At 37.8% G+C, this 55,612-nt stretch carries 69 protein-coding genes and 1 pseudogene (1 of these 70 cut by a window edge); 39 read left to right on the top strand and 31 right to left on the bottom strand.

The features are described 5' to 3' along the window. The 3 genes in view from H6F47_RS07930 to H6F47_RS07920 are tightly spaced (at most 13 nt apart) and all read left to right on the top strand, a layout consistent with a single transcriptional unit that may run on beyond the window. Positions 1-196, top strand: partial view of a hypothetical protein gene (locus H6F47_RS07930; protein ID WP_096571964.1) — the 3' portion only. The gene continues 17 nt to the left of window position 1, outside the view; the window shows 196 of its 213 coding nt (coding positions 18-213); the start codon falls outside the window, past its left edge; it ends in the stop codon at positions 194-196. Between the two features lie 5 nt (positions 197-201). After that, positions 202-603, top strand: a complete 402-nt coding sequence (locus H6F47_RS07925) for a hypothetical protein (RefSeq protein WP_190648459.1) — start codon at positions 202-204, stop codon at positions 601-603. Positions 604-616: 13 nt separating this feature from the next. Further along, a complete protein-coding gene (locus H6F47_RS07920) occupies positions 617-844 on the top strand; it encodes a hypothetical protein (RefSeq protein ID WP_190648456.1) in 228 nt (75 codons plus the stop codon). A 94-nt stretch (positions 845-938) separates the two neighbouring features. On the opposite strand, the gene H6F47_RS07915 is transcribed toward H6F47_RS07920, so the two are convergent. Further along, entirely contained in the window at positions 939-1,331 is a 393-nt protein-coding gene (locus H6F47_RS07915; RefSeq protein ID WP_228051774.1) for a GxxExxY protein, read from the bottom strand. 240 nt (positions 1,332-1,571) lie between these two features. On the opposite strand from H6F47_RS07915, the gene H6F47_RS07910 reads away from it, so the two are divergent. The 3 genes from H6F47_RS07910 to H6F47_RS07900 all read left to right on the top strand — a co-directional run bounded on the left by H6F47_RS07910 (position 1,572) and on the right by H6F47_RS07900 (position 5,501). Next, positions 1,572-4,676: a valine--tRNA ligase gene (locus H6F47_RS07910; protein WP_190648448.1), complete on the top strand. Its 3,105-nt coding sequence runs from the start codon at positions 1,572-1,574 to the stop codon at positions 4,674-4,676. 119 nt (positions 4,677-4,795) lie between these two features. Beyond that, the gene (locus H6F47_RS07905) at positions 4,796-5,227 is read left to right on the top strand and encodes a hypothetical protein (protein WP_190648445.1); all 432 of its coding nucleotides are present in this window, start codon (positions 4,796-4,798) and stop codon (positions 5,225-5,227) included. 46 nt (positions 5,228-5,273) lie between these two features. Continuing rightward, entirely contained in the window at positions 5,274-5,501 is a 228-nt protein-coding gene (locus H6F47_RS07900) for a hypothetical protein (protein ID WP_190648488.1), read from the top strand. On the opposite strand, the gene H6F47_RS07895 is transcribed toward H6F47_RS07900, so the two are convergent. After that, positions 5,411-7,405: an AarF/ABC1/UbiB kinase family protein gene (locus H6F47_RS07895; RefSeq protein WP_190648443.1), complete on the bottom strand. Its 1,995-nt coding sequence runs from the start codon at positions 7,403-7,405 to the stop codon at positions 5,411-5,413. The genes H6F47_RS07900 and H6F47_RS07895 overlap by 91 nt on opposite strands. A 308-nt stretch (positions 7,406-7,713) precedes the next feature. Between H6F47_RS07895 and H6F47_RS07890 the strand changes: the two genes are divergently transcribed. Beyond that, positions 7,714-9,240: a HAMP domain-containing sensor histidine kinase gene (locus H6F47_RS07890; RefSeq protein ID WP_137669008.1), complete on the top strand. Its 1,527-nt coding sequence runs from the start codon at positions 7,714-7,716 to the stop codon at positions 9,238-9,240. A gap of 64 nt (positions 9,241-9,304) precedes the next feature. On the opposite strand, the gene H6F47_RS07885 is transcribed toward H6F47_RS07890, so the two are convergent. Continuing rightward, positions 9,305-10,543 (bottom strand): FGGY-family carbohydrate kinase, encoded by a 1,239-nt coding sequence (locus H6F47_RS07885; protein WP_096571956.1) that lies wholly within the window; start codon positions 10,541-10,543, stop codon positions 9,305-9,307. 268 nt (positions 10,544-10,811) lie between these two features. On the opposite strand from H6F47_RS07885, the gene psaM reads away from it, so the two are divergent. Both psaM and H6F47_RS07875 read left to right on the top strand, forming a co-directional pair. Further along, positions 10,812-10,907 carry a photosystem I reaction center subunit XII gene (psaM, locus tag H6F47_RS07880; protein WP_096571955.1) on the top strand — a complete coding sequence of 32 codons (96 nt, stop codon included), beginning with the start codon at positions 10,812-10,814 and terminating at the stop codon, positions 10,905-10,907. 253 nt (positions 10,908-11,160) lie between these two features. Further along, a complete protein-coding gene (locus H6F47_RS07875) occupies positions 11,161-11,574 on the top strand; it encodes a hypothetical protein (RefSeq protein ID WP_096571954.1) in 414 nt (137 codons plus the stop codon). A gap of 235 nt (positions 11,575-11,809) precedes the next feature. Here the strand turns inward: H6F47_RS07875 and H6F47_RS07870 are convergent, their stop codons facing one another. After that, the gene (locus H6F47_RS07870; protein ID WP_096571953.1) at positions 11,810-12,535 is read right to left on the bottom strand and encodes a tetratricopeptide repeat protein; all 726 of its coding nucleotides are present in this window, start codon (positions 12,533-12,535) and stop codon (positions 11,810-11,812) included. Between the two features lie 429 nt (positions 12,536-12,964). Between H6F47_RS07870 and H6F47_RS07865 the strand changes: the two genes are divergently transcribed. From H6F47_RS07865 to H6F47_RS07850, 4 genes are all read left to right on the top strand, one after another. Continuing rightward, a complete protein-coding gene (locus H6F47_RS07865; RefSeq protein WP_190648440.1) occupies positions 12,965-14,155 on the top strand; it encodes an RNA-guided endonuclease TnpB family protein in 1,191 nt (396 codons plus the stop codon). Between the two features lie 83 nt (positions 14,156-14,238). Beyond that, positions 14,239-14,703, top strand: a complete 465-nt coding sequence (locus H6F47_RS07860; protein ID WP_187040971.1) for a hypothetical protein — start codon at positions 14,239-14,241, stop codon at positions 14,701-14,703. A gap of 15 nt (positions 14,704-14,718) precedes the next feature. Further along, positions 14,719-15,273, top strand: a complete 555-nt coding sequence (locus tag H6F47_RS07855) for a glutathione S-transferase family protein (protein ID WP_190648438.1) — start codon at positions 14,719-14,721, stop codon at positions 15,271-15,273. Between the two features lie 3 nt (positions 15,274-15,276). After that, positions 15,277-15,528 carry a hypothetical protein gene (locus tag H6F47_RS07850; protein ID WP_190648485.1) on the top strand — a complete coding sequence of 84 codons (252 nt, stop codon included), beginning with the start codon at positions 15,277-15,279 and terminating at the stop codon, positions 15,526-15,528. Here H6F47_RS07850 and H6F47_RS07845 read toward each other — a convergent pair. The 5 genes from H6F47_RS07845 to H6F47_RS07825 all read right to left on the bottom strand — a co-directional run bounded on the left by H6F47_RS07845 (position 15,457) and on the right by H6F47_RS07825 (position 18,713). Next, on the bottom strand, positions 15,457-15,948 hold the full coding sequence (locus H6F47_RS07845) for a YajQ family cyclic di-GMP-binding protein (protein ID WP_137666972.1): 492 nt from the start codon (positions 15,946-15,948) through the stop codon (positions 15,457-15,459). The two genes, H6F47_RS07850 and H6F47_RS07845, sit on opposite strands and share 72 nt — an antisense overlap. Further along, positions 15,938-16,078, bottom strand: a complete 141-nt coding sequence (locus tag H6F47_RS07840) for a hypothetical protein (RefSeq protein WP_190648435.1) — start codon at positions 16,076-16,078, stop codon at positions 15,938-15,940. The genes H6F47_RS07845 and H6F47_RS07840 overlap by 11 nt, the downstream gene beginning before the upstream one ends. 233 nt (positions 16,079-16,311) lie before the next feature. Further along, the gene (locus tag H6F47_RS07835) at positions 16,312-16,731 is read right to left on the bottom strand and encodes an MAPEG family protein (RefSeq protein ID WP_096571952.1); all 420 of its coding nucleotides are present in this window, start codon (positions 16,729-16,731) and stop codon (positions 16,312-16,314) included. Between the two features lie 138 nt (positions 16,732-16,869). Further along, positions 16,870-17,373, bottom strand: coding sequence for a DNA recombination-mediator protein A (locus H6F47_RS07830; RefSeq protein ID WP_096571951.1), 504 nt, complete (start codon positions 17,371-17,373; stop codon positions 16,870-16,872). 245 nt (positions 17,374-17,618) lie between these two features. After that, positions 17,619-18,713, bottom strand: coding sequence for a phosphotransacetylase family protein (locus tag H6F47_RS07825; protein WP_137666951.1), 1,095 nt, complete (start codon positions 18,711-18,713; stop codon positions 17,619-17,621). A 323-nt stretch (positions 18,714-19,036) separates the two neighbouring features. Between H6F47_RS07825 and H6F47_RS07820 the strand changes: the two genes are divergently transcribed. The 7 genes from H6F47_RS07820 (at position 19,037) to H6F47_RS28450 (ending at position 25,995) form a co-directional block, all read left to right on the top strand. Continuing rightward, entirely contained in the window at positions 19,037-20,440 is a 1,404-nt protein-coding gene (locus H6F47_RS07820; RefSeq protein WP_190347518.1) for a glycosyltransferase family 2 protein, read from the top strand. A 162-nt stretch (positions 20,441-20,602) separates the two neighbouring features. Further along, positions 20,603-21,061, top strand: coding sequence for a hypothetical protein (locus tag H6F47_RS07815; protein WP_242027354.1), 459 nt, complete (start codon positions 20,603-20,605; stop codon positions 21,059-21,061). 38 nt (positions 21,062-21,099) lie between these two features. After that, positions 21,100-21,339 (top strand): hypothetical protein, encoded by a 240-nt coding sequence (locus H6F47_RS07810; RefSeq protein WP_137666953.1) that lies wholly within the window; start codon positions 21,100-21,102, stop codon positions 21,337-21,339. Continuing rightward, on the top strand, positions 21,324-23,552 hold the full coding sequence (locus H6F47_RS07805) for a hypothetical protein (RefSeq protein WP_190648432.1): 2,229 nt from the start codon (positions 21,324-21,326) through the stop codon (positions 23,550-23,552). The genes H6F47_RS07810 and H6F47_RS07805 overlap by 16 nt, the downstream gene beginning before the upstream one ends. A 50-nt stretch (positions 23,553-23,602) precedes the next feature. After that, the gene (locus H6F47_RS07800; RefSeq protein ID WP_190648430.1) at positions 23,603-23,962 is read left to right on the top strand and encodes a VOC family protein; all 360 of its coding nucleotides are present in this window, start codon (positions 23,603-23,605) and stop codon (positions 23,960-23,962) included. A 313-nt stretch (positions 23,963-24,275) separates the two neighbouring features. Then, on the top strand, positions 24,276-25,811 hold the full coding sequence (gene purH, locus H6F47_RS07795; protein WP_190648427.1) for a bifunctional phosphoribosylaminoimidazolecarboxamide formyltransferase/IMP cyclohydrolase: 1,536 nt from the start codon (positions 24,276-24,278) through the stop codon (positions 25,809-25,811). 55 nt (positions 25,812-25,866) lie between these two features. Further along, on the top strand, positions 25,867-25,995 hold the full coding sequence (locus H6F47_RS28450) for a hypothetical protein (RefSeq protein WP_277877138.1): 129 nt from the start codon (positions 25,867-25,869) through the stop codon (positions 25,993-25,995). A 295-nt stretch (positions 25,996-26,290) separates the two neighbouring features. Here H6F47_RS28450 and H6F47_RS07790 read toward each other — a convergent pair whose 3' ends face one another. Further along, positions 26,291-26,971 carry a biotin/lipoate A/B protein ligase family protein gene (locus H6F47_RS07790; protein ID WP_190648482.1) on the bottom strand — a complete coding sequence of 227 codons (681 nt, stop codon included), beginning with the start codon at positions 26,969-26,971 and terminating at the stop codon, positions 26,291-26,293. A 125-nt stretch (positions 26,972-27,096) separates the two neighbouring features. Beyond that, complete coding sequence (locus H6F47_RS07785; RefSeq protein ID WP_137666959.1) at positions 27,097-27,576, bottom strand: YbjN domain-containing protein; 480 nt, start codon at positions 27,574-27,576, stop codon at positions 27,097-27,099. Positions 27,577-27,760: 184 nt separating this feature from the next. Here H6F47_RS07785 and H6F47_RS07780 point away from each other — a divergent pair, with 184 nt between their 5' ends. Then, complete coding sequence (locus tag H6F47_RS07780) at positions 27,761-28,858, top strand: aromatic ring-hydroxylating dioxygenase subunit alpha (RefSeq protein ID WP_190648424.1); 1,098 nt, start codon at positions 27,761-27,763, stop codon at positions 28,856-28,858. A gap of 112 nt (positions 28,859-28,970) precedes the next feature. On the opposite strand, the gene H6F47_RS07775 is transcribed toward H6F47_RS07780, so the two are convergent. Continuing rightward, positions 28,971-30,047: a PIN/TRAM domain-containing protein gene (locus H6F47_RS07775; protein WP_190347513.1), complete on the bottom strand. Its 1,077-nt coding sequence runs from the start codon at positions 30,045-30,047 to the stop codon at positions 28,971-28,973. A 296-nt stretch (positions 30,048-30,343) separates the two neighbouring features. Here H6F47_RS07775 and hemW point away from each other — a divergent pair, with 296 nt between their 5' ends. Beyond that, positions 30,344-31,513, top strand: coding sequence for a radical SAM family heme chaperone HemW (gene hemW, locus H6F47_RS07770; RefSeq protein ID WP_190648421.1), 1,170 nt, complete (start codon positions 30,344-30,346; stop codon positions 31,511-31,513). A gap of 1,057 nt (positions 31,514-32,570) precedes the next feature. After that, positions 32,571-33,608, top strand: coding sequence for an S-methyl-5-thioribose-1-phosphate isomerase (gene mtnA / locus H6F47_RS07765; RefSeq protein ID WP_137666974.1), 1,038 nt, complete (start codon positions 32,571-32,573; stop codon positions 33,606-33,608). Between the two features lie 114 nt (positions 33,609-33,722). Here mtnA and H6F47_RS07760 read toward each other — a convergent pair whose 3' ends face one another. After that, the gene (locus H6F47_RS07760) at positions 33,723-33,914 is read right to left on the bottom strand and encodes a hypothetical protein (RefSeq protein ID WP_190648419.1); all 192 of its coding nucleotides are present in this window, start codon (positions 33,912-33,914) and stop codon (positions 33,723-33,725) included. A 209-nt stretch (positions 33,915-34,123) separates the two neighbouring features. Between H6F47_RS07760 and H6F47_RS07755 the strand changes: the two genes are divergently transcribed. Beyond that, entirely contained in the window at positions 34,124-34,996 is an 873-nt protein-coding gene (locus H6F47_RS07755) for a hypothetical protein (protein WP_236104028.1), read from the top strand. Between the two features lie 185 nt (positions 34,997-35,181). Here the strand turns inward: H6F47_RS07755 and H6F47_RS07750 are convergent, their stop codons facing one another. Together H6F47_RS07750 and H6F47_RS07745 are read right to left on the bottom strand one after the other, a co-directional pair. Beyond that, complete coding sequence (locus H6F47_RS07750) at positions 35,182-36,279, bottom strand: ABC transporter ATP-binding protein (protein WP_096571936.1); 1,098 nt, start codon at positions 36,277-36,279, stop codon at positions 35,182-35,184. 169 nt (positions 36,280-36,448) lie between these two features. Continuing rightward, complete coding sequence (locus H6F47_RS07745) at positions 36,449-37,162, bottom strand: GUN4 domain-containing protein (protein ID WP_096571935.1); 714 nt, start codon at positions 37,160-37,162, stop codon at positions 36,449-36,451. A gap of 447 nt (positions 37,163-37,609) precedes the next feature. Between H6F47_RS07745 and H6F47_RS07740 the strand changes: the two genes are divergently transcribed. Then, positions 37,610-39,031 (top strand): NADP-dependent isocitrate dehydrogenase, encoded by a 1,422-nt coding sequence (locus H6F47_RS07740; protein ID WP_190648416.1) that lies wholly within the window; start codon positions 37,610-37,612, stop codon positions 39,029-39,031. A 181-nt stretch (positions 39,032-39,212) separates the two neighbouring features. On the opposite strand, the gene H6F47_RS07735 is transcribed toward H6F47_RS07740, so the two are convergent. Next, positions 39,213-39,443 carry a type II toxin-antitoxin system RelE/ParE family toxin gene (locus H6F47_RS07735; RefSeq protein ID WP_272109810.1) on the bottom strand — a complete coding sequence of 77 codons (231 nt, stop codon included), beginning with the start codon at positions 39,441-39,443 and terminating at the stop codon, positions 39,213-39,215. A gap of 51 nt (positions 39,444-39,494) precedes the next feature. Between H6F47_RS07735 and H6F47_RS07730 the strand changes: the two genes are divergently transcribed. From H6F47_RS07730 to H6F47_RS28805, 4 genes are all read left to right on the top strand, one after another. Beyond that, positions 39,495-40,043, top strand: coding sequence for a Uma2 family endonuclease (locus H6F47_RS07730; protein ID WP_137666965.1), 549 nt, complete (start codon positions 39,495-39,497; stop codon positions 40,041-40,043). A gap of 192 nt (positions 40,044-40,235) precedes the next feature. Then, positions 40,236-40,574, top strand: a complete 339-nt coding sequence (locus H6F47_RS28815) for a protein kinase (RefSeq protein WP_347239073.1) — start codon at positions 40,236-40,238, stop codon at positions 40,572-40,574. Then, on the top strand, positions 40,571-41,278 hold the full coding sequence (locus tag H6F47_RS28810) for a protein kinase (RefSeq protein WP_347239072.1): 708 nt from the start codon (positions 40,571-40,573) through the stop codon (positions 41,276-41,278). Before H6F47_RS28815 ends, H6F47_RS28810 begins: the two co-directional genes overlap by 4 nt. A 27-nt stretch (positions 41,279-41,305) precedes the next feature. Next, on the top strand, positions 41,306-41,611 hold the full coding sequence (locus H6F47_RS28805) for a hypothetical protein (RefSeq protein ID WP_347239071.1): 306 nt from the start codon (positions 41,306-41,308) through the stop codon (positions 41,609-41,611). Positions 41,612-41,700: 89 nt separating this feature from the next. Here H6F47_RS28805 and H6F47_RS07720 read toward each other — a convergent pair whose 3' ends face one another. From H6F47_RS07720 to H6F47_RS07690, 7 genes are read right to left on the bottom strand one after another with little or no spacing between them, the layout of a single operon-like run. After that, on the bottom strand, positions 41,701-42,096 hold the full coding sequence (locus H6F47_RS07720; RefSeq protein WP_190648414.1) for a type II toxin-antitoxin system VapC family toxin: 396 nt from the start codon (positions 42,094-42,096) through the stop codon (positions 41,701-41,703). 8 nt (positions 42,097-42,104) lie between these two features. Beyond that, positions 42,105-42,452, bottom strand: a complete 348-nt coding sequence (locus H6F47_RS07715) for a UPF0175 family protein (RefSeq protein WP_190648411.1) — start codon at positions 42,450-42,452, stop codon at positions 42,105-42,107. Positions 42,453-42,507: 55 nt separating this feature from the next. Next, on the bottom strand, positions 42,508-43,098 hold the full coding sequence (locus H6F47_RS07710; RefSeq protein ID WP_190648408.1) for a serine protease: 591 nt from the start codon (positions 43,096-43,098) through the stop codon (positions 42,508-42,510). After that, positions 43,098-43,589, bottom strand: a complete 492-nt coding sequence (locus tag H6F47_RS07705; protein WP_190648405.1) for a DUF3368 domain-containing protein — start codon at positions 43,587-43,589, stop codon at positions 43,098-43,100. The genes H6F47_RS07710 and H6F47_RS07705 overlap by 1 nt, the downstream gene beginning before the upstream one ends. Next, a complete protein-coding gene (locus tag H6F47_RS07700) occupies positions 43,573-43,827 on the bottom strand; it encodes a UPF0175 family protein (RefSeq protein WP_137666969.1) in 255 nt (84 codons plus the stop codon). The genes H6F47_RS07705 and H6F47_RS07700 overlap by 17 nt, the downstream gene beginning before the upstream one ends. 41 nt (positions 43,828-43,868) lie before the next feature. After that, positions 43,869-44,498: a serine protease gene (locus tag H6F47_RS07695; RefSeq protein WP_347237734.1), complete on the bottom strand. Its 630-nt coding sequence runs from the start codon at positions 44,496-44,498 to the stop codon at positions 43,869-43,871. Beyond that, entirely contained in the window at positions 44,495-44,899 is a 405-nt protein-coding gene (locus tag H6F47_RS07690; protein ID WP_190347368.1) for a COP23 domain-containing protein, read from the bottom strand. Before H6F47_RS07690 ends, H6F47_RS07695 begins: the two co-directional genes overlap by 4 nt. 210 nt (positions 44,900-45,109) lie before the next feature. Between H6F47_RS07690 and H6F47_RS07685 the strand changes: the two genes are divergently transcribed. Continuing rightward, positions 45,110-45,832, top strand: coding sequence for a superoxide dismutase (locus H6F47_RS07685; RefSeq protein WP_190648403.1), 723 nt, complete (start codon positions 45,110-45,112; stop codon positions 45,830-45,832). A gap of 103 nt (positions 45,833-45,935) precedes the next feature. Here H6F47_RS07685 and rsmG read toward each other — a convergent pair whose 3' ends face one another. Next, positions 45,936-46,685: a 16S rRNA (guanine(527)-N(7))-methyltransferase RsmG gene (gene rsmG, locus H6F47_RS07680; RefSeq protein WP_190347370.1), complete on the bottom strand. Its 750-nt coding sequence runs from the start codon at positions 46,683-46,685 to the stop codon at positions 45,936-45,938. Between the two features lie 91 nt (positions 46,686-46,776). Continuing rightward, positions 46,777-47,448, bottom strand: a complete 672-nt coding sequence (locus tag H6F47_RS07675; RefSeq protein WP_096571929.1) for an energy-coupling factor ABC transporter ATP-binding protein — start codon at positions 47,446-47,448, stop codon at positions 46,777-46,779. A 299-nt stretch (positions 47,449-47,747) separates the two neighbouring features. On the opposite strand from H6F47_RS07675, the gene H6F47_RS07670 reads away from it, so the two are divergent. The 6 genes from H6F47_RS07670 (at position 47,748) to H6F47_RS07645 (ending at position 51,184) form a co-directional block, all read left to right on the top strand. After that, positions 47,748-48,656 carry a Sll0314/Alr1548 family TPR repeat-containing protein gene (locus H6F47_RS07670; protein ID WP_137669206.1) on the top strand — a complete coding sequence of 303 codons (909 nt, stop codon included), beginning with the start codon at positions 47,748-47,750 and terminating at the stop codon, positions 48,654-48,656. A gap of 154 nt (positions 48,657-48,810) precedes the next feature. After that, on the top strand, positions 48,811-49,263 hold the full coding sequence (locus H6F47_RS07665; RefSeq protein WP_096571927.1) for a DUF3531 family protein: 453 nt from the start codon (positions 48,811-48,813) through the stop codon (positions 49,261-49,263). A gap of 30 nt (positions 49,264-49,293) precedes the next feature. Continuing rightward, positions 49,294-49,725: an NUDIX domain-containing protein gene (locus tag H6F47_RS07660; RefSeq protein WP_137669205.1), complete on the top strand. Its 432-nt coding sequence runs from the start codon at positions 49,294-49,296 to the stop codon at positions 49,723-49,725. 89 nt (positions 49,726-49,814) lie between these two features. Continuing rightward, the gene (locus H6F47_RS07655) at positions 49,815-50,381 is read left to right on the top strand and encodes a Uma2 family endonuclease (RefSeq protein WP_190648401.1); all 567 of its coding nucleotides are present in this window, start codon (positions 49,815-49,817) and stop codon (positions 50,379-50,381) included. A gap of 57 nt (positions 50,382-50,438) precedes the next feature. Further along, complete coding sequence (locus tag H6F47_RS07650) at positions 50,439-50,999, top strand: Uma2 family endonuclease (protein WP_190347373.1); 561 nt, start codon at positions 50,439-50,441, stop codon at positions 50,997-50,999. Positions 51,000-51,004: 5 nt separating this feature from the next. Next, a complete protein-coding gene (locus tag H6F47_RS07645; RefSeq protein ID WP_190648397.1) occupies positions 51,005-51,184 on the top strand; it encodes a hypothetical protein in 180 nt (59 codons plus the stop codon). Here H6F47_RS07645 and H6F47_RS07640 read toward each other — a convergent pair. Beyond that, complete coding sequence (locus H6F47_RS07640) at positions 51,156-51,488, bottom strand: hypothetical protein (protein ID WP_096571923.1); 333 nt, start codon at positions 51,486-51,488, stop codon at positions 51,156-51,158. The two genes, H6F47_RS07645 and H6F47_RS07640, sit on opposite strands and share 29 nt — an antisense overlap. Then, positions 51,488-51,889: a hypothetical protein gene (locus tag H6F47_RS07635; protein ID WP_096571922.1), complete on the bottom strand. Its 402-nt coding sequence runs from the start codon at positions 51,887-51,889 to the stop codon at positions 51,488-51,490. Before H6F47_RS07635 ends, H6F47_RS07640 begins: the two co-directional genes overlap by 1 nt. A 130-nt stretch (positions 51,890-52,019) precedes the next feature. On the opposite strand from H6F47_RS07635, the pseudogene H6F47_RS07630 reads away from it, so the two are divergent. Further along, positions 52,020-52,613: pseudogene (locus H6F47_RS07630) on the top strand (DUF3370 family protein); the annotation flags it as partial. A 68-nt stretch (positions 52,614-52,681) separates the two neighbouring features. Here H6F47_RS07630 and H6F47_RS07625 read toward each other — a convergent pair. Further along, a complete protein-coding gene (locus H6F47_RS07625; RefSeq protein WP_137669465.1) occupies positions 52,682-52,987 on the bottom strand; it encodes a DUF4090 family protein in 306 nt (101 codons plus the stop codon). Positions 52,988-53,037: 50 nt separating this feature from the next. Between H6F47_RS07625 and H6F47_RS07620 the strand changes: the two genes are divergently transcribed. Beyond that, the gene (locus H6F47_RS07620) at positions 53,038-53,370 is read left to right on the top strand and encodes a hypothetical protein (protein WP_190648394.1); all 333 of its coding nucleotides are present in this window, start codon (positions 53,038-53,040) and stop codon (positions 53,368-53,370) included. A gap of 42 nt (positions 53,371-53,412) precedes the next feature. Beyond that, on the top strand, positions 53,413-53,796 hold the full coding sequence (locus tag H6F47_RS07615) for a hypothetical protein (protein WP_096571920.1): 384 nt from the start codon (positions 53,413-53,415) through the stop codon (positions 53,794-53,796). Here H6F47_RS07615 and H6F47_RS07610 read toward each other — a convergent pair. The 3 genes from H6F47_RS07610 to H6F47_RS07600 form a co-directional block, all read right to left on the bottom strand. Beyond that, complete coding sequence (locus H6F47_RS07610) at positions 53,780-53,923, bottom strand: hypothetical protein (protein WP_190648391.1); 144 nt, start codon at positions 53,921-53,923, stop codon at positions 53,780-53,782. The genes H6F47_RS07615 and H6F47_RS07610 overlap by 17 nt on opposite strands. 93 nt (positions 53,924-54,016) lie before the next feature. Further along, on the bottom strand, positions 54,017-54,268 hold the full coding sequence (locus tag H6F47_RS07605; protein WP_096572847.1) for a hypothetical protein: 252 nt from the start codon (positions 54,266-54,268) through the stop codon (positions 54,017-54,019). Positions 54,269-54,384: 116 nt separating this feature from the next. Beyond that, positions 54,385-55,612: phosphoenolpyruvate carboxylase (locus tag H6F47_RS07600; RefSeq protein ID WP_242027353.1), on the bottom strand; the 1,228-nt coding region annotated here is incomplete at its 5' end.

Genomic DNA, 55,612 nt, shown 5'->3' with positions numbered 1-55,612 from the left:
ACTACCATCAATTCAACAACTTTCAGCATCCGAAAAACTTAAATTAATTCGCATTCTTGCAGAAGAGTTAGACTCTACAGAAGATATTTCTCCTTTAGAACCATTCAAAACATATTACCTAGCAACTCCTGATAACAGCTTCGGTGCTGGAAAAATCCTCATGGAAGAATTAAATCAATCTATTGCTAATGATTAAATTTTATGCGGTTTAAATATTCAACAACAGATCCCAGTCAAAATGAATTTGATAGTTTACCCAGACTTCCCTTAATTTTACGTAAAGGTGATCAAATAATAGAAGTGTTGGGTTTAGTAGATAGTGGTGCTACTATCAACGTTTTACCCTATGAAATAGGGCTTGAGTTAGGTGGAATCTGGGATAGTAGAAAGGCAATTATCCAATTAGCAGGTAATCTCAGTCAAGCCGCTATGCCATTTTTTGCGACTGCTGAAATAGGTGAATTTCCCTCAGTTAATTTGGCTTTTGCATGGGTGAATAAACCAAATGCACCCCTAATTTTGGGACAGACTAATTTTTTTATGGAATTTGATGTTTCTTTCTATCGTTCAAAACTTGAATTTGAGATCAAACCTAAATCGTAGTAAAATACCCTCTATGTCTCTACAAGAACTGAAAGAAAAAGCCTGTAAATTATCGGAGAGCGATCGCCTAGAACTCGTTCGCGTAATTATCGAATCCTTACAAAATCAACCTAACCAACATTCAGAAAGAACTCGCATTATCAAACAAATGAAAGGTTTATTAAAAACCAATCAACCAGCACCAAATGATGAACAAGTTAAAGCAATGTTAGCAGAACATAAAGAGGAGAAGTATCTGTAGTGAAAATTCTCATTGACATAGTTGGTATTTTTTTTGTAACGAACCGCAAAGTACGCAAAGTACACAAAGGAAGAGGGTTTAAGAGAGGGTAAGGTTAGGAGGAAAAGATGATGCGTTTTATGCCTTCTTTGAGGAGGGAAACGTTAAAGTTGATGAGGAGTGCAAGGGGGTATTTAGTCATTTTTAAATATGAGAGAACTTGTGCTTCATGGATGGGAGTTAAACTTTGCACAGATTTTAATTCTACTATTAGGGATTCTCCAACTAAAAAATCTAATTTACCCTCACCGACAGGACGACCTTTATAGTATAATTTTACTGGATGTTCAAAGGTATGAGGTATTTCACGAAAAAGAAATTCTTCTCTTAAAGCCCTATGATATACCTCCTCTAAAAATCCAGAACCTAATACTTGATGTACCTCAATAGCAGCACCAATAACTCTATAAGCTAACTTTTCTACCTCTTCATTTGGCTGTCTCAGCATAACTTCCTTTGCTAACATTAAATAAATTACTTAATCCTCTTACTTTGCGAACTTTGCGAACTTTGCGGTTAAAAAAAATCAAAAGTCATCAACACCAACAGACCATAAACCGCATTATCTCACACTTCCAAAACTTATAAATCTTCCAAATTTACTAACTTTGCGGTTCGTAACAAATCACCATCCATGCTACCTTATGGCAAAATTGATCAGAGTCCTAAAAAACTGATAATTCCCAGCATGACCGCAACTATACCAAATCTCCCCAGTGTTTACGAATCATTCTCCACAGAAGCGAAATGGCAAAAATTCTGGGAAGAAAACCAAGTCTACAAAGCAGACCCCAACCACCCCGGTGAACCCTACTGTATTGTTATTCCGCCCCCAAACGTCACCGGCAGTTTACACATGGGTCACGCATTTGAAAGTGCGTTGATTGATGCCATCATTCGCTATCAAAGAATGAAAGGTAAAAATGCCCTTTGGCTACCTGGTACTGACCACGCAAGTATCGCAGTACAAACCATTCTGGAAAAACAACTCAAAGCAGAAGGTAAAACTCGCTACGACTTAGGTAGGGAAAAATTCTTAGAACGGGCTTGGCAATGGAAAGCTGAATCAGGTGGTACAATTGTCAATCAATTACGCCGTTTGGGTGTTTCCGTGGACTGGTCGCGGGAACGCTTCACCCTAGATGAAGGTTTATCAAAAGCTGTTTTAGAAGCATTTATCCGTCTTTATGAAGAAGGTCTAATTTACCGGAGTAATTACTTAGTTAACTGGTGTCCCGCTTCTCAGTCTGCTGTGTCTGATTTAGAAGTCGAACCCAAAGAGGTAAATGGTAATCTTTGGCACTTCCGTTATCCTCTCAGCGATGGTTCTGGATTTGTGGAAGTTGCCACAACCAGACCCGAAACCATGTTAGGTGATACGGCAGTTGCGGTTAACCCGGAAGATGAAAGGTATAAACATTTAATTGGTAAAACTCTCACCTTACCCATCATGAATCGGGAAATACCGATTATTGGTGATGAATTAGTTGACCCCGCTTTCGGTACAGGATGCGTTAAAGTCACTCCTGCCCATGACACTAACGACTTTGAAATGGGTAAGCGTCATGATTTGCCGTTTATCAATATCATGAACAAAGACGGCACGCTTAACGAAAATGCGGGAGAGTTCCAAGGACAAGACCGCTTTGTTGCTAGAAAAAATGTAGTTGCTCGTTTAGAAGCCGACGGTGTACTGGTTAAAATAGAAGACTATAAACATACAGTACCCTATAGCGATCGCGGAAAAGTCCCCGTTGAACCCCTACTTTCAACCCAGTGGTTTGTCAAAATTCGCCCCCTCGCTGACAAAACCCTAGATTTTCTAGACAATCAAAATTCCCCCGAATTTGTCCCCGAACGCTGGAGAAAGGTTTATCGTGATTGGTTGGTAAATCTGCGTGACTGGTGTATTTCCCGTCAATTGTGGTGGGGTCATCAAATACCCGCTTGGTATGCAGTCAGCGAAACCAACGGTGAAATTACCGACACCACACCCTTCTTTGTTGCTAAAACCGAAGCAGAAGCATTAGAAAAAGCTAAAGCCCAATTTGGCGAAGAAGTCAAACTAGAACAAGACCCCGACGTTTTAGATACTTGGTTTTCCTCTGGTTTATGGCCTTTCTCCACATTAGGATGGCCAGAACAAACCAAAGACTTAGAAACCTACTACCCCAACGCTACCCTAGTTACAGGATTTGATATCATCTTTTTCTGGGTAGCAAGAATGACCTTAATGGCAGGACATTTTACCGGAAAAATGCCCTTTAAAACCGTTTATATTCACGGTTTAGTTAGGGATGAAAATAATAAGAAAATGTCCAAATCAGCAAACAATGGCATTGACCCATTATTGTTGATTGATAAATATGGAACTGATGCCCTGCGTTATACATTAGTTAAAGAAGTAGTCGGTGCAGGTCAAGATATTCGCTTAGAATATGACCGCAAAAAAGACGAATCTATCTCTGTAGAAGCATCCCGAAATTTTGCCAATAAAATCTGGAATGCTGCCCGATTTGTAATGATGAATTTGGATGGACAAACTCCAGCCCAATTAGGTAAACCAGAACCCATAGAACTCAGTGATAAATGGATTCTTTCCCGTTATCATCAAGTAGTTAAACAAACAAATAACTACATTGATAATTATGGTTTAGGGGAAGCAGCCAAAGGACTTTATGAGTTTATTTGGGGAGATTTTTGTGACTGGTATATTGAATTAGTAAAATCCAGATTACAAAAAGATGCAGATCCCGCATCTCGGAAAATTGCCCAACAAATTATCGCCTACGTTTTGGAAGGGGTATTAAAGTTATTACATCCTTTCATGCCCCATATTACCGAAGAAATTTGGCAAACTCTCACCCAACAACCAGCAGAGAATCCCCAAGTTTTAGCTTTACAAAGTTATCCAGAAGCGGATACAAATTTAATTGATGCTGGTTTAGAAGAACAGTTTGATTTGTTAATTAATACTATCCGCACCATTCGTAATTTACGGGCAGAAGCTGATGTTAAACCAGGGGCAAAAATTACCGCAAATTTGCAAAGTGAAAGTGAAAAAGAAAGGTCAATCCTGACAATTGCGGAAGCATATATCAAAGATTTAGCTAAGGTAGAAACCTTAACTATTAATGCTCCCACTTCCATAGAAAGCACTCCAGAAAATACTGGAGAAGCACCAACAAGATCACCAACAGAAGCACCAACAGAATTACCCAAAAATAAAGAACTTTTCAGTAGTTCCTATTGGCGGACTTTGAAAAATATTGGTTTAATTCTGGCGGTGTTAGTTACTCTCAGAGTCGTTATTTTTGTCGGCAATACATCTTTGCGGATACCCATTTTTGGTAGTTTCTTTGAAACAGTAGGTTTATTTTATGCAGGTTGGTTTGTGGTCCGTTATTTACTTAATGGTAAAGCCAGACAAGAATTATTTGCTAAATACTTCCCACCCAGTGAAGCACCGACACAACCAGAAATAGAACCTGCTACCACACAGGAAGAAGAAAAAGAACCTGCACAGGAAAAAGAAAATTCTATTTCCGGAGTTGTGGGTACTGTGCAAATTGTTATTCCCTTAACTGGAGTAGTTGATGTTGAAGTATTGCGGGCGAAATTAGAGAAAAGTTTGAATAAAGTTGAAGCGGAAGTTAAAGCTTTAACTGGAAGATTGAGTAATTCCAACTTTGTAGATAAAGCTCCCGCAGATGTGGTACAAACTACCAGAGATGCTTTAGCAGAAGCACAAAAACAAACGGAAATTTTACGCGATAGGCTCAGTTCTTTATAGCAGGTGAATGGTAATCGGTAAACGGTGATATAGGAAATAATTTTTCTCTATTACCAATTACCAATTACCAATTACCAATTACCAATTACCAATTACCAATTACCAAATTTTGAATTACTATGTTGTATCTAGCTCAAGTATGTAAAAATGATTTTTTAGGGCAATATCAATTACGCCTATTAGCACGTCAGGAATCTGAATATTTATGGTCTATTATTTCTGAAGATACTTGTATTCTTCTGGCAAAAGGAAGCATCATGAACGAGAAAGTGCTGGTATTAGTCGAACTTTCTCCTACAGGTGAAATAGAAACAATTGAAGACGCTACCAGTTGGGTACTTTATTTAGTGCAAACTTACCTCAAAACTGGTATTACCCCAGAATTTTTACAGCAGGAAGCAGAAAAAGCGGAACAGTGGCGACAATCTTTAACCTTGCAAAATCAAGATTTAGCCCGTCGCACTTTGGAATTAGAAGCCCGTCATGAACAAATTCAAGCCCTACAAGAAAGTATTCAACGTGACCACAATGGACATCAAGAGGGTAATTGATAATTGATAATTGATAATTGATAATGGGTAATGGGTAATTAATTATATGATTCCCAATCACCAATCACCAATCACCAATCACCAATCACCAATCACCAATCACCAATCACCAATCACCAATCACCAATCACCAATCACCAATCACCAATCACCAATCACCAATCACCAATCACCAATCACCAATCACCCAATTTCCTCTTCTGCTAATAATTGCCGAATTAACCTAGCTACGGCTTTTTGCGTAAAACGATTAGCAATTTGTTGTCCTAAATAATGTACTCTTGGATTAAAAAGTACCTGCGCTACTTGGGGAGCAAGTTTAGCAGGATCAAAACCTCTCGTTTCTCGGAGAATTCCTAAAATTCGTTTAATATGTTCTAAAGTTTGTTGTTGTTCAACACTTGCACCAGGCATTTCATTAACTGCTGTTAAACCTACCCTTTCTCGGAGTAAAAAAGTAAAATTATGTAAAACGTTTTTACTTACCGCATCCAGCCCATTCACAAACTCATCTACTAACCTATCACGAATAAATACACCGCGTTCAGAAGAGAGAAATTCTACACTCTGATTCATGATTAAATTAAAGTCGTAATCTTGACTATTACGGGCATTTTTTAACAAGTTTTCTAAACGATTCCACCGGAATTTACCATCTTTAAATAGTAAATCTTTCAATGAAGTTCTTAATTCATCAGCTGGATCTGTTAACAGTCGTTTAGAAACATAAGGATAAGCTTCACTGAGAACTTTGAAATTCGGATCTATATAAATAGCAATCCCTTCCAATGTCACCAAAGAACGAATAATTAAAGCGTAATAGGGAGGTACGCGGAAAGGATACTCATACATTAATGCTGATAAATCATCAGTAATGCTTTTAATGTTTAGTTCTGCGACACTCGCACCTTGGGCATTAGCAAAAACCTTGGCAAAAGCCGGAACAATCGGTGTTAAATCTGTTTCTGGGGAAAGAAATTCTAATTTGACATAATCTTGTGCTAATAAATCAAAATCACGGTTAACAACGTGAACAATAGCTTCAATTAAACCATAACGTTGGGGCGGTTTAATTTCGCTCATCATCCCAAAATCAAGATAAGCTAACTTACCATCAAAGGTAGCTAACAAATTACCAGGATGGGGGTCAGCGTGGAAAAATCCATGTTCTAATAATTGACGCAGGGAACACTGCACACCTACTTCAATTAAATAACGTGCATCTATTCCTAGTTCTTTAATTTCCCTCGTTTGAGTTAATTTAATACCATTAATCCATTCCATCGTTAAAACGCGACGGTTGGTGTATTCCCAGTAAATTTTTGGTACATAAATATCTGGGATATGTCCATATAATTCAAAAAAGCGTTCAGCATTTTCACCTTCATGGATATAGTCCATTTCTTCAAAAATGCGATCGCCCAATTCATCCAAAATCCCAACTAAATCACTTCTAACCCGTTTTACATTTTTTTGCACCCATCCAGCTAACTTGCGTAAAATGTACAAATCAATGGTAATTCTTTCTCGCAAATCTGGACGCTGGACTTTAATTGCTACCTCTTCCCCAGTTTTGAGTTTACCTTTATAAACTTGTCCCAAAGACGCAGCAGCAATTGGTTCTGCTGAAAGTTCCGCGTAAATCTCCTCTGGACGACTTCCTAATTCTTCCTCAATAAACTGGTAAGCTATTTCATTAGGAAACGGTGGTAATTGATCTTGTAATTTAGTTAATTCTTCCAAATATATAGGAGGAACTAAATCCGGTCTAGTAGACAATGCCTGTCCAATTTTAATATAAGCAGGACCTAATTTTGTTAATAATTCTCGCAGTTGAACTGCCCGACGACGATCATTTTTCACCACAATTCCCCGTTGCTTATCCCACCAAATCCCGAAAAGATATGACAACGTAGGTCGTAAAACTGTTAAAATTCGCCGCAGAACCTGTAAAGGCTGGTTTTGGTAATGTGCTTGAATCTCTTCAGGATCATAACGCAGTGTCTCAGGTTCAGTTTCAGCTAATACTGTCTGCTTATGCTTTGCTGAGAATTTTGGTGAATTGATCACCAAGACTTCTGTACTATTTTCTGGTATTACTTCAATTAAGGACAATTCGCTTCCGCGACTGTCCTCCACGGTAGAACGAGAACTAGGGGGAAGACTCTTAACCATCATCAAAAAGCCACCAGTGAGATAAACGCTGTTAAATATTGTAACAATATGTTGCGAATGCCGCTAGATAAGTCAACAAGCAAGGAAAGTTGTAATCATATCTTGGCAAGGTTTTATCCCAGCTTGATTTTCATCAAGATAGCCATCATCGCCAGGGAAATTCCTACTCAATTGTTCGGTTCTACTACTATCACTAATGCAGAAAAGACTATAACCTCATAAGTATGTATATAGTGCAGTGTCTACTTTAGCTGCTGTGAGATGCTCGTCAATTAGATTTTAGATACTCGTTAATCGAGAGGTGAAAACCTGTGTACGAATGGATTTTGCCAAGTTTGAGAGAAGTTTTAGCCGCAAGCCGATCAAATAAGGCTGAGTGTTCATCTGCTAAAGCAGAGCAACAATGGCGCATCAGTTTAGCAGCTACAGAACATCTCCTCCTCAATACCTTGGCAACTACGACATCTGACATCACTCAAGGTTTAACCCAAGGTTTAACTCAAGGTTTAGTTTTAACAGCACCAGCACCCTTATTTAGTCAGCCAAAATTAACTAAAAGTTTAAAAACGGTTACTTTTACTGCCCAACCCTTTAACCCTTTGGCTTTGATGCCGTTTCAAGTTTCCGGTGCGATCGCCCAAAGTCGAGAAAATGAAGCCATATCTCCTTGGGAAGATCCGCAGCAAATTACAGACTATGCTTACAAATATAATCATATCTGTCCAGAAGAATCAATTTTACCCTTATTACCTGCCGATCCTCTAGGAGCAGAGCAGTTTTGCTTGGTGTTCACAGAAAATTTTAGATTGGTTTTAGTGTTATCAGCAAACAGCAGCGGGAACAAAGAATTTTTATTTTCTTTTGCACCAGAAGTAGTACAGCAAGCTTGGCAAGTTTTAGGCGCAAGGGTGGTTTTGACTAATCCCGAATTATTTGCCGATTTGGATGCTTTAGTCCAAAAATATCCGGCAACTGCACCAAACTATCAAACTATAATTCAATTTACCCAGTTTTTGCTTCAGGAATTAGCAGAACCAGAAACGGATAAACCAACACATACTATTCCCATCTCTCCACCTACCCACAATCATCTTTCCCCATCAGCAAAACCATCTTCCCGTTCTGATGTGGAATTACTACAAGCTTTTGCCCATGAAGTCCGCACCCCACTGGCAACTATTCGTACTATGACTCGGTTGCTACTCAAGCGGCAAGATTTACCAACTACTGTAATTAATCGTTTGCAAGTTATTGATCACGAATGTACTGAACAAATTGATCGGATGGAGTTGTTATTTAAAGCCGCAGAATTAGAAACTTGTACAACAACAAAATCTGGCAATACCCAATTAACTCCAATGTCTTTGGATCAAGTTTTACAGCAAAGTATCCCCCGTTGGCAACAAGCAGCAACTCGACGGAATTTAACTTTAGATGTGGCTTTACCTCAGCAATTACCAACTGTTGTCAGTAATCCCGCTATGCTAGATCGGGTACTCACCGGTTTAATGGAAAATTTCACCCGCAGTTTACCCCCCGGTAGTTCTATTCAAGTTCAAGTTATTCCCGCCGGGGATCAACTCAAATTACAATTATCACCTCAATTAGATTGTCAAGATACAACCAGAACAATAACACTACCAATTCGTAAATCTTTAGGTCAATTATTAGTATTCCAGCCGGAAACAGGAACTATTAGTTTAAATATTTCTGCTACTAAACATCTATTTCAAGCTATTGGTGGTAAGTTGATTGTACGTCAAAATCCCAAATATGGGGAAGTTTTAACCATTTTCCTCCCTTTAGAAGTTAGTTGTCAACAAAAAGTGAAAATGTAAGCAGTCAGGAGGCAGGAGGTAAATATTTCTCCCCAATCACCAATCACCAATCACCTATTCTTGATCACCGCATCGCTAAAAGCGCACTTCCATAAGCAGCTTCGGTGTTATTAGATGCAACTACAGGTACTTTTAAATATTTAGCTCTAATAGCCGTCCAAGTAGAATTAGCCGCACCACCACCAGCCGTATAAACATAGCTTAATTTATCTGCTCCCAGTTGTTGCAATAATTCATATCCTCTTGCTTCTATTCGCGCCATACTTGATAACAAACCATGTAAAAATTCTTTGGGATCATCTGGTCTAGGTTCTAGTCTTGGGGGTAGATGGGGATCATTAATGGGAAAGCGATCGCCTTCTTTCAACAAAGGATAATAATCTAACTCACTGGCTTGTGATACATCAATTTCTTGACTCAAGCGAACTAACTCATCATCAGTAAAAAAGTGTTTTAATACAGCGCCCCCAGTATTAGAAGCTCCTCCAGTTAACCATAAATCTCCTAAACGGTGGCTGTAAATTCCATATCGTGCATCTTCTACACGGGTACGACTCAAAAGTTTCAACACCAAGGTTGAACCCAAAGAAGTTACCGCTTCCCCTGGTAATTTTGCTCCACTAGCTAAAAAAGCCGCAATACTATCTGTTGTTCCTGCACACACCAAGCAATCACGCCTAAAACCAAATTTAGCCGCAATTTCTGGAGTTATTTCACTAATGGGAGTACCAGGTGCTAAAACTTGGGGTAAAAACACAGGAATTTGCATTTTTTCTAGCCATTCTGGATATTGCAACTTTTCTACGTCATAACCCAATTTTAAAGCGTTGTGATAATCGCTAATACCTAATTTTCCATGTAAGAGAAATGCCAGCCAATCAGCTTGATGTAGTAAATATCTAGCTTGATTAAACGTAGGTAATTGTTGCATCCACAGCAATTTTGCTAGGCTAGAAGTAGCACTCAGTACCGTGTGGTTAGGTGGAGCAATACTACTCAAATCCTTGAGCATCATTGATCCCCGTGGATCGTTGTACAATAAGGGAGCATCTACAGGCTGGCCAGCAGCGTCAGTCAGCAAGATTGTGGAAGAAGTACCGTTAATAGCGATCGCCCCAATTTCACGCCGCCATTCCTGGGAAATTCCCTCTATAAGACCCCATAAAGCGTCTTTCCAGCAATTTACCCAATTTGTCACATTTGCCCAAGGATAACGCATTTGAGAGACAATTCTAGCCTCTTCATCAATCACTATCGCTCGTGCGCCAGATGTACCAAAATCAATACCCAAGTAGAAAGTCATAACGGGGAATAGGGAATAGGGAAGAAAATTTTAGATTTTAGATTTTAGATTTTAGATTGGAGTTGACAAAAACAATCCAAAATCCAAAATCCAAAATCAATAACTCCTGCCTCCTGACTCCTGACTCCTGACTCCTGACTCCTGACTCCTGAAAAAATCATGTTTTTGTTGCATCTTGTAACAAGATATTCCCCAATTTTGGCAAAACAAGGAAAAGTAGTAAAAGAAATGTTAATCATCTCATTGGAATTTTAGGAGAGTTTCCACCATGACTATCTCAGATACTCAAGTGTACATCGCTCTAGTTGTAGCTTTAATTCCAGGCATTCTCGCTTGGCGTTTGGCGACTGAACTTTACAAGTAACTCCCAGATGTGACACCCACACAAGACTAAATCAACCTGGCCATACAAGGTAAAATCTTCAGGATCTTGGGACTTTTAGCCAAAAGTATCTTGAAAAAATGTACCTGCGTATGCCAGGTATTTTTTTTTATGACCTAATACTTGTAGAAAATTACCAAAAATGAAGTAATATGGCAGCTAAATTAAGTCGCAATTAGCGCCATTTTACTTTTAATGGTGCTTCCCTTCAATCAGCCTGACTATTTTTATTGTTATGAACGCCTTTCAACCATCCAAACCACCGCTACAACCACCAGTTAAACCCACCCGAACTGCTCCTAGACCAAAAAAACATCTTCACCAACGTTCTTATCAAATCATGGCACTAGAAACTTCTGCCAAGATCACCGTTAACTTGGTTATTATCACAGCAGCGGTATCTGCTCTATCTCAGCTTATGCCTTATCACCGGTTACAACAAGATAAGTTGCGAGAAATCCGCACAGAAGTCAAGCTCATGCAAGGACGTGTTGATGATTTGAGGACGGAATTTAGCCGCAATTTTGATCCCAGTCAAGCTAATAGTATCAGGCAAGAACAATCATATAGATTTGCTCCCAGTCAACTTCCGGTGGTGCTGATTAATCCAGATACTAAAGATACTGAACGATCCAATTCCACACCCTGAGACAAATTGAAATGATTTGCAATTTTAAGGGTGTATAAACAAGAAATGAATTTCTATTAATAACAGAAGCTAATAGTCAATAGCTAATTCGTGAAGAGTTTGATAGTTATCATCTATTAGCCAATCAAAGATGCAGGGGCGCTACCAAAAAATTAAAACAAAAAATTAAAATTTGAGAAAGCAAAAAATTGAAATTTTTTGAATTTTGAATTTAATCTGATTTAATGTGAAAAATTTACCAATCAGTCTTTTGGGGAAGAAGCAATTCATCTAACCAATTTTCCAGTTGTAAGCGCAACCGATAACCAGAAACATCCTCATTGGTGTCTAAACAGTTGATATATGTGAGGGCGCGGTAATAATCAGCGATCGCACAATTCCAGTCACCCCAAATATGATAAGTCCTACCACGTTCAGCCCAAATATTACCTTGTAGCTGACCAAACAACAATGCAATCTCAAAATTATCAATTGCTTCCTGATATTCTCCTAAATCACGCAAAGTAATACCACGGTTAATCCAAGCACGAACATAACGCGGATTTAAATCTAAAGCCTGATCATAGTCGGCTAGTGCGGCAATGAACTCGCCACAAGCAGCATAGCAATTAGCTCTATTATTATAAACACTTGCTAACTTAGGATTTAGCTGCATTGCTGTATTGTAGTCACTTAGAGCTTTTTGGCATTCACCACTTTGAAAATAAATTAGCCCTCGATTGTTATAATCAATTGCATTGTTAGGATGACTATCAATCAATTGGTTTAACAAAGCGATCGCCTCTGTGTAATCCCCTTGGTGAGCTAACTTTAAAGCATAAGACCTTAAGTAGCCGTCCTCTGGTAAAGATTTACTGCTAGTTTTCACGCCAGTTTTTTGTGTATACGCAGTATTTTGATGATTGCCTTTGTATAGTGGATTGTTCTGTGTATTAGAAGTTAAAAAGGAGTAATGATCCATATATTCCTGCCTGAGCTACTTGCTCTGTGAAATCAAATGAAATGATAGGATTTTGTTTGCTAGTGGTTTACTCACTGTTTCACTGTTTCAGGAGTCTTGGCTTAATCCAAGAAGAACAAATTTAAACTACTTAAACAATTAAGCCATAAGCCTAAAAATATATACATCACTCCAAAGGTCAATTCCAGAAAGAATTTTGATCAATGTAATAATTCAGGAGTCAGGAGTCAGGAGTCAGTGGTTCGGCTTACTTCGACTTACTTCGACTGCGCTCAATACAAGTCGCTCACCAACCGGAGTCAGGAGTCAGGAGTCAGGGGGTTAGTAGCTAGTTACTTTTTTCTTAACCAATACTAACAAATACTCACATTTGCTCAAAATTTTCTGTCATCTTTTGGCTTTGTCACAGAATTACAGTAAAATCACTGTATGCTACTAGGATTCAAAACCCAACTCAAAGTTAACAAGCAACAACGACTACTACTGGCGCAACACGCAGGAGTAGCCAGACACGCTTGGAATCAAGGTTTAGCACTTTGTCAACAGGTATTATTACATAATAAACTTAATCCTCAAGACAAAATCAAATTTCCCACAGCCATAGATTTACACAAATGGTTAGTAGCAGCCATTAAATCTACCCATCCTTGGTATTATGAAGTATCTAAATGCGCCCCTCAATACTCATTAAGATATTTGTCAGATGCTTTTAAATCTTTCTTCAAGAAAAGTAAAGGGTTTCCTAAGTTTAAGAAAAAGGGTAAACATGATTCTTTTACCTTAGATGGTGTCATAAAAATTGACTACAGAAAGGTAAAAGTACCCGTAATTGGTTGGATAAAAACTTATGAAATTCTCCCTACAGGATATCAACCGAAATCTGTCACCATCAGTAAACAAGCTGACAAGTGGTTTATCTCTTGGAAAATAGAAATAGAAACGACTCAAACCCAGAAAAATCAGGAGTTTGTAGGAGTTGATTTAGGAATAAATCATCTAGCAATATTATCAACAGGAGAAGTATTTGATGGAGTAAAAAGCTATAAAAAGTATGAGAAAAAGTTAGCAAGAATGCAATATTTGAACCGTCATAAAAAAGTAGGTTCAAATAACTATAGAAAAGCACAAATCAAAATAGCAAGATTACACCAAAAAATAGCCAATATCAGAAAAGATACATTACACAAAATCACCACCCATATCAGCAAAAACCACGCGGTGATAGGGATAGAAGATTTGAATGTATCTGGGATGTTAGCAAATGGGAAATTATCAAAAGCTATAGCTGATATGGGCTTTTATCAATTCAGAAGGCAGCTAGAATATAAAACACAACTGTATGGCAGTAAGTTAGTAATTGTGGATAGATATTATCCCAGTAGCAAGACTTGCTCAACTTGTGGAGAAAAGAAATCATCACTGTCATTATCTCAAAGAGTTTTTAAATGTGATAACTGTGGCTTTGAGAGTGACAGAGATTTAAACGCTGCGATTAATTTAAAACAAGAAGCGGTCAGATTGATCGTGTTAGCCTGTGGACTAGATAGTGCCGACACTTCTAGGAGTTCAGTGAGCGTAGTCGAACTGGTGAAACAGGAAGAAAAAGCCAACTTTTGTTAGCATTAGTTAGCTTTTTTGTATCGGAAGTTACCCAATGCCCAATGTCCAATGCCCAGTACAATTTAATTTTGAGTAAATTTCCTATGACAACAACAATTTCTTATGCAGATGCTTTAGACCTTACAGCCGATGATTACATTGTGATCGGCTTGGCAACCTGCTTTTACAAAGAAGATGGAGAAGTACACCAAATCGAAGTTATAGAACCTATTCCCTCAGCAGCATTAGAAGCAATATTAAAAGGCATTCCTACCTCATACAAACTTGCCTGTGCAACTACTTTGGGAAGTATCTTGGATGGTGATAAGCTGTTATTGCCTGATGGATTTCCTGATTCAGCACAGTTTGCAGATGAATTTGTACAACGGGCATTTTCAGCTGCTCGCACCTACAAGCGTCGTGAATCAGCCCAAACCCTGATTCCCGCAGGAACAACCAAAACCGATTTTAATTATTCTACAGAACGCAAACGGGTGCTAAATGCCGCTAGAGTTGTCACTAAAGACGACAACGTTAAACAACATTCTCACACTCACAAAGTTCTTTGATTTTAAGCAGTTATTATGTTGAAACTTTACGGTGGCGCTTTTAGCCGTGCATCAATTGTGCAGTGGTATTTAGAGGAACTACAAGTTCCCTACGAATTTATCCTTTTGGATATGAAAGCAGGTGAACATCGACAACCTGAATACCTGGAAATTAACCCAATAGGCAAAGTTCCAGCAATTGTGGATGGTGATTTGAAACTATGGGAATCAGGGGCAATTTTGCTGTATATTGCGGAAAAATATGGTAAAAATCCGATTTCCCTAGAGGAACGTGCCATATTTTCCCAATGGGTATTATTTGGTAATTCCACCTTGGCTACAGGAATTTTTGTGGAAGCCAACCGCGAGCGAGAAATGCCCCGCCTATTAACTACCCTGAATGAAATTTTTGCGCGGCAACCTTTCTTACTTGGTGATGAATTCACTATTGCCGATGTGGCTGTGGGATCTATACTCGCTTATATTCCCATCATGCTCAAGCTTGATTTGAGTGAATATCCAGCCGTTGTTAACTATATTCAGAAAATTTCTGAACGTCCAGCGTTTAAAGACAGTATCGGTAAAAGGTAAAAGGTGACTGGGGACTGGGGACTGGGGACTGGGGACTGGGGACTGGGGACTGGGGACTGGGGACTGGGTAATCATTTTATTTTTCCAAATTACCAATCACCAATCACCAATCACCAATCACCAATCACCAATCACCAATCACCAATCACCAATCACCAATCACCTATCACCTATCACCAATATCTAACGATAGTTTGTAAACTGCAAAGCTACAGGAAAATCTTCTTGTTTGAGTCTCTGGATCACAGCTTGTAAGTCATCTTTAGCTTTGGCTGTAACCCGCACAGCATCACCTTGAATTGAGGCTTGGACTTTTTTAAATTCATCACGAATCAATTTAGAGATTTGTTTGGCTATGTCTTGACTGATGCCTTTTTTGAGGTTGATTTCTTGCCGCAAGCGGTTGCCGCTGGCAGATTCAACTTTACCAAAATCAAAGATTTTTTGAGAGAGGTTACGTTTGGCTGCTTTTTCCCGCAGTATGCCATGTACAGCCTCTAAAGTCATATCGCTGTCAGTGTTAATAGTAATGCTGTTTTCGCCTAACTCGACAGTTGTTTGTGTGTCTTTGAGATCGTAACGGCTTTTGATGTCTCGTATAACTTGATCAACAGCGTTAACTAATTCTTGACGGTCAAAGTCGCTGACAATATCAAAAGAAAAACTAGAAGCCATAAAAAAATTGAATGTGAAATGTTTTATTTGGTAATTGGTGATTGGTGATTGGTAATTGGTAATTGGTAATTGGTAATTGGTAATAGGTAACTAGGGTTTGCTGAATAAACCTAAAACCTTGATATATCAAAGGTTAGAGGCTGATAAACACAGAAATTAGTGCAAGGGTTTTGAAGGGTATACCGGAAAAAGTGTGCATTTTTTGGGATTTCAAGAGATGGCAAAGAAATTTTCAAATCTTCTCCTGACTCCTGACTCCTGACTCCTGACTCCTATGCCCTCACGGAAAGACTTTCTCAGCAACCCCTAACTAATGATTTACTGTCACCTGTCACCTGTCACCTGTCACCTGTCACCTATCACCTATCCTGAAACTTTCATGATACTCAAATAGAAGAGAGTGGCAGAACTAAAAGAGCCAATACCAAACATGAGCGATCGCAAAATGGGGATATTGGCAATATAAAAAATAGAGTATAGTAACCGAGCGGGGATAAAGGCGATCGCTGCCATTGCTGCTAAAGGAGTATTCACCCCACAGACATAAGCCATTAGAGATGCAGCACTGAAAATCATGAATGCCTCAAAAGAATTTTGATGCGCCCAGGTAGCTCTTTGGGCATAAGGAGGCAATTGATCAAACATGGCACGAGGGGCAGATAAATCAAAACCAACCTGCGCCCGACCGTAAGCTACGAATAAAAACGGTACATAAATGAGAACTGCGGCGGCAGCAATAGAGTACAAAAAAATAGCAGGTATAGGTAGTTGCAATAGGGACATTAACCTAATAAATACTGGTACTGGTAGTAGTTTTTAGTGAGCGCAAAGGAATACTGAGTAATTTAGATAAAACATTACCCAGTACCCACTGGTAATTACCCATCTCTATCATTAGCGGTGTGGAGACTGCGTTTCACTTTAATCAAAGTAGAACAGTGTCACCACTTTTCTTTGTTCTTCTGCTTCTCCACAGGTTTGTAGCAGGGTGCGACTGTCGTGGAAAGCAAAGCAGATGAGTTGCTGACAACGGGAGACAATCTCCTTGTTGCACAGGTAGCTGGCCTCAGCTAAAGACAGATTATCATTACTGGGATTTTCGACTAGATGCATGACCTGCTCTAGTTGTTGGCGTGATTCGTAAGGTTGACGTTCCAGGCTTTGGGGTAGGATGACCGTCAATAAGTTCGGGTCAGCCCGTGTTGCGCCCTTGATGGCAGCGGAATTAGTACCTGTAGCACCGGAAGTAATGATGCGATTGCCCGATAAAACTAGGGCATAAGTCATCATTTCAATGAGATTTTGATGAGTAATTGGCACATGACGGGAACCCAACAAGGCGATTCGTTTAGAACCTGTTTGCTGGATGGTCGCCAGTTCCTGCGCTAATGTATCAAGGTTGATAAGTTCTGTTGACTGGCTCAAAGATGGAGGTGATCAGATTAAACAACCTAGATATTCTATCAAACAGCGTGTAGGTAAGAAGCCAACTAGAGTTACAGATTTCTCTGTTTTCTTGATTATTTTGTTAAGTAACAAAAGATTTTGTTGATGGCAGTGCTTTAACAAAATAGGTAGTTGGAAAAAATTACTGTTCACTGTCAGGCTTTGGAAACAGGCAATGGTAGGATTTACGCTGGTGAAACTGGTAATTTGGGTCAATAATCCGACTAAGATAAAGCGGCTGCTGGTTTGACTCCTAGTTGAGATAAGAAACGGTTAATGTCAAAATGTTCGGACATTAATTGGCTAATGCACTCTACTTTGAGAGGTTCGTGGACACGAACTTGTCCGAAAGTGCGGTCAACAATTTCCACTGTGGTTAAGGTATCGAGGTCAACAGATAAAATCGGTATTTCTAATTCTTCGGCGCGATTGAGAATAAAGGCGGGAGGGGGTAGTTGTCCGGTGAGGATCAGGCATTGGGTAGAAGTTTCTAAAGCGGCTTGTTGAATTTCCACGCGATCGCCTCCTGTGACTACTGCTTTGTTACGGCGTTTGCGGAAATATTTAACGGCGGCGTTAACATTCATCGCCCCAATGGCCAAACTTTCCACTAATAAATCTAGGCGATCCCTGCGACAGAGAACTTCAGCCTGTAATTGTTTTACCAGTTCTCCCACGCTCACGCTACGGAGCAAGTCACTTTTTGGCAACATTGCTAATACAGGAATGCCATGCTCTTCCAAAAATGGACGTAAGAGATTATGACCTGCTTCTAATTGTTCGGTGGGAACTTCATTAATGACAACACCAACTAGGCGATCGCCTATCAATTTCTTGGCAGATAACAACGCCTCTACTGAAAGCAGGGATTTATAACGATGTACGAGTAGCACACCCCCATCTAAAACTTCAGCCACTTCCAGTAAGGACAAGCCAAATAAATTACCTTCTGGTAAATTACCTGGTCCTTCCAACAGCATCAAATCACCCCGTGGTATTTGTAAATAATGCTGTACCAGTGACTGCTGATAATCAGCTTTGTCTTCACCACGTAACCGTTTTTGGACACTGACTTCATTTAAAGCAAGTAAGGTGGGTGCAACACGATTTTCCGGCAGTTTCAAGCTATGAGAAATAAACTGCACATCTTCTTCAACTAAGCTACCATCGGCGGTCTGTACACAATTACCCAATGGTTTGCCGTAAGCTATATCCAATCCTTTTTGCTTTAGCTGATGAGACAAACCCAAAACAGTTGCGGATTTACCACTGTAAGTCTCTACTGATCCAATCAGCAAATATTTAACAGATGTTGGCACGCCATGCACTCCTAATTTCAAACGTCTGTTGAACCCAGCTAGGTGTTTCCTAATTTTAGCTGAAGCAACAGAAATCGTTGATTTTGGTGATTGGTGATTGGTGATTGGGGACTGGGGACTGGTGATTGGGGACTGGGGAAGAAAATTTTAGATTTTAGATTTTAGATTTTAGATTGGAGATCACAAAAACAATCCAAAATGATCTCACAAAGCGACAGGTTAAGTCGGTCGGGGTTTAGCATTGTTAAATACCTAATTGTGGGCTTTCTGCTGTAAAAACTGTAAACTTTAAACAAATAGTGGTTTTTTACTTAAATTAAACTATGCCAGCGAATTCCTGGCCGGAAAACGACGCTTACAACGGAAATTCTGATCCTCTTAACTCCCTGCTGTCTGACCTTTCAACAGAGGAGGAGTTAACGGAAGGGATCAAGACTGTTTATTCTTCATCCCGCTTTCAAGGACGTAGACCCAAAGCTGTCCTCATGTTAACTGTGGTTTGGGGTGGAACTATTGCTTTACATTTGGTTTCCTGGGGTTCTATTTTTATTCTTGGACTGACGGCAATTTTAAGCATTCATGCGTTCAGGATTATTTTTGCTAGACCCCGCCACCATCATAAGGAAATACAGGGAGATTTACCCCGTGTTTCTGTGTTGGTAGCTGCAAAAAATGAAGAAGCGGTCATAGGCAGATTGGTTAAGAATCTTTGTAGTTTAGAATATGCTAATGGTGAATATGAAGTCTGGATTATTGATGATCATAGTACGGACAAAACACCACAGTTATTAGCAGAACTACAGGAAGAATACAAGCAACTCAAAGTTTTCAGGCGTTCTGCTGATGCTATTGGCGGTAAGTCTGGGGCTTTGAATCAGGTATTACCTATGACTAAGGGTGATATTATTGCCGTGTTTGATGCTGATGCCCAAGTTAACCCAGATTTATTGTTACAGGTTATTCCTGTGTTCCAAAGAGAACAGGTGGGGGCGGTGCAGGTGCGAAAGGCGATCGCCAACGCTAAGGAAAATTTTTGGACTAAGGGACAAATGGCGGAAATGGCTGTTGATACTTGGTTTCAACAACAAAGAACCGCTATTGGTGGACTGGGTGAACTGCGGGGAAATGGTCAGTTTGTCCGCCGTCAAGCTTTGGATAGCTGTGGTGGTTGGAATGAGGAGACTATCACCGATGATTTAGATTTGACTATTCGCTTGAATTTGGATAAGTGGGATATTGAATGTATGTTCTATCCCCCAGTTCAGGAAGAAGGTGTGATAACTGCGATCGCCCTTTGGCATCAACGTAACAGATGGGCTGAGGGTGGTTATCAGCGTTATTTAGATTACTGGGATCTGATCCTCAAAAACCGCATGGGAACACGGAAAACTGTGGATTTACTGATTTTTCTGCTGATTATGTATATTTTACCTACAGCAGCAGTACCAGATTTATTAATGTCTGTGATTCGCCATCGTCCACCTATATTAGCGCCTGTTACTGGTTTGTCGGTAACAATGTCTTTTGTCGGGATGTTTGCTGGGTTACAGCGCACACGCCAAGATCAGAAAACATCTAATTATTTGGTGTTACTTCTGCAAACCATTCGCGGCAGTCTTTATATGTTGCATTGGTTAGTAGTTATGAGTAGCACTACTGCCCGGATGTCGGTTCGTCCCAAGCGTTTGAAGTGGGTGAAAACTGTACATACTGGTGCTGAACATTAAGAAAAGCAAGATAGGTAGGGTGTGTTAGTAACGCACCTTACATTTTTTTACTAATTTTTTTTAACGAACCGCAAAGAACGCAGAGAAATAGGAATTGTTGGTATTATACCTAAATGGCGATCATAGCTGATAAAATTACCAATTTATTCCTATGATAAAATAATGATACTAATTGATTTATTTATTGTCATAATCATTTTTATTTGGGTTTTATGGAGAGTTAGAATAGGATTTATTTCTAGTTTTACTGGTGGTAAACTGGATGAATATATTAATAGATGGGAGATTTATGCACCGCGATCCTATGAAAAGATTAGAAACAGTGATGATGTTTTAAATATTGCTAAAAATACAGGTTTTTCCGAAAGTAAAATTAAAAGAATAAAAGAGCATATATTTTTTCAACAACATCAATTAGATGATAGTATTAGAACATTTGATCCCGATCCTGATATTGCTGATGCTTGGTTTAGATTACAAACAGGAGATTATAATAATGAGGATATAAAGTTATTAGAACATGAATATTTTGAATCTCGGTTTGAAGGAATATTTAAAACAGATTATCGTACTGCCCATAATGCTACCCTGAAATCAGGGAGAACTTGGACTCCTGAATAAATAAAATCAATATTGGGTGAAAATTATAGGAGAGTTTTATGGCTTTTTATGTAATGTTAGTTAAGGTTAATGAAGATGATCAAGGTGTTACTTATAATTTCGGTACTGACCCCGAACATTTAGGGAAAGTTTATCTTGATAAACATAATGGAAAAATTCAAGAAATTGAAGCCATTAATATTGAAAATTATCAGCATATTTTCACCAGAGCAGTGGTTAAATTACGTCAGCATTGGAAAGCAGGTAATTTTCCCGATCATACTTGTTGGGCTTCTTAAGCGAATTTTATCAAGGGAAGTTTTGGTTATTGTTAGATGGTGTTGATGAAATGGGAGAATCTTCACCTATACAAGCATTAAATAAAATTGCTCAAGAGTTAACAAACTGGTTAGGACAAGCAAGAGTTATTTTAACTTGTCGGTTAAATGTTTGGGATGCTACTACTAATAATAATATTTTACCTGGGTTTACTACTTTTAAAACTCAAGAATTTACACCTGAAGATGTAGAGAAATTTATTAGAGATTGGTTTGCAAAAGCGAATAAGATTAATCATGGTGAAAAGTTAATTGCACAATTGCGGGAAGAAGGGAAAGAAAGAATTAGAGAGTTAGTAACTAATCCTTTAAGATTAAGTTTATTATGTCAGATTTTTGATCAAGATGAAAATGGAGAGTTACCAGAAACTAAAGCTCAATTTTATCAGCTTTTCACTCGTTATTTTTATGAATGGAAACCGGAGTTAGTTCCTGATTTAATCACATCTTATGAACTAAGAGAAAAGTTACATCAAGGGTTAGGTAAGTTAGCTTTAGCAGGAATTAATAGTGATGTGAGATTTAGATTAAAAAGAAGTTTTGCTGTTAAAGCAATGGGTGATGAAAGGTTATTTAATTTAGCTTGTGAGGTTGGTTGGTTAAATCAGGTAGATAGGGATGCTGTAAATGATGAAGATGTTTATGCTTTTTTTCATCCTAATTTTCAGGAATATTTTGCAGCTTTAGTTATTGATGATTGGCGTTATTTTTTAAATCATGTTGCTGATAATCCAGATCAGGGAGTTTATCGGGTTTTTGAGGCTAAATGGAAGGAGGTAATTCTATTATGGTCTGGTAATAAAAATGGAGGACAAGCATATCAAGATCAAAAAGAGGAATTTATTAAAGCATTATTTGATTTTCAAGATAATTGTGATAATTTTTATTGGTATCAATCCATTATACTTGCATCTCATATAATTACTGAATATAAAGAATGTAGTCTTGCAGAAGCTATTGTATGGTTAATTTCTTCTTGGGCAGTTGGTGATTTTAATGAGCAAGAACAGAAATGGCAAGATTTTCCTCTATATATTAAAAATTTTGCAAGCAAAGCACTACTAAAAACCAATAGTAGTTTAGCAGTTGAATTTTTAGAAATTTTCATAGAATATAAAATCGGAGAGACAGGAAAAATTAATCTGCGGGATCTTGAATGTTTAGGGTTAATTCAACCAGGAAATTATTATGCTGTTAATAAAGTGATTTATCTATTACAAAATAGTAAAAATTGGTCAATTCGTCAAGAAGCAGCAAGGATTTTAGGAGATATTGCTTTCGGTAATTTGGAAGCTAAGAATGCTCTTCTTGAAGTGATTCATACCAAAACTGGTGATCTCCTTGCTTCCATTCCAGATTTTAAGGTTGACTCTGAGCCAGACTCTATTACTAAATTAAGGCAAGGATTAGAACGTTCCAAGATATTGAATAATAAATCTGAACTGGATTTTAGAGCATCGGAAAGTCTATATAAAATTGACCCAGGCAACCCGGAAGCTATCAAAACTTTAATAAATATGTCCTGTTGGTATATAAGTGCAAAATGGTTTCCTCGTGATATGCAGTTAGGTTTTTCTAAAAAGTTATGGGAAATTTTAAATCTGGATAAAATACCTAAGAAAATTTTCGATTCCACTAAATATAGAAAAGAATCTCAGGAATATATATGGCATTGCGCCCAAAATATGAGTTATCCAAAATTTTACCATGTGTGGCATAGCAGTAAATTATCACTTAAAAACCTAGAAAACCAATTTACAGATACCCATTCCCTCCTCACCCAACTCCAACCCACAACCAAAACATATCCCCTTCCCCTCAACCTCAAAAACCTACAAAACGAAACAGACATCATAGAAATATCTCAAGAAATTTGCAACCAAATTTACCTCACAGCATTTACCGCACCCGAAGAAATTCCCACAGTTATCAACGCACCTCAACTAAAAAGCAAAATTCCCCAAATCAAAAAATATCTAAAAACCGAAAACCTAGCATTAATTATCAACAACTGCGAAGCAAATGAGACTATTATCAACTTCTGTAATAAACTCACAGATGTATTACATATCGCCTTCATCACAGAACAACCATTAAACCCACCATTAAGAGGTTTTCCCCAACAACAAAACCTACTCAATACTATTCAAAATTGGATTAATGAGATAGAATAAAAAATTGAAAACCCTTACTCAACAACTCATCAAAAAACCAATCCCATCAAATGCAAATTACCCAAAGTCTCCACACCGCCATCCTCGTCACCAACCTAGAACGATCAGAACACTTTTATGGCACAATATTAGGACTAGCAAAAATTGACCGCACCCTTAAATATCCCGGCGCATGGTATCAACTCGGTAACTATCAAATACATTTAATAGTATCCCCAACCGTCCCCACAGACAACCAAAACGAAAAATGGGGACGTAACCCCCACATTGCATTTTCTGTTGTTGACTTAGAAGCAGCAAAAACAGAATTACAAAATCATAATTACCCATTTCAAGCAAGTGCTTCCGGTCGTCCTGCCCTCTTCACAAAAGACCCCGATGGAAATATTATTGAACTTAGTCAACAATAATAGTCGTAGGGGCGAAGCATTCGGAAAATAGCTTTGGAGAAAAATTAATAATTGTTCGCCCGAATGCTTCGCCCGTACAGGAGTCAGGAGTCGGAATATTTGCTGATATCAGGAATATATAGATAGAAATTACGCAAAATCTCTCTTATACCCTCTTCCCTTCGTGTCCTTTGCGTCCTTTGTGGTTCGTTTTCCGTGCTTGAATTATCTGCAATTCTCAAAAGATATCTAATTCTACATTTCCCAACAGCACCCCATTAGGTAAAATAAACATCTATTTGCAAAATTGTAGTCCAAAACAAACAGGGGAACTATGGCGCGTCTGGCATTGCTGAGTGTATCTAACAAAACTGGTATAATTGACCTAGCCCGCAGCTTGGTTGAGGAATTTGGCTTTGATATTATCAGCAGTGGGGGAACAGCCAAAACCCTGAAAGATGCGGGAATCCCGGTGACAAAAGTTTCTGATTATACAGGATCACCAGAAATTTTAGGCGGTCGGGTAAAAACTCTCCATCCCCGCATACATGGCGGAATTTTAGCACGGCGCGATTTAGAACAAGATGTCAAAGATTTAGAAGATAACCAAATTCGTCCTATTGATCTCGTCGTCGTTAACCTTTATCCTTTTGAGGAAACCATTGCTAAACCCGGTGTCACCTTAGCAGACGCAGTAGAACAAATTGATATTGGCGGTCCGGCAATGTTACGCGCCTCATCAAAAAACTTTGCCCATTTGACAGTATTATGTAATCCTGATCAATATGATGAGTATTTGCAGGAATTACGCCAAAATGACTCGGCTTCTTTAGAATTTCGCCAAAAATGCGCTTTAAAAGGATTTTTGCACACCGCAAGTTATGATAACGCCATTGCAGCTTACCTAGCGGGTACGCAAAGCGAAGGTTTACCAGAAACTTACACTGTTTCCGGTACACAAATTCAACCTCTGCGTTATGGAGAAAACCCCCATCAACCCGCAGCATGGTATCAAACGGGAACTAAACCCACTGGTTGGGCAGCAGCAACGAAACTGCAAGGTAAGGAACTCAGTTATAATAATTTGGTAGATTTGGAAGCTGCACGCCGCATTATTGCTGAGTTTACCGCAAGTCCGGCAGCGACAATTATTAAACATACTAACCCCTGTGGAACTGCGGAAGCAGAAACAATTTTTGATGCTTATCAAAAAGCTTTCAATGCTGATTCTACATCAGCTTTTGGTGGTATTGTGGCTTTAAACCGGGCTATTGATGCAGCCACAGCGACGGAATTAACGAAGACATTTTTAGAATGCGTGGTTGCACCGAGTTGTGATGAAGAAGCCAAGGAAATTTTAACTAAGAAAGGTAATGTCAGAGTGCTGATTTTACCAGATTTGTTGACTGGACCGAAAGAAACTGTGAGAGCGATCGCTGGTGGTTTCTTGGTGCAAACTGCGGATGATATCGTTGCCGATACCGCTAAATGGCAAGTTGTCACCAAACGTCAACCCACACCGGCTGAGTTAGCAGAATTATTATTTGCTTGGAAAGTTTGTAAACACGTTAAATCTAATGCTATTGTCATCAGCAAAGATAGAACGACTTTAGGAGTAGGTGCGGGACAAATGAACCGGGTAGGTTCGGCAAAAATAGCACTGGAACAAGCGGGAGAAAAAACCCAAGGTGCATTTTTAGCTAGTGATGGTTTCTTCCCCTTTGATGATACCGTGAGAACTGCTGCTGCTGCGGGAATTACTGCTATTGTGCAACCAGGGGGAAGTCTGCGAGATAAAGACTCTATCCAAGCTGCTGATGAACTGGGTTTATTGATGCTTGTAACTGGTGTAAGGCATTTCTTACACTAATTTAGGTGATTGGTGATTGGGAAATAATTAATCCTGTAAAATCGGTACGTATTTTGTGATGGAAAATAATAAACATTCCCAGTCACCAGTCACCAGTCACCAGTCCCCAGTCACCAGTCACCAGTCCCCAGTCCCTAACATTAGTGCAGTTGTAAAAGTGGCACTCAATAGATCCGTTTTTTGATCGGTACAGTTAACATGATTTTTGTGTGTGAGGAGTAAGTTGAACTAAAAAACGCTTGGGGTGGAAACACGGCAACACTCCCAGGCGTTTTTTATTTGGCTGTATTTTCCCTGCAAACGATATATTTAATTTACTAATATAAAATTTCAAAGAAAACTCTTGCTATTCTATTGAACCAGTGATATATTCTAGTTGTGTGTGAGGAGCAAAGTTCAAAAAGCGTCTGGGGTGGAAACACGGCAACACTCCCGGACGTTTTTTGCATAGTATGAAATATAAAAACCAATATTAATATCTATGCCAATTTATCTAAAATGTTTTTCCACTCAATTTCAGAAAGTGGTTGTATTTCAACCTGCATATTAAAACTATCACAAGCAGCAGTAATTAACGCATCTATTATTTTTTCCCGATGGATATTTTCAGGTAGTTTCACAGGAGTAAAAGTATCTTTCCCAAAGACTTGTTTAAATAAATCCCCATCTGGGTGTAAAATTATAGAACCATGTTGTAAAATTGCCCTTCCCCGTCGCATTTGGGCGCTACCAATTAATTTACTGCCATCTGCTAAAATTAAATCTGCACCTGTGGCAGTTGCAAAACAGTTAGGGTTGTGAATATAACCACGGCCAGCTTGACCATAGCTTAACTCTACACCGAGCGATCGCCATCCAGCAATCAGAAATTCACAAATCTTTGTATAAGCTTGTAAACGACTACCCGGTATTTCTGAAGTTATGACTGCGTAGGTTAAATCTCCTTGGTGTAAAACTGCTCTACCACCACTAGGACGGCGTACTAAATCCAGTTTATCACCATCCCCAGTTAAATTGGTGGTGAGATTTTCCCAAAATTCCGGGTATTTTTTTTGATGATAACCCAAAGAAATCGCAGGAGGCGACCAAGTATAAAACCGCAGAGTAGAAGGATGTTTTCCTGACTCATGCTGTTCTAGCAACCATCTATCAACTGCCATTTGTATTTTACCAGCAGCTGCAAAATAAGGAATTAGTCGCCAAACCTGTTTTACCACAAAATCTATCTAAAATCTAAAATCCAAAATCCAAAATCTAAAATCTAAAATCTAAAATCCAAAATTGCCTATGCTGCACCAAACTCATCTATCAAAGGCTCATCATAGTTATCCGCGATGGTAGCAACAATAGTAATAATACGGGAAATTTCCCCTGGTGACAATTCTGCTACAGTGCGTGTGCAAATGACAACCACCTGATTTTCAATAATGCCAAAACGAGCTTCCAAGGTAACGGTACAGTTCAACTCTAACAGATAACGCATTAATTTTGGTTCATCTTTAGCAGGTAATTTCAGCACCGCAGACCAAACCGTGATAGTATCTTCATCAGTAGTACCTGTGAGTTGTACAAATACTTCCACTGTTCCATATTTAAACTTCCACAGATAAGCACCATCTGGTGTGTGACTCACCATTGCGCTATTATCTTGTTGTAGGGTGCTAATGACGTTTTCAATTAATTCTACATGACTAGGAGCCGATGTTTCAGCAATAAGTTCATCAACTAATTCATCAGGAGTGAGGGTTTCTTGGTAGCTTGTCATACAGATTTTTTCCTCAATATAGTTACTGCTTTAATCTACAACTACTTTATCGTTTGTAGGCAAAATTGGCTTGTGTCACAAGTTTAGGGAAGAGGGAACAGGGAACAGGAAAGAAGAAATAAAGGCAAAAATCAAATATGATTTCTATATTATATCTTGGAATATACCTAATTATTAATATTTTATGCAACAAATAATACCTGGCAATCATGCTTCTATTTCTCCAAATTTACAAACAAGTGTCCGCAAATTAGCAATAAACCCCAATCAATGGTATGTAGTTGCACGGAGTAATGAAGTCACAAATAACCCATTGGCTGTAACGATTTGGAAACAGGCGATCGCACTTTATCGAGATAGTACAGGAAAAGTTCACGCTTTAGAAGATCGTTGTCCTCATCGTCAAGTTAAACTGAGTCATGGGCAAGTAATAAAAAACGAATTAGAATGTGCTTATCATGGTTGGCGGTTCAATAGTGAAGGTGAATGTGCAGCAGTTCCCTATTTAGCAGATAATCAAAAATTGCCAACTTGTCAAATTCGCCGTTATCCTGTGAAAGAACAAGATGGTTTTATTTGGTTATTTCCGGGAAATAAAGAACCAAATATAGAACCAAATATAGAACCAAATATAGAACCAATGGGTTTACCAGAATGGGATAATTTAAATTATATTGCCACAGTTTCCGTGATTCAAACTCAAGCCCATTATTCTTATTTAATTGAAAATTTGATGGATATGTATCACGGACATTTGCATCAAGATTTACAAGCTTGGGCGGAAGCATCACTGCAAAATATTGATGAAGATGAAAATAAAGTTCATGCCCATTATACAGCCCAAAGTTATTATAAAATAGATAAAATTTGGTCAATCTCCCAATTATTTTTCCCTGCTTTGCGTCGGTTGCATCCTGAACCACTAGATGTGAGTTATGTTTATCCTCATTGGGTTTCTACCTTGGGTAATGATTTTAAAATTTACTGTTTATTATGTCCAGTAAACGAGACAGAAACTAAAGCCTATTTAATTCATTTTACCTCACTCAATGCGTTTTGGAGATTACACAAATTACCTGTATGGTTTAGGCGGTTTATTAAAGATAGCTTATTTGGTGCAGCACAGAAATTACTTGACGGTTTGGTGGTACAAGATGTAAAAATGATAGAAGAAGAACAACAAGCTTTTTTACAAAATCCAGAAATTAGAAATTATGAGTTAAATCGAGCTTTGGTAAGTGTGCAAAAATTGATGAAAACTCAAGTTGAAAAGTCAAGTTGAAAAATTGGGTGAGGTGTTGATACAGTAGGAGTCAGGAGTCAGGATTAAAATACAAAATCCCTGACTCAAGAAATCAGGGATTAGAAAACAGCTGTTTTTCTTAGCATTTCCCTCACGCTAAAGCGGAAGCTTGAGGTTTCGCAAAAATCATTCTCCCTGCTGAGGTTTGTAAAGCACTGGTGACAACTACCCGTAGTTCAGCACCCACAAAACCGCTTCCTTCCTCAACAACTACCATTGTTCCATCATCAAGATAACCAATACCTTGAGTTGGTTCTTTACCTTCTTTGAGAATTTTCAAATCAATATTATCACCAGGTAAATAAGAAGGACGCACCGCATTTACCAAGTCATTAACATTCAAAACTGGGACTTTCTGCACACTAGCAACTTTTGATAAATTGTAGTCATTAGTTAACAGTGTTCCGTTAATTTCTTGGGCAAATTTTACCAGTTTTGCATCAACTGTATGAATCTCTTCATAGTCTACAGAATTAATTACAATCCTTTCTGGGTAAGTTTCCCGGATGCGGTTGAGAATGTCTAAACCTCTTCTACCTCGCACCCGTTTTACATCTTTACTGGCATCAGCGACTTGTTGCAGTTCCTGTAAAATAAACCGGGGGACAATTATTACTCCTTCTAAAAATCCCGTTTCTAACAATGCTTCAATGCGGCCATCAATAATGCAGCTAGTATCTAAAACTTTAGTATTTGCAGGTTTGAGAGTTCCTTCCACTACTAAAGTTTCCACAGTGTTAGGATTAATTAAGCGTAATAAACCCCGTCCGTGGGTATCTGCTAAATTCATACCCGTTACGGAAAGTATGATACTGCCAACAACAGCTACTAGAGGTTTAATAAAGCTGAAATCTGCGGGAATGGGTAATAAAAATAGCGGGGCTAACATTAAATTAGCCAGTAACAACCCAATTACTAAACCAATAGCACGAGTTAAAATGACTTCTAGAGGCATTTCCTTAACTTGTGCTTCTAAACGACGGTAAGTAGTCTGGAAACTTAAACCCACTGCACCACCGATGATAGCAGCAAAGACAGCAACAACTAAGCGTAAAGCGTCTAGGTTGGTTACTCCGTCAAGAGTTCCAGGGGGGAGGAGGTCGGTACTGAAATAACCGATTCCCGCAGAGGCGATAATAAATGAGAGAATGATAGTGAAATCAAGCATGATAATTTTTCCTGCGACTGTGTTTACCCATTAGGGTAAGGTATTTTTTATTTCAACGGTGATTGCTTGGGAAATATGAACTTACACTATAGGTTTACCAGTTAATACAATTATGCAAACATTATACCCAAAGACTTTTCCTTGCATAATTATTATTATTTTTGTTATCAAAAGATGAATTGTTGTAAAGAAACTGAGAATGGGTAATGGGTAATTGGTAATTGGTGATTGGTAATGGGCAATTTATCACCTAATGTAGATATTAAATAAATCTAAAATCTCAAATCTAAAATATTATGAGTTTTTCTGTTCCTACTGCTGCTTATGTACATATTCCTTTTTGTCGGCGGCGGTGTTTTTATTGTGATTTTCCGGTGTTTGTGGTGGGCGATCGCTCACGGGGTGAAACATCACATACAATTAGTCAATATGTTGAGGCAGTTTGTCAAGAAATAAACTCTGCACCCACTTTTAATCAACCTTTAAAAACCATTTTCTTTGGTGGTGGTACACCTTCGCTGCTATCTACAGAACAATTACAACAGCTTGTAACAACATTAGAAAAGCGTTTTGGCATTGCATCTGGGGTAGAAATTTCAATGGAAATGGACCCCGGTACTTTTGATTTAGCACATATCACAGGATATAAAAATGCAGGTGTGAACCGGGTAAGTTTAGGTGTGCAAACGTTTCCAGCAGAATTGTTAAAAATTGCAGGGCGATCGCACTCAGTTGAAGATATTTTTGCAGCTATTGATTTAATTCACCAAGTCGAAATACCCGAATTTAGCATAGACTTAATTTCTGGTTTACCACATCAGTCTTTAGATCAATGGGAAAATTCCCTAACTAAAGCGGTAGAAATTGCCCCTACCCATATTTCTATTTATGATTTAACCATAGAACCGGGTACAGCTTTCGGACGTTATTACCAACCAGGAGATCAACCGCTACCGACAGATGAAACCACTGTCAAAATGTATCAATTAGGGCAAAAAATATTAACAGATGCAGGTTATGAACATTATGAAATTTCTAACTATGCCAAAAGCGGACATCAATGTCAACATAATTTAGTTTATTGGCAAAATCTGTCTTATTACGGTTTCGGAATGGGTGCAGCTAGTTATGTACAAGGTAAACGCTTTACCCGTCCTCGTAAAACCAAAGAATATTATCAATGGTTAGAAAATGGTGCAATAATTGATTGTGACATCACACCTATAGAGGAAGAATTGTTAGAAACTTTAATGCTGGGTTTGCGTTTAGCATCGGGTTTGAATTTAAAGACTTTAACCCAAAAGTTTGGTACAGAAAAAGTAGAAAAAATTAAACAATGTTTGCACCCTTATTTTGATCAAGGTTGGGTACAAATTATGGGGGAAAAATTGCGGTTAACTGATCCTGATGGGTTTTTATTTTCTAATGTTGTGTTAGCAGATTTATTTGATAAAATGGGAGAATAAGATCAATTTTGAGTAAGCATTCAGCTATCAGTAATCAGTAATCAACTTAAACCTATAATATAGATAGGAGTTGCTGAGAAAGTCTTTTCGTAGAGGTAGGGAATAGGGAATAATCCTGTAAATTTCGATTTATGATATAATTTCCCCTTGGACTATTCTAAAATCTATCATAACATAACCCTCTCAGAAGTCAAGACCCTTGAAATTACGTTGAGTCATTCGCAGCTATTCTCAATAATTTTGGGTGAAAAATGCGAGGTGAAACTTTTTTGGGAAAATTGAGTTAAGAATTGTTAAATGGAACTGTGGCACAAAAAAGCCAGATATTTTCCCTACTTGGTCATATTCCCGAAGCGATCGCTCATCATCATCCCAAAGTTGTAATGATGATTCTTTATTTTCCCCAGTAGTGGGTGATTGGTGATTGGGGACTGGGTAATCAATTTAAAATTTGATCTTTCCCCATCGCTAATCACCTGTTTCTCAATTAATAGCCCCTATTAATTTAAATCAAATATCCCATTTATTCAGATGAAAACTGAAAAACTAATCTGCGTTTATCTGCGTTCATCTGCGTTTTCTATTCTATATTATAAATTCCAATAAAAAATCTGATCCAGTGGGAATTTCAATTTTTGGGTATATAAACCCCTTGGATTATTTTCAAGACTATCATAACACAACCCTGTCAGAAGTCAAGACCCTTGAAATTACGTTCAGTCATTCGCAACCATTCTCAATAATTTGAGGGTAAAAACGAGTGTTGAAACTTTTTTGGGATTTTTGGGTCAAAATCATGTTAAAAATTGTTAAGCAAAAAACGCAGATGATCAGAAAGATTTGCGATCGCTCATAATCAACCCAATGTTGCTATGATAATTGTTTATTTTCCCCAGTAGTAGGTGACTGGGGACTGGGGACTGGGGACTGTTGACTGGGAAGAGAAGCAGGGGAAGCAGGGGAAGAATATTGAACTTTTACCTTTTACCTTCTGCCTCCTGCCTTCTGCCTTCTGCCTCCTGCCTCCTGACTCCTGACTCCTGACTCCTTTGAAATTATGCTTTATCCCGTTGTTTGGCAGAATAACTCAGTTTTACTCATAGATCAAACCCGTTTACCAAATGAGTATGCAGTGGTAGAAATTAATCGTAGCGAAGACATGGCCGAGGCCATTATAACTATGATAGTTAGAGGTGCGCCGGCTATTGGTGTTGCAGCTGCTTACGGGATGTATTTGGGTGCAAGGGAAATTGAAACCAGCGATCGCACGGAATTTTTAAACCGTTTAGAACAAGTTGCCCAGTTATTGCGTTCTACCCGTCCCACTGCGGTAAACTTATTTTGGGCAATTGGGAGAATGATGCAAACAGCTTATGAAACTCTGGGAACAATAGCAGAAATTAAACAAATTCTCCTAGAAACTGCCCAAACTATCAACGCTGAAGATATCCAAACCTGTGAAAAAATCGGTGATCACGGTTTAACAGTTTTACCCAAAACCCCAGAAAAGTTAATCATATTAACTCACTGTAATGCCGGTGCTTTAGCAACCGCTGGTTATGGTACTGCTTTAGGGGTAGTGCGTTCTGCTTGGAGAGAAGGAAGACTCACACGAGTATTTGCAGATGAAACCCGTCCCCGTTTACAAGGTGCAAAACTCACTGCTTGGGAATGCGTACAAGAAGGAATTCCCGTTACTGTAATTACTGATAATATGGCCGCCCATTGTATGCAACAAGGTTTAATTGATGCGGTGGTTGTCGGTGCTGATAGAATTGCTGCCAATGGAGATACTGCTAATAAAATCGGTACTTATAGTTTAGCAATTGTAGCTAAAGCTCATAATATTCCGTTCTTTGTCGCTGCACCGATTTCTACTATTGATTTTACCTTAGCTAATGGTAGTCAAATTCCTATTGAAGAACGTCATCCTTCAGAAGTTTATCAAGTTGGTGATACTGTTTTGACACCTTCAGGAGTAGAATTTTATAATCCTGCTTTTGATGTTACTCCCGCAGATTTAATTACAGCCATCATTACAGAAAATGGTGCTTTTGCTCCTGGGGATTTGGTAAAGTGTCATCATAATTCGTGAGCAATTCAATCAATACAGGACTTACGCAAAACAGAACAAAAGTAGGGGTAATTCATGAATTACCCCTACGCAAGAATCAGGTTTTTAGTCCAATCTTGCGTAAGCCCTACAATATTATTTACCCAGAATGACCCGTAAAAGATTTTGTAGTTCTTGACGGTCTATTTCCTGAAGCTGTCCTAATTTTTTAATTACCAATCCTTTTGCAATGGTAGTTAAAACTGGTTTGATAATTGAAGGTTTGATCAAACCAGAATTTTTCCATTCGGGAGCATCCCAATTTTGAAAAAATAATTGTAGCAACACCAAAAACTCTCGTTTAACTCTCTTACCTTTGTGTTCTTTGCACCCTTTGCGGTTCAATCATATCAAGGCTTAGAGCATTTGATTTCGTTGGTTAATTTTTTTAGGATTGATTAACATTATACATATTCATTATATAGTATAATATACTGGTACTCTCATCTCAGAAAATTTTAGCTAATCGTAAGATTTTGTAAAAAATTAATTGAGTTTTGACAAAACGTCATAAATTACCACCCATGAAAAAATTAATTCCCACAATCACTTTAATTCTATCTTGCATTTCTTTGGTTAGTTGTAATAATCCACCAACCAATACAACCACAGCAACATCAACTAATAATACTGTACAATCTCAAACAAAAAATTCACCCACATCTGAAACAGAACAGGAAAATAAAACAGATATCAAAAAAGAAAAAACAACAGAAACAGATAAACCAGAGAAAATAAAATCTGCACCGCAAATTAGTCGTAAAACCACCATCAAAAATAAATCACCGCAAGTTGGTACAGTTAAAGAATTAGTTAATGGTGATTTAATGTGTTATGTCACCTTAGTAGATGAACAAGGTAAAGAAAACCAAGTTGGTGCGAGTTTTGATATTTGTGCAGAAGAAGGAAAATTTTTAAATAAAAAAGTCCGTGCCATTTTCACAGTAGAATCAGTGAATGATTGTGAAAGTGCAGAACCTTGCGGAAAAACTCGTCAAGAATCTATAATTACTAAAATCGAGGTTTTAGAAGATAAAACAACAGCAAAAACCGAAACCAAACCTCAAGCAAATAAAACCCAAACCATTAGTAATGGAGAGTGGAAAATTACTATTGGTAATGCTGACTCTTGGACAGGAGTTAATAATACAGGAAACTTGACATACCAAGGATGTGATACAAAAGGTAACTGTCTTGAATTAACAGGTGGTAAAGTTTCCTGTCGTGATGGAAAATGTGTTACAGGGTGGAGAAATGGAGATTATGTTTACATTTTAGAACAACCGATTACAGAAGATGGAAATGCGGATTCAACTTTAATCGTAAGAAAAGGTGATCAAGAAATTCTCAAAGCGACAGGATTAAAATAAGTAGTAGGTTGGGTTGACAAAAAGAAACCCAACATTACTCATTTTCTTCCTTTGCGTACTTTGCGTACTTTGCGGTTAATTAACCCAAAAATCTGGAAACTACACCGAGAAAAGATGAATAAATAAAATGATCTAACTTCTTGTTAGGTTACGCTGTCCCTTAACCCAATATACATTAAATTAGATTAAACAGGAAAAATTCTTTCTCCACTACCCGGATCAAAAACAAATAAATGATTTAAATCGAAATGCAAATGCAACTTTTCACCGGGATGTAAACGCACACCCCCACCCACTTGAACATTGATAAAACTAGAAGAATTAGGTAAACTCACACGAATTAAAGTTTCTCTTCCCAAAGGTTCAACAACCTTAACTTCTACTGCAAGGGTTGAATTTTCTGGTTGAATTTCTGCTTTACTAATACTAATATGTTCAGGACGAATACCCAAATTACAAATTTGTTCAGGGTGAAAATTCAAAGCAGCTTTGATATTTTCAGGAACAGCTAATAATTGACCACTAATATCAAAATTATCACCCTTATAGATAGCGGGTAAAATATTCATGGGCGGATTACCCAAAAAAGCTGCTACCATTTCATTAGCAGGTAAAGCATAAATAGTTTGAGGATCGCCAATTTGTTGAATTCGTCCCCGATTTAACACTACAATTTTATCAGCTAAAGTCATGGCTTCAACTTGGTCATGGGTGACATAAATTGTCGTAATTCCCAATTCTTGATGTAATTGTTTTAATTCTGCTCTAGTATCATCTCGTAATTGAGCATCTAAATTAGATAAAGGTTCATCGAGTAAAAATAATTGAGGTTGACGTGCGATCGCTCTTCCTAATGCTACCCTTTGTTGTTGTCCTCCAGAAAGCTGTTTTGGTTTTCTATCTAACAGATGTTCCAAAGAAAGCGATCGCGCAACCGTTAACACTCGTTCTTGAATAGTTTTTTTATCCACCTTTCGCATTTCCAACCCAAAAGCGATATTTTGGGCGACGGTTTTATGGGGATAAAGGGCATAATTTTGAAATACCATTGCTACATCACGCGCTCTGGCTGGGATATCATTAACCAAGCGATCGCCTATATATAAATTTCCAGAAGTAGCAGTTTCCAAACCTGCGATAGTTCGTAAAATCGTAGACTTACCGCACCCCGAAGGACCAACTAAAACCCAAAACTCACCATCAGGAATTTCAAAGGTGATATCCTCAATAGCGGTGACATTGTTAAATTTACGTTTAATTTTATCTAAAACAACTTTAGCCATTTCTAATAATTGATAATTGACAATTGATAATTGATAATTGGGCATTAGGCATTGGGCATTGGGCATTGGGCATTGGGCATTGGGCATTGGGTTATTAATCTTCCCATGCTCCCCCTGCCTCCCCTGCCTCTTCCCTGTCACCTGTCACCTGTCACCTGTCACCTGTCACCTAACCCCACGCAGGATGAGATAAAAGAGAAGCCATTACCCGCACCCCGCGCAGTTGGTTAGAAAGGGGTAGATGACCTCTAGGGGCGCTTAAATCCCAGGTAAACTCGTTGGGGTAGCGAGTCCATTTATTGCCATCCTTCCAGCCGATTTTTGGCCATAAAGTTTCCCAGTTTCTACCCACCCCCAACCAAATTTCTCGCTGTACAGAAAAACCAAACTTACCTTCGGAGTAGACAACCCAAAGATGATTAATTGTTTGTAAATCTTTGATGGGGAAATTTTCCACTTCAGTAAAATACAACCATTTTCTTTGTACTGCTTGGGGTCCTGCCATTTCGCACATTTTTTGAATTGTCAGCAGGTCAGCAGCTTGAAACTCCTGCTTGATGAGTAATTCTTGCAAAGAATTGTAACTGATCCCACGATCTGATTTTAGAGGTACAATTCCTTCAGGAAAGTGAGTTTCTAGAAATTCCTTAGCCGTAGGTGCATCAGAATTGTAGATGACTTGGTAAGCTTTACCATCAATCCAAGTTGCTGGAGTGTCACGACGTTTCAACAAAAATTCCTGCAACACATCTAAACCCTCATTACCCAAGTTAGCTAATTGTGGGATGATTTGTTGTTGGACTTTTTCGGACCCAGCGATTAACTTTTGGCGCAGGGAGTCGATGTCATTAGCAGTGCCTGATACAATCATTGGGTCTGTCATGCCATTACTCGTGTTAGCGTTTCAGTGAACAAACGAATCAGCTATTGGGCATTCTACAAAATGAAGCACAGATAGCGAAAAGTAGTTTACTATTTTTGACCGGACAAAGTAGCGCCGGTTTAACTGCAATCTACGTCTGAGCTACCAATAATTTACCAGGTAAAGCAGGGGATGATCTGCGCCTCAAAGAAAGGGCAGGGGAAGCAGGGGAAGTAAGGGAGGAAAATTAAAAATCAAAAGTCAAAAAACAGGGAATAGGGAATAGGGAATAGGGAATAGGGAATAGGGAGAAAAATTTATTCTACCTTCTGCCTTCTGCCTCCTGCCTCCTGCCTCCTGCCTCCTGCCTTCTACCTCCTGCCTCCTGCCTCCTGCCTCCTGCCTCCTGCCTCCTGCCTTCTGCCTCCTGTAACTCCTTGAAATTATTCTATTTGGAATGTGTTAACTATGTACGACAAGATTACCCCCCCGACAACTGGCGAAAAAATTACCTTCAAAAATGGTGAACCCGTTGTTCCTGACAATCCTATTATTCCCTTTATTCGTGGTGATGGCACAGGTATTGATATTTGGCCAGCTACAGAAAAGGTGCTTGATGCTGCGGTAGCAAAAGCATACAACGGCAAAAGAAAAATTAGCTGGTTTAAGGTTTATGCTGGTGATGAAGCTTGTGATTTATACGGCACTTATCAGTATTTACCCCAAGATACTCTCACCGCTATTAAAGAATATGGCGTTGCAATTAAAGGACCTTTGACTACTCCGGTAGGTGGTGGGATTCGGTCTTTAAATGTGGCATTACGTCAAATTTTTGACCTGTACGCCTGTGTGCGTCCTTGTCGTTACTATGCAGGAACTCCTTCCCCACACAAAAACCCGGAAAAATTGGATGTGATTGTTTACCGGGAAAATACGGAAGATATTTATTTGGGGATTGAATGGAAACAAGGTAGTGAAATAGGCGATCGCCTCATTTCCATTCTCAACAATGAACTTATCCCCGCTACCCCAGAACACGGTAAAAAGCAAATTCCCCTGGATGCAGGTATAGGAATTAAACCCATCAGTAAAAGCGGTTCACAACGTTTAGTTAGACGCGCCATCAAGCACGCTTTACAACTGCCCAAATCCAAGCAACAAGTGACATTGGTGCATAAGGGCAACATCATGAAATACACCGAAGGCGCTTTTAGAGATTGGGGTTATGAATTAGCAACCAGCGAATTTCGTAATGAATGCGTTACCGAAAGGGAATCTTGGATCTTAGGAAATAAGGAGAAAAACCCTAACATTTCCTTAGAAGAAAACGCCAGAATGATCGATCCTGGTTTTGATGCTTTAACACCAGAGAAAAAAGCACAAATTGTTAAAGAAGTGGAAACAGTTCTGAACTCAATTTGGACAAGTCATGGTGATGGGAAATGGAAAGAGAAAATCATGGTAAATGATCGCATTGCCGATAGCATTTTCCAACAAATTCAAACCCGACCAGATGAATATTCAATTCTGGCTACAATGAACCTCAACGGTGATTATTTATCCGATGCTGCTGCTGCTATTGTCGGTGGTTTAGGTATGGGACCAGGGGCAAACATTGGCGATTCCTGCGCCGTTTTTGAAGCTACCCATGGAACAGCACCAAAACACGCCGGTTTAGATAAAATTAACCCCGGATCTGTGATTCTTTCCGGTGTCATGATGCTAGAATATATGGGTTGGCAAGAAGCCGCAGATTTGATTAAAAAAGGTCTAGGTGCAGCCATAGCTAATGGTGAAGTTACTTATGACTTAGCGCGGTTAATTGAACCACCTGTAGAACCTTTGAAATGTTCTGAATTTGCTGAGGCAATTATCAAACATTTCGGTTAATTGCGGTTAATTTCTATTAACTAAAGGGGCGGGTTTTTCCCGTCCTATTTGTCAGAATCAGGATGTCCAGGATTTAAGGATGAACAGGATTCAATACTTTTCCATGAAGCCCAAAAAATAAAATTCTGTAGGTTGGGTTGAGGAACGAAACCCAACATTTATAGACAATCGTTGATTATTCCTAACTAAATACATCAGGTAAATTTCTTGCACCATGTACAACACGCACAACCTCTATACCATCTTCGATTTCACGGTAAAGAATTAAGTAGCTTCCAACAGGAAAATAACGCATTTCTGGAGCAATATCAGGTCTTGCTTGACCAATATCAGGATTTTTTGCCAAAAGTTGACTTTTTTCCTCTATTTGGTCAAGAATTTTATCAGCCACTACTTGATTATCAGCAGCAATATATAGTCATAATATCAATAATATCTGTGTTGAAAAGGAGAATAGATAATTATGGTAATGATACCAATTAAAGAAGATGTATTAAAAAAGTATTCCTTAGAAGATTGGATGCAAAGTTCCCCAGAGGGTACAGAATGGGTAAATGGGGAATTATTGGAGAAAGAAGAAGTGACATTGAAACACAGTCGGGTACAAGCAAAACTAGCTACTTACTGGAGAAATTACAAAGATTCTAGTGAACAAGGTGGAGAAGTTTATACAGAAGCACCCTGTCGCACTCATCAACAAGGTCGTCGTTCTGATGTTGCTTATCTTACTCCAGAGTTGATGCAGCAGTTTGGTGAACCTGCTGTTTTACCTCAAAGTTTTCCCCTCGTAGCAGAAATAATTTCTCCTACAGATTTAGCAGAAGATATGATTGCTAAATCTCAAGAATATTTGCAATCAGGAAGTGAGGAAGTTTGGTTAATTTTTCCTGAAAATCGTTGGATTATTGTAATTACTAAAAATCAACGTCTTGTGTTTATTGCTGGTGAAATAGTGAGGACTCAAATTGTATTACCAGGGTTTAATATTGCAGTAGATGAATTATTAGGTTAAGACAACAGAATTATTAGGGGAAGACATATTACCAGGATTTAGTTTGAGTTTAGATTGTTATTAATCTGCTCAATTTTCACCACCAACTAACCGACTCAGATCATTATCCACAGCACCTAAAGGTAAAATTTGTGCCATAATGAACCTTAAACGGGGGGAAAATAACTTCCAGGGTACAGAGTGAATCTTGGTATGAACAGCATGAAGATAGGTGGACGTTACGAGTACGACAATCACAAACCTTTGGGAAAAGGTGGGTTTGGAACCACTTTTTTAGCGAAAGACACCAAACGACCGGGAAACCCTCTTTGTGTTGTCAAGCAGTTTACACCACCCAGTACAGAACCCGATACCTTAAAAAAACTTAAAGAATTTTTTGACCAAGAAGCAGAGATTTTAGAAAAGCTAGGAAAATATGATCAAATACCCACTCTTTTAGCTCATTTTGCAGAAAATCAAGAGTTTTTTATAGTTCAAGAATATATAGAAGGGCATGATTTGAGTGATGAATTAACATCAGGTAAAAAATGATTGAATCTGATGTTATTAAACTCTTACTAGAAATTCTAGAAGCATTAGAATTTGTGCATAAAAATGGAGTTATACACAGAGATATTAAGCCAGATAATATTCGCCGTCGTCAGTCAGATCATAAAATTGTCCTGATTGATTTTGGTGCAGTTAAAGAAGTGAGAACACAGGTAATTAATAGTCAGGGAAAACTTACTTCCACTGTCATTATTGGTACTCCTGGTTATATGCCACTTGAACAACAAAGAGCTAAACCACAATTGAGTAGTGATGTTTATGCAGTAGGAATTATTGCCATTCAAGCACTAACAGGTTTATTACCTCATGAATTACCAGAAGATGCAAAGACAGGAAAAATTATTTGGCGTAACTCTGCAAATGTTAGTCCAAAACTAGCGACAGTTTTAGATAAAATGGTGAGCTATGATTTTCGTAACCGTTACCCAACTGCAAAGGAAGCTTTACAAGCAGTTAAAAATTTATTACCAAAGCCTATATATAAACCGATAGATTGGCGGGTTTTGCTAGGATTAGGAATTGTCACCGTCATTAGCCTAATTATGTTCCTGATTCCTAAAAATGATTTTAATTTATATGAAAATTCTCAATATGGAATCAAGGTAAAATATCCAAAAAATTGGGAAAGACAAGATTTAGAAAATCCCATTCTTGGTGAAGTTGTAACTTTTATCTCTCCTAAATAAAGTGATGCAGATAAGTTTCAAGAAAAGGTGACAATTAGTATTGATAGGTTTTCTGGTACATTAGAAGATTTGCAAGTATTCAATATTCAGGAAATTCAAAATACTTTTTCAGCTTCAAAGATAATTGAAAAATTGATAACAACTAAGGCAAATAAACCTGCTAGTCAATTAGTTTTTATGGGTAAAAGTGGCAATGATAATTTAAAGAATATGCAGGTTGTGATTTTGCAAGGCGATCAGGCTTATACGATTACTTATACTGCTAAAGTCAATGATTATGATGAGTTTGTGGAAACAGCAGAAAAGATGATTAAGTCATTGGAAATTGATTAATTGTCTGAATCAGGATATCCAGGATTTAAGGATTTATGGCTAACGCCACGCTACGCGAACAGGATTTATTATGATAAATATCCTGAAGATTAACTGAAAGGGTTAAAAAGTGGGATACCACAACTATCAAAATCACGAATATTGCGCGTAACTAAAGTTAATTGATGTATCTGGGCTGTAGCAGCAATCATCATATCTGCTTGGGTAACTGTTTTACCGCTTAATCTTTGTTGGCCTCGTATTTTACCGCAAAGTTGAGCGATTTCAGCCGTGACAGGTAAAATTTGGCAATCATTTTTAATAAAATTATCAAACCAATTTTGAATTTTGAGGTTAGGTTTTGATGTTAATCCATAATGTATTTCTTCCAAAGTAATTACACTAATATTTATGGAAGATAAATTTTTTACCCATATTAAAACACCAGGATTAGGCTGAGGTCGCACTAATTCGCTAATAATGTTCGTATCACATAAAAAATTCATTGCGGATGTTAAAAAAATAAATTAGTCCGGTCTTGACGAGAGGGAACTTCTAAAGAATAATCTTCTTCAATACAGATTTGTTGAAGTTCGTTAACAGTATCAGCTAAAGTCTTTTTTTGATTATCTTTTACTAAATCTTTGATGGGATAATTTAGAGAAATCTGAGATTTGTCTAAAAAATGTTCAGTTTCTTGAAGTGAAGCAAATTTTAGTAATTGCTGAATTTGCACAGAAGTCATGATTTTATTTCTATAAGCTTCTACTGCTAAAGCTTCTAATAGTTTTTGTGGTAAATCTTGCCAGTTTTGTTGTAGTTGGTTGCCAATATCTTCAGGAATTTCGATAGTAATTTGCATATTTTTGTCTTTTTTCCAAAATCAGGATTTATTTAATTATACATGATATTTTTTGTCAATGAATTGCTATCAATTCTCCCTGGTCATTCAATACTGCGCCGCCACTCATTCCTCCCAATGTAGGATTGTCATAAAATAAATTGTAGCCACTATCAATATTTTCTGGTACATTGTCAATTACTCTTCCACTACGACAATCATAAATAGATTTTCTCACACCTCCTGTCTGGCGAGGGAAACCCGCAACATGGACATTCATTAATCTTTTTAAATCATCAGAATTACCAATTTTAGCAACTTGATAATCTTTTTTGCTAGTAAACTGTAGAATCGCCAAATCTATTTTATTATGTAGTCGTTTCACTGTTTGATAATTGAGTTGATAACGTTGATTATCTGGGGTAACTATTTGATATTTTAAATTACTATTTCTTACTACATGATAAGCTGTAATCACAGTATAAATATTGCCTGTTTGTTTAATAATCACACCAGAATCAGGGGACTCACTATCAATTAAAACAGTGATTTCCTTGCCAATTGTATCTACTTGATCATTACTACATATTGCCCTTGCTGCTTGCGGCTGTACCAGGGAGATTGTTACCCCTATTAGTGCAGATGGAAGTGTGTATTTATAATTCATTATTTAATGTCCTCTTTCAAAATTTGAGATAATAAATTTGGTGCAATATGAAACCCAGCTTCTTCGCGTAACTGGTTAATCACCAATGGCAGTGAAGAAATCTGTCCATTACGTGATGCACGTATAACTACACCTAATATTCCTGTAACTTGTAAACCGAAACTTTTAGCAATTCTTCTCCCATCTCGTTCATCTAAAATTATCCAATCTGCATCTAGCAACAATGCAAGTGCAATTGCTTCTGCTTCACCTCTGTCTAAATCTCGCTGTAATAGCTGTACCAAAGATGGATTATTAACCTCCCGCACTTGAAGCCATCCTGCAACTAGGGCTTCTCGCAGGTGATCAGAACCTGGTAGCATTTCTTCTACCCGCAATTCCTCCAATACAGCCTTTGGGATCAGTATCTCCCCAAATTGTTGGCGTAATAATTCTAGCTGATCTATAATTGCCAGATTCAATAATGGCGAAGTATTACTGACCACTGGCATAGTTTAAATCATCCTCCAATTCAGCCAATTCATAGTGTCTATTAATCCCACGTTCTCCTAATAATTTACCAAATTCATATTTTCCCATAGCAGCTAACTCTCTAGCCTTACCAAAAGATAATAGTTCTTGGCTATAGAGAGCTAATGCTAATTCAACCAATAATTCCTGTTCTATACGTTTTTCCGGTAGTCGAATTGCTGCAATTACAGAATCGGGAATAGACAGTTGCACACTCATAATTATTTACCCATCAATTAATTCAATTGCTGATATTTTAATTATCTATGAAAATGCGAATTAGATATCTGTAATTTTCCCATATTTTGTATTACCTGATCCATTGGTACAGCCCAACTCAAACGGATAATTTGCTGATGTAAATTTTCTTCTGCTTGCTCACCATCCATAAATAAAGAGGGAACATCCCATAAAGGATAAGCGTGCATACCATTCACACCGACAACTTCACCACTTTTATTCAATAAAGCTCCTCCACTCATTCCCTTTTCTAAACGGTTGGTATATCCCACTTGATAACCTTGTTCTAAAGATTTTTCTAACACTAAATAAACCTTACCACTATTAAACACAAATTTAATTTCCTCAGTTTCTTCCGGCACAGGAAAACCAGCTACAAATACTTCATCACCTACCTTGGGAACATTACCCAAAGCAGCTATAGAATAATCTTTTTTAATACTTGTAAATTGTAATATTGCTAAATCATAGTCTTTAAAATTTATATTTTTTATTAAACTTGCTTGATAAATTTTACCATCTGGTGTTTGAATACGATAAGGGGGATTATCTGCTCTCAAAACATGGGCATTAGTTAATACTGTATAAACTGAATTTTGTTTATTCAGTAATATTCCTGAACCTAAGAAATCTGTTGATAATATCTTCACAGAAATGGCTGCTGCTTTTTACTACTTGTACAGTTAGGATTTTGGCTAGTACCTGCACAAACTACAGGTTCACCATTCAGTGTTCCAGTGGTAATATTTTTGAGTGTACCGTTGTCATTGCTTCTTTGAAATCTTTTAGATACTTCTACACAACGACGTTGAGCAGTCCAAGGTGGTGGAAAATAGTTATTGGAAGTCCAGCGAACTATGGTGACTTTTCTACCATCTTGAGTCCGAGCAAATGTGACAGGTACACCCTTACTCTTGCCACAGTAAAAGGTTGCGCTTCCTGCATAGCTGGGTTGGTTGCTAACTGCGGTTGTGGCTAATACTGTCAAGGATGCTAGGGTGACAGTTCGCGTTACTCCTATCCACACTTGACTAAATAAGCTCTGTGTCATAAGTTTAGGCAATTTTTCTGTGATTAACGTGATATTGTTATAATCACAATTATAACTGATACTTACAGAAATTTACAGGATAGGGTTTTGTCAAATTAGGTGCATAAACTTGATAAATAATCTAGGGGAAGTAAAACTCACCATTCCCTAATCTATTTTTGCAGTTATGATCTAAAACAGTGTGCAAATCTACCAACTGCAAAAAGACTTATGAGTTTAAATCGTCGTCATTTCTTGGTTTTACTGGGTGCTAGTGCGGGTGCTTTTCTTCTTGATAGTTGCGCTTCTGCGGAAACATCAACCCCCAGAACATCAACTATTGAACTACCTCCTTTACCCTACGCTTACGACGCACTAGAACCGCATATTGATGCAAGAACAATGCAGTTTCATCACGATAAACATCATGCAGCTTATGTGAATAACTTAAATAAAGCATTGGACAAATACCCAGAACTGAAAAACAAAACTGTTGAACAACTACTGCAAAATCTGGATAATGTCCCCGCAGATATTAGAACTACAGTCAGAAATAATGGTGGTGGTCATGTTAACCATTCAATGTTTTGGAAAATCATGAAACCTAATGGTGGTGGTGAACCGACTGGAGAAATAGCAACTGCAATTAATGATAATTTTGGCAATTTTGCAGATTTTAAAAAACAGTTTAATGAAGCTGGTGCAGGTCGTTTTGGTAGCGGTTGGGTTTGGTTAGTTCGCAATAAAAATGGTAAGTTAGAAATTACAACTACTGCAAATCAAGATAGTCCTTTAATGGAAGGTAAATATCCCATTTTTGGTAATGATGTTTGGGAACACGCTTATTATTTAAAATATCAAAATCGTCGTCCTGAATATTTAGAAGCTTGGTGGAATGTGGTTAACTGGGATGAAATTAATCAACGGTTTGCAGATGCAAGTAAAATAGAGTAATTCGTAATTCATAATAATTCATAATTCATAATTGGTAATTGATTTATAAACACAACCAATTACCAATCACCAATCACCAATCACCAATTACCCATTACCTAATTTACAAAGGTTTTTGTGTTGGTATACCCACAGGACGAGGAAAACTCACAGGTGTATGTTTTACCTTCCTTAAATATAAACAATGACGAATACTATTACTTAAAGGAGTGGTAAACTCATCAATTAATTCAACTTCTCCCCCTAAATGATATACCGCATTTTCTAAACTTTGATTTTCTTCCTTTGTCCAACTTCCCCGATAAATAACTGCTAAACCACCTTTTTTCACTAAAGGTAAACTATATTCAGCACAAGCAGAAACACTACCCACTGCACGAATCACAGCTAAATCATAATTTTCTCGATGTTTACTTTCCTGTCCAATTTCTTCCACCCTCCCGACAATTGTTTTCGCATTGATAAGAGGAAGATCCGTTAAAACAGAGTCAATAAAATTAATTTTTTTGCGAGTAGAATCTAACAAAGTCACCTGAGAATTAGGGAAAATAATCGAAATTGGTAAACCAGGAAAACCAGCACCAGTACCAATATCAATTACGGATGCACCTGGATGAAGAGAATCAATAAAATGCTGTTTTGGTGCAACTCCCCTTAACGAATCCCAAAGATGTTTTTCCCAAAATTCTGACGCTTCAGTAATGCGAGTTAAATTCACATAACGATTAGCTTCAATAACCAATTCATAGAGTTTTTGCAATTGATTTTGTTGATCATTTGTTGGTTGCAAATTTAACGTTTCTTGCCAAACTTCCACCATTTCAGGTAAACTAAATACGGACTCTAAACTCATATTCACTCAATTAATTATCTCAAAATCTTTGCGTTCTTCTCTGCGACTCTGCGCCTCTGCGTGAAACTTTTTAAGTTTTAATTCAAATGTTTCACTTCCCAACTGTTTCTGCAATTTTCTTTTCTAAAGTTTTAGGATCAACAGATTCCAAAACACCATGATTTAAAGTCCAACAACTGTCCGCTATTGGTAACATATCCCCTGCATCATGTGTAACAACTAATAAAGTCCAATCTTTTTTCAGTTTTGCTAATAAATTTATTAATTGACGACGAATAGACCAATCTAAACCGGCTGTAGGTTCATCTAATAATAATAAATTTGGTTGGCGAATTAATTGAACTGCTAAAGCTAAACGTCTTTGTTGTCCACCGCTTAAAGCATGGGGTGAGGTAGAAAATGATAAATGATCTAATCCTACTTCTCTGAGTGCTTGATGAACTCGTTCTGTACCTAATTCGGGATGTCCTAAACGCAATTCTTCCAAAATTGTACCACCGCAAAAGTGCCTTTCGGGAAATTGAAAGACAATTCCCGCTAATTGTTGCAGTTGTTCTGATATTAGTGGTTGTTCTCTCCAAAATGCAGCACCGGAGGTAGGTTCAACTAATCCTGATAAAATTTCTAATAAGGTGCTTTTACCAGAACCACTAGGACCTATGACTAAACCTAGCTGCTGTGGTGGTAATTCCAGGTTAATAGATTTAAGAATTGCTGTGGGACAAGCTGTGGGGTGATAAGTTAGATTTCTGAGATAAAGCATTTGTTAAAATTACCAGATAGTCAGCGAACAACTGATGAACAACTGATGGACTAAAAGCAAAGTTACGTAACCAAAACCTGATCCAGCAGCAACAAACATTCAACTTTTTCTATTTTGACAGAATTACACAAAAAAAAATCGCTACAATCAGCGAGGAATCCTGATGAATTTTCAATAGTCTAGATAAATTGGATTTTTTTGGATTTTTTTGCTAAGACAGAAGCGTTTTTTGGTTAAGCATTTTTTGATTTTAAGTAATACATAAGACAAGTTCAACCGTAATAATTCTGTGTTTTATTATGTCTAAACATTTTTTAGGATTTCCTCTGGTTTCTACAGTTGCTTTTGCTACTACGTTAATCTTAAATTTGTGGGTAAATCCCTCATTAGCGGGTGATCCATTTCGCAGTAGTGAACCTCATAAAATTGGCGATCGCACGGAAGCAGCGTTTAAAGCGATTTTCCAACAGGGAGATTATTCCGCAGCAGAGGATCACCTGAAAAAAGCGATCGCTGATGAACCCGATGAACCTTTAGCTTATGCTTTAAAAGCATCTTTAGCTTATACTAATCAAGATTTAGTAGGATTGGAAAAGTACAGCAAAAAGACTTTAGAAGCTGGACAAAAATTGATTGCTACTAACCAATTACGTGGTAATTTATACACTGGAGTAGGCAATTTTTTAGAAGGTGCTGTCATTATTACCCGTGAAGGTACGGTTAATGGTGCATCAAAGGCATTTACTAGGTTAACAAAAGTGTATGAATACTTAGATAGAGCAGAAGCCATTAATGCCAATGATCCAGAGTTAAATTTAATTAAAGGCTATATGAACTTAATGTTAGCCGTTAACTTGCCTTTCATTAGTCCTGATCAAGCGATTGAACAACTGGAACAAAATGCAGCACCTGGATATTTAGTAGATAGGGGTATTGCTTTAGCGTATCGGGATTTGAAAAAATATCCCCAAGCATTAAAATATGTGGATCGTGCTTTGAAAAACACCTCTGATAACCCAGAAATTTATTATCTCAAAGCGCAAATACTGTATTTACAAGGTAACAAGGAAAAAAGTCAGAATGTGGTTAAAGAAGCGATCGCATATTTTGAGAAAGCGTTAACCAAAAAATCCCAACTTCCTGCTAGTCTAGTCAAACAAATTGAATCCGAACGCAACCAGGCTAAAAACCGACTCAATAATATATGATGATTTAGTCATTAGGAAAGAAGGGAACAGGGAACAGGGAACAGATAATTATTTATTCTCTTTCCCAATCACCAATCACCAATCACCAATCACCAATCACCAATCACCAATCACCAATCACCAATCACCAATCACCAATCACCAATCACCAAAAATGTACATTCAATTCCGCGAATTTAATCCCTTTGACGTTTGGTTCTGGATCAAATTTAGTACCATTCCTTCCCAACAAGAAAAACAATATGTAGAAGAAGTATTTAACTCTTGGTTTTATTTAGGTAAACTAGGAGGTTTCAACGCTGAAAACTTGCAAGTTCAAGAAACAGGTTTGGATTTAAGCTACATGGATTATGATAACCAAGGTTATGATCAAAGTATGTTAGCTTTAATGCACAACATGGGTGAATTTGAATATGAAGGAAAATGGGGAAGATGCTGGTTTGATTTAGGAACAAGTGATGCGATCGCCTTAGATATTCTCATCAACGCACTATCTCAATTAAGTGAAGAATACGTCACCATAGAAGCATTATATTTAGGTGGTGAAAATGAAGATTGGCCAGTAGAAGATAGTGAAACTCGCGCTTATTCCCTTTACGATAATTAATCATTCAAATAACAACAATTACTCACAACAATGAATCAACCAGGTGAAATTAGAGTCATAGTTTTAGCATTAATTAAAGACGGTGACAGAATCTTTGTTTCTGAAGGATATGATCCGACCAAGCAATCAACATTTTATCGTGCTTTAGGTGGAGGAGTAGAATTTGGTGAAACCAGTCGCATAGCATTGGAACGAGAATTTCAAGAAGAAATACAAGCTGATTTAACCAACATTCGTTATTTAAGTTGTATCGAAAACCTGTTTATATTCGATGGTAAACAAGGACATGAAATCATCCAACTTTATCAATGCGACTTTGCAGATCCGAAATTTTACCAAATTGAAAGTTTAACCTTTTCCGAAACACCAGAAAAGAAACATCGTGCTTTATGGGTAGAAATTGAAAAGTTTAAATCAGGAGAACTAAGATTAGTACCAGAAGTCTTTTTTGATTATTTGTAAACTCAGATCCCCGACTTCTTGGAAAAGTTGGGGATCTATTTCAAGAAATGATATAATTAACAAATAACATCAACTAACGAGAGTGAACTATGTCTACTAAACTATTAACCAGACGTTTCACAGTTGAACAATATCATCAAATGAATGCAGCAGGAATTTTAACAGAAGATGATAGAGTAGAATTAATTAACGGAGAAATTATTGAAATGTCACCAATAGGAAGAAAACACGCAAGTTGTGTAAGAAGATTAATTAGTACATTGTCTCAATTGTTGCTTCCATTAGCAATAGTTGATTCTCAAAACCCCATAACTTTAGATAATTTTTCCGAACCGCAACCAGACATAGCATTACTTAAACCCCGTGAAGATTTTTATGAATCTGCACATCCTCAACCATCGGATGTATTATTATTAATAGAAGTTGCAGATAGTAGTTTTGAATATGATCGAGATATCAAAATTCCTCTTTATGCAGCTAATGGTATTATAGAAGTTTGGTTAGTTGATATCATCGAACAAAAAATCATCGTTTATCGTCAGCTTACAGAAAATGGATATAGTCAAATCACAACCTTTCAACGTGGTGAAATTCTAGATATCCTCGCATTTCCTGAAATTAAAATTACCGTTGATAGCATTTTAGGAACAAAATAATTATAGAAACAAATTATAGAAATAATTAACCAATATCATCAACAAAGAGAGTGAACTATGTCTACGAAATTATTAACCAGACGTTTCACAGTTGAACAATATCATCAAATGAATGCAGCAGGAATTTTAACAGAAGATGATAGAGTAGAATTAATTAATGGAGAAATAATTGAAATGTCACCGATAGGAAGAAAACACGCATCTTGTGTCAATCGTTTAAACTCTCTTTTTTCACAGTTACTAGGTAAAAAAGTAATTGTTGCTGTACAAAACCCCATAACTTTAGATAATTTTTCCGAACCCCAACCAGACATAGCATTACTTAAACCCCGTGAAGATTTTTATGAATCTGCACATCCTCAACCATCGGATGTATTATTATTAATAGAAGTTGCAGATAGTAGTTTTGAATATGATCGAGATATCAAAATTCCTCTTTATGCAGCTAATGGTATTATAGAAGTTTGGTTAGTTGATATCATCGAAAAAAAAATCATCGTTTATCGTCAACCTTCAGAAAATGGATATAGTGAAATCAACACCTTTCAACGTGGTGAAATTTTAGATATCCTCGCATTTCCTGAAATTAAAATTACCGTTGATAGCATTTTAGGATAGAATCAATGACCAATTACCAATTATCAATTACAAATTACAAATTACAAATTATCAATTACCAATTACCAATTACCAATTACCAATTACCAATTACCAATTACCAATTACCAATTACCAATTACCAATTATCAATTACCAATTATCAATTATCAATTATTAATCATATCTATCCTTTTTCAATTTAATCACCAGCATGACATTATCATGATGCTGACCACCAATAATATCTTTGAGGTGAATTTTTCCATCAATATATTGTAAATGAATCCGCCACCCTGATATTTTATTAATATCTGCACGGTAAATAGCTTGTTTAATACCCGCTACCTTATGTAATCTGGTTTTAGGAAAATTTCTAGTTCGGTGACATTCATTATCTTCTAACTCAGCTAAAGCTTCCAGAAAATCAATTTTCAGATATTCTGGAAGAATTTTCATTGCTTCATGAATGACACCATATTCATCTAACAGAGGTTTAATTTGTGCCATTAACAACACTGAATTTCTAAAGCTGGGTTTTCTTCTACCGTGAAATCTTGATAAATCATTTCTGCAACTGCATTATAAGCTTGTTGTGCATTTTCTTGATTAACTAATCTAAATAAAGTGATTAAAATACAACCAAAAATTGGATCATCATCAATAGTTAAAATTATTCTTTGTTGATCGTTAATTTTGAGACAATATATAGTAGAATCATAGTCATGATTTAGTTTAATGTTTCTGAGTTGTTCACTATGTTCATAAAAAGAATTATTAATTAAATTATTTTCAGATGATAACAATTCAAAATTTCGATTCATTTCCTTAATAATTCTAAACTTCTCTGTATCTGTAAACTTTTCTAAATCTTTTTCAAAATCCTTAGTAGATTCAATGAGTATATCCATTTATTGAACTCCTGAGTCGAAATGACTGGGTTACTTTAAATTTACACGCATTACAGAAAATCAGAAATTAACCTTCCATATATTGTATCCAGTTCATAACATTCGGAAAAACTGACTGGAAAAATCAAATATGGGAATTTTGCAAGCCAAAAACCACATCCTCAAACCTGTATTCATCATCATATCAGGATTAGCGATTACTCAAACTATCGGCTGTACAACTTTCAATAGCTATCATCAAAAAAATCAAGTAAACGCTCAAACACCTACAAAACCAGCACCACAAGAAATTGTGCAAGTGGGAGAAATACGTCCTTTACCTGGTAGTTTAGATAAAATACCGGTTTTTAATAGCAACAGTCCAGAATGGATCAAAAATGAAGGTATTCTACTTTCTACTTTTACACCTAATAAGAAAAAAGTTCCAGCCGCACATTTAAAATTTCCCATTCAAGGCAGATTTGATCTATTTGCTCATCATTATACCCACACTCCCAAGGATTTACAAACCTTATATATAGGAGTAATTTTACACAACCCTAGTAAAAAACCTATCACCATTAACGTTTTACAAGGTGCGAGTTATTTAATGACAGAAGCACCTTTTGTTACCTTACAACCCTACATAGAAAATAACGATGGTAAAGCATTTTCTGGACCAGGTGCGAGAGCAGTAGCGGATGTTTTGCGGGGAGTACGTCAAAAACAATTTCCGGCGAAATTAGATTTTGTGTTGGGTTACGCTGTTGCTAACCCAACCTACTATTCTAAAATCCAAAATCTAAAATTGTATTATTTACCACCATAGAAAAAGGCAACTTCTTTTTCTTTTAAAGGAGCAAAACCAGCATCAACCAGCTTTGCGTCTAACTCAGCTTGGGGAATATGCTTTGCACCAATACGGACGATCCTAGAACGCATAGTATTAGATACACCACTGCGTTGTCTACCAGCTTCTAAACCCATGACTTGATTATATAGTTCCAACTTAGCAGCAGGAATAGGAGAACCGTCAAAATCAATTCCTTGTGCGATCGCTACATCAACAGCATCAGCACCTGTAGTAGCTTGATTTTTTACATTAGTTTCAGTCGTCATGGCTATTAAATTCTCAAAGTTATAGGTATATATTACCAGGTCATTGGGCATTGGGCATTGGGTTATTAGTCTTCCCCAGTCACCAGTCACCAGTCCCTCACAAGGGTAGGTATTTTACATTGTCGTCAGGGCAAGACTTGGTGGACAAGGTGGACAAGGTGACAAGGGAGGAAAACAGTACAAAGTCTGTATTCTTAGTCACAAAAATAGTCCGTCAAAAAACCATTGTCCGTATAAAATCTTCCTTGTCCACTTTCCTTCCTTGTCTTCCTAGTCCTGCCTCAACAGATAATATTAAAAACCTACCCCTGTCAGGTCCCCAGTCACCAGTCCCCAGTCACCAGTCCCCAGTCCCCTACACTTGCCACTTTGGGAAATTTTAGTTTAATCTCGAACCAGCGGTATAGCCATTTTTAGGTGATGCTATGTCTGATGCCCACACTCCTCGTAACAAAGACCGCAGCCTCGAACAAGCTCTAACTAACAAAATTATCGACGATTACTTCGAGAATTCTGAAAGTTGGCTGAGAGCAATTTTGCGGATGTGTATTTTCTCCCTCTCTAAAATCAATGGAGAATCCGTTTTTATCGTCGAATGTCCGAATCAAGCCGTAGCAAAGCGCCTGAGTCGTAAAACTTATCCATTTCGAGGAATGGTATATTTTTTAACTGATAATTTTGATGACCGCGATCGCACGTTATTTTGTTATAAAGACGAACGGAAGGGAAATTGGCGATGTTTTGATACTAGCACCAATACTTGGCAATCTTTAAGCAGTCTGCAATCATCTACTACTCCAATGGAATAGGGACTGGGGACTGGTGACTGGTGACTGGTGACTGGGGACTGGTGACTGGGGACTGGGGACTGGGGACTGGGGACTGGTGACTGGGGACTGGTGACTGGTGACTGGTGACTGGTGACTGGGTAATCAATTTTATGTTTTCTAATCAACTATTCCCAATTCCCAATTCCCAATTCCCAATTCCCAATTCCCAATTCCCAATTCCCAATTCCCAATTCCCTAATTAATAACTTTTACGTACTATTGACCCGCCAACAAACGCCCCTAATATTGTACCTGTCCATATTCCAGCTATACTACCCTGCCAAATTGCTCCAGGTGTGACTACGACATTACAAACTTGCTGGAAACCCCAGCCTTGAGTTTGACATTTTTGGTTATGCAACATGGAAGTAATTTGTGCAGCCATTAAACCACCAAAAAAGCCAGATGATAGGGCTACAAAAGTACAAATTAGAATGCGTTTTTTGATCATTGTGATTGGTGATTGGTGATTGGTGATTGGTGATATGGCGGGATTGGGAGAAATAACAATATCTTCTCTTACACTCTTTCTTTCTGTCACCTGTCACCTGTCACCTGTCACCTTCTTCAACCAGTATTTCTCATTCCTGCGGCAATACCGTTAATAGTTAACAATGCTCCTCGCAGTAACTCCCCTTTGCTGTAACGAGAGTGAATTATTCCTGGTGTGGTGCTGTTCTTGTACTGTCGTAGGCGCTTGAGTAGAGAAACTTGAATAAATCCTAACGGTACAATTGTTCCATTACGTAACTGTACTGAACGCTGCAAAATCGGATCACCGTCTAAAAGTTTTTGGTGTCCGGTAATTTTTAAGACTAAATCCCTGGTGAGATAGAACTCACTAGCAATTTGCTCAAACACTTTCTCAAAACGAGGTTTGTCTTCAGGGTTAGACAATTCCTGTACGTAATGTCGCGCCATTTCCATGTCTACTTTCGCTAAGGTCATTTCTGCTTTAGAAATCACCATTTTGAAGAAAGGCCATTTGACATAAAAGTAACGCATTAATTTTAAGTGTTCTTCCGGTTGCTCGTTCAAGAACTCCTGTAAAGCTGTACCCACACCATACCAGGAAGGTAACAAGAATCGGGTTTGTGTCCAACTAAATACCCAAGGAATCGCTCGTAAACTGCTTAAATCCTTTTTACCAGATGGTCGTCGCGCTGGACGAGAGCTAATTTGCAGTTGGCTAATTTCTTCGATGGGGGTAACTTGATGGAAGAAGTCGATAAAATCGGGTTGTTCGTAAATGAGAGCGCGATAATGTTGACGCGACGCATGAGCTAATTCTTCCATAATCTCATTCCAAGGTTCAATATCATCAAACCCGGTTTTCAACAAACTAGCTTGTACAACTGCACTGGTAATAGTTTCAACGTGATACAGAGCTAGATCCAACAAAGAATATTTAGAAGCTAAAACTTCTCCCTGTTCAGTGATCTTGATCCGTCCATTAATACTATGTCCTGGTTGGGCTAAAATCGCCTCATAAGCAGGTCCACCACCACGACCTACCGATCCCCCCCGTCCGTGGAAAATTCGCAGGTTTAAACCGTATTCTTCCGCAATTCCTTGCAGGGATTTTTGGGCTTTATGAATTTCCCAGTTACTACTTAAAAAGCCTGAATCTTTGTTACTGTCAGAATACCCTAACATCACTTCTTGCAAGTTGGGGTTGAGGATGGAAGATTGGGAAATAGGGAGACTTGCACTGAGCGACTTGTACTGAGCCTGTCCTGAGCCTGTCCTGAGCCTGTCCTGAGCCTGTCCTGAGCCTGTCCTGAGCCTGTCCTGA

It is taken from the genome of Sphaerospermopsis sp. FACHB-1094 (assembly GCF_014696195.1).
Classification (GTDB): Bacteria; Cyanobacteriota; Cyanobacteriia; order Cyanobacteriales; family Nostocaceae; genus Sphaerospermopsis; species Sphaerospermopsis kisseleviana.
Note: the sequence above shows the minus strand (reverse complement) of the source record. Positions and strands in the feature narration are given on the sequence as shown.

What these genes read in the sequence shown, in the direction of transcription:
- H6F47_RS07885 (WP_096571956.1), bottom strand. Translation starts at nt 10,543, where the DNA reads ATGACTTTCTACTTGGGTATTGATTTTGGTACATCTGGCGCACGAGCG.
- H6F47_RS07870 (WP_096571953.1), bottom strand. Translation starts at nt 12,535, where the DNA reads ATGGATCATTACTCCTTTTTAACTTCTAATACACAGAACAATCCACTA.
- H6F47_RS07865 (WP_190648440.1), top strand. Translation starts at nt 12,965, where the DNA reads ATGCTACTAGGATTCAAAACCCAACTCAAAGTTAACAAGCAACAACGA.
- mtnA (WP_137666974.1), top strand. Translation starts at nt 32,571, where the DNA reads ATGCTTTATCCCGTTGTTTGGCAGAATAACTCAGTTTTACTCATAGAT.
- H6F47_RS07685 (WP_190648403.1), top strand. Translation starts at nt 45,110, where the DNA reads ATGAGTTTAAATCGTCGTCATTTCTTGGTTTTACTGGGTGCTAGTGCG.
- H6F47_RS07740 (WP_190648416.1), top strand. Translation starts at nt 37,610, where the DNA reads ATGTACGACAAGATTACCCCCCCGACAACTGGCGAAAAAATTACCTTC.
- H6F47_RS07790 (WP_190648482.1), bottom strand. Translation starts at nt 26,971, where the DNA reads ATGGCAGTTGATAGATGGTTGCTAGAACAGCATGAGTCAGGAAAACAT.
- H6F47_RS07705 (WP_190648405.1), bottom strand. Translation starts at nt 43,589, where the DNA reads ATGCCAGTGGTCAGTAATACTTCGCCATTATTGAATCTGGCAATTATA.
- H6F47_RS07775 (WP_190347513.1), bottom strand. Translation starts at nt 30,047, where the DNA reads ATGCTTGATTTCACTATCATTCTCTCATTTATTATCGCCTCTGCGGGA.
- H6F47_RS07900 (WP_190648488.1), top strand. Translation starts at nt 5,274, where the DNA reads ATGATTCCCAATCACCAATCACCAATCACCAATCACCAATCACCAATC.
- H6F47_RS07655 (WP_190648401.1), top strand. Translation starts at nt 49,815, where the DNA reads ATGTCTACTAAACTATTAACCAGACGTTTCACAGTTGAACAATATCAT.
- H6F47_RS07820 (WP_190347518.1), top strand. Translation starts at nt 19,037, where the DNA reads ATGCCAGCGAATTCCTGGCCGGAAAACGACGCTTACAACGGAAATTCT.
- H6F47_RS07895 (WP_190648443.1), bottom strand. Translation starts at nt 7,405, where the DNA reads ATGATGGTTAAGAGTCTTCCCCCTAGTTCTCGTTCTACCGTGGAGGAC.
- H6F47_RS07815 (WP_242027354.1), top strand. Translation starts at nt 20,603, where the DNA reads ATGATACTAATTGATTTATTTATTGTCATAATCATTTTTATTTGGGTT.
- H6F47_RS07645 (WP_190648397.1), top strand. Translation starts at nt 51,005, where the DNA reads ATGACCAATTACCAATTATCAATTACAAATTACAAATTACAAATTATC.
- H6F47_RS07675 (WP_096571929.1), bottom strand. Translation starts at nt 47,448, where the DNA reads ATGCTTTATCTCAGAAATCTAACTTATCACCCCACAGCTTGTCCCACA.
- H6F47_RS07800 (WP_190648430.1), top strand. Translation starts at nt 23,603, where the DNA reads ATGCAAATTACCCAAAGTCTCCACACCGCCATCCTCGTCACCAACCTA.
- H6F47_RS07730 (WP_137666965.1), top strand. Translation starts at nt 39,495, where the DNA reads ATGGTAATGATACCAATTAAAGAAGATGTATTAAAAAAGTATTCCTTA.
- H6F47_RS07910 (WP_190648448.1), top strand. Translation starts at nt 1,572, where the DNA reads ATGACCGCAACTATACCAAATCTCCCCAGTGTTTACGAATCATTCTCC.
- H6F47_RS07745 (WP_096571935.1), bottom strand. Translation starts at nt 37,162, where the DNA reads ATGACAGACCCAATGATTGTATCAGGCACTGCTAATGACATCGACTCC.
- H6F47_RS07750 (WP_096571936.1), bottom strand. Translation starts at nt 36,279, where the DNA reads ATGGCTAAAGTTGTTTTAGATAAAATTAAACGTAAATTTAACAATGTC.
- H6F47_RS28810 (WP_347239072.1), top strand. Translation starts at nt 40,571, where the DNA reads ATGATTGAATCTGATGTTATTAAACTCTTACTAGAAATTCTAGAAGCA.
- H6F47_RS07835 (WP_096571952.1), bottom strand. Translation starts at nt 16,731, where the DNA reads ATGTCCCTATTGCAACTACCTATACCTGCTATTTTTTTGTACTCTATT.
- H6F47_RS07640 (WP_096571923.1), bottom strand. Translation starts at nt 51,488, where the DNA reads ATGGCACAAATTAAACCTCTGTTAGATGAATATGGTGTCATTCATGAA.
- H6F47_RS07875 (WP_096571954.1), top strand. Translation starts at nt 11,161, where the DNA reads ATGAACGCCTTTCAACCATCCAAACCACCGCTACAACCACCAGTTAAA.
- psaM (WP_096571955.1), top strand. Translation starts at nt 10,812, where the DNA reads ATGACTATCTCAGATACTCAAGTGTACATCGCTCTAGTTGTAGCTTTA.
- purH (WP_190648427.1), top strand. Translation starts at nt 24,276, where the DNA reads ATGGCGCGTCTGGCATTGCTGAGTGTATCTAACAAAACTGGTATAATT.
- H6F47_RS07905 (WP_190648445.1), top strand. Translation starts at nt 4,796, where the DNA reads ATGTTGTATCTAGCTCAAGTATGTAAAAATGATTTTTTAGGGCAATAT.
- H6F47_RS07700 (WP_137666969.1), bottom strand. Translation starts at nt 43,827, where the DNA reads ATGAGTGTGCAACTGTCTATTCCCGATTCTGTAATTGCAGCAATTCGA.
- H6F47_RS07660 (WP_137669205.1), top strand. Translation starts at nt 49,294, where the DNA reads ATGAATCAACCAGGTGAAATTAGAGTCATAGTTTTAGCATTAATTAAA.
- H6F47_RS07915 (WP_228051774.1), bottom strand. Translation starts at nt 1,331, where the DNA reads ATGCTGAGACAGCCAAATGAAGAGGTAGAAAAGTTAGCTTATAGAGTT.
- H6F47_RS07860 (WP_187040971.1), top strand. Translation starts at nt 14,239, where the DNA reads ATGACAACAACAATTTCTTATGCAGATGCTTTAGACCTTACAGCCGAT.
- rsmG (WP_190347370.1), bottom strand. Translation starts at nt 46,685, where the DNA reads ATGAGTTTAGAGTCCGTATTTAGTTTACCTGAAATGGTGGAAGTTTGG.
- H6F47_RS07925 (WP_190648459.1), top strand. Translation starts at nt 202, where the DNA reads ATGCGGTTTAAATATTCAACAACAGATCCCAGTCAAAATGAATTTGAT.
- H6F47_RS07810 (WP_137666953.1), top strand. Translation starts at nt 21,100, where the DNA reads ATGGCTTTTTATGTAATGTTAGTTAAGGTTAATGAAGATGATCAAGGT.
- H6F47_RS07855 (WP_190648438.1), top strand. Translation starts at nt 14,719, where the DNA reads ATGTTGAAACTTTACGGTGGCGCTTTTAGCCGTGCATCAATTGTGCAG.
- H6F47_RS07625 (WP_137669465.1), bottom strand. Translation starts at nt 52,987, where the DNA reads ATGACGACTGAAACTAATGTAAAAAATCAAGCTACTACAGGTGCTGAT.
- H6F47_RS07650 (WP_190347373.1), top strand. Translation starts at nt 50,439, where the DNA reads ATGTCTACGAAATTATTAACCAGACGTTTCACAGTTGAACAATATCAT.
- H6F47_RS07785 (WP_137666959.1), bottom strand. Translation starts at nt 27,576, where the DNA reads ATGACAAGCTACCAAGAAACCCTCACTCCTGATGAATTAGTTGATGAA.
- H6F47_RS07845 (WP_137666972.1), bottom strand. Translation starts at nt 15,948, where the DNA reads ATGGCTTCTAGTTTTTCTTTTGATATTGTCAGCGACTTTGACCGTCAA.
- H6F47_RS07605 (WP_096572847.1), bottom strand. Translation starts at nt 54,268, where the DNA reads ATGATCAAAAAACGCATTCTAATTTGTACTTTTGTAGCCCTATCATCT.
- H6F47_RS07920 (WP_190648456.1), top strand. Translation starts at nt 617, where the DNA reads ATGTCTCTACAAGAACTGAAAGAAAAAGCCTGTAAATTATCGGAGAGC.
- hemW (WP_190648421.1), top strand. Translation starts at nt 30,344, where the DNA reads ATGAGTTTTTCTGTTCCTACTGCTGCTTATGTACATATTCCTTTTTGT.
- H6F47_RS07635 (WP_096571922.1), bottom strand. Translation starts at nt 51,889, where the DNA reads ATGGATATACTCATTGAATCTACTAAGGATTTTGAAAAAGATTTAGAA.
- H6F47_RS07690 (WP_190347368.1), bottom strand. Translation starts at nt 44,899, where the DNA reads ATGACACAGAGCTTATTTAGTCAAGTGTGGATAGGAGTAACGCGAACT.
- H6F47_RS07665 (WP_096571927.1), top strand. Translation starts at nt 48,811, where the DNA reads ATGTACATTCAATTCCGCGAATTTAATCCCTTTGACGTTTGGTTCTGG.
- H6F47_RS07715 (WP_190648411.1), bottom strand. Translation starts at nt 42,452, where the DNA reads ATGCAAATTACTATCGAAATTCCTGAAGATATTGGCAACCAACTACAA.
- H6F47_RS07720 (WP_190648414.1), bottom strand. Translation starts at nt 42,096, where the DNA reads ATGAATTTTTTATGTGATACGAACATTATTAGCGAATTAGTGCGACCT.
- H6F47_RS07670 (WP_137669206.1), top strand. Translation starts at nt 47,748, where the DNA reads ATGTCTAAACATTTTTTAGGATTTCCTCTGGTTTCTACAGTTGCTTTT.
- H6F47_RS28815 (WP_347239073.1), top strand. Translation starts at nt 40,236, where the DNA reads ATGAACAGCATGAAGATAGGTGGACGTTACGAGTACGACAATCACAAA.
- H6F47_RS07615 (WP_096571920.1), top strand. Translation starts at nt 53,413, where the DNA reads ATGTCTGATGCCCACACTCCTCGTAACAAAGACCGCAGCCTCGAACAA.
- H6F47_RS07710 (WP_190648408.1), bottom strand. Translation starts at nt 43,098, where the DNA reads ATGAATTATAAATACACACTTCCATCTGCACTAATAGGGGTAACAATC.
- H6F47_RS07780 (WP_190648424.1), top strand. Translation starts at nt 27,761, where the DNA reads ATGCAACAAATAATACCTGGCAATCATGCTTCTATTTCTCCAAATTTA.